The sequence below is a fragment of the Achromobacter sp. genome (genome assembly GCF_057314935.1).
Window position 1 is genome coordinate 61,236 of record NZ_DBHKZA010000011.1, and the last position, 41,150, is coordinate 102,385.

Genomic DNA, 41,150 nt, shown 5'->3' on the forward strand with positions numbered 1-41,150 from the left:
GTATCGGCCAGCACCAGGTCGCCCTTGCCCAGCACGTTGCGGGCGCGCACGTCGGCCGAATCCAGGTCTGCGCCGGCCACCGCGGTCAGGCTCCAGGCGCTGGCGCCCGGGCCCAGCATGGGCGCCAGCGCCCAGTTGCGGCCTTGCTTGCCGTCGGGGCCCTTCGGCCGCAGATCCACCGGCTTGCCGTCAAGCAGCACCACCTTGGTCTGGGACGGGATCAGCGAGCCCTGCGCCAGCACGATCTGCCTGCTGGCGACCAGCTCGGTCGGTAGCGCCACGCCCTTGGGCCACGTGAATGCGCGCACGGAAGCGTTGCTGCGCAGGACAAAGCCCGCGCCCAGCTGCGCACCGGGCTCGAGCTGGACCTCGCCGGCCAACACCGTGCCGGCGCGCAGGACGCTGCCGTCGGCCGTCGTGACATTCGCGGTCAGCACCAGGCCGCTGGGTAGGGACAGGGATGCGTTCAGCGTCATTGCCACCGGCAGCACGGTGCCTGCCGGCAGCGTCGCGGGGCTGGCGGGCAAGTCGTAGTTCAGCGCGCGGCCGGCCGGGAACGAGGAACCCGCTTCCAGCTTGACGCCGCCGATGGGCACCACCAGGTCGCCGCCGTAAGGCGTCACGGCCTGCAAACCGTAGCGTCCTTCCACCAACTGCCAGCCAGACGCATCGTCAGGCGAATCCGGCGGGGGTGCGAAGCCGTCGTTGATGCTGCCGTAGATGTTGAGGTTGCCGCCAGCGCGCAGCACCAGCACGCCCGGTTCCCCGTAGCCGCGCCGAGCCGGCGTCATGCGGTCGGCGTTCGGCCCGTAGCGGTAATTGGACAGATCGATATCGCCGACCACGCTCAGGTCGCCGTCCGACGTGGCGCTGACTACCTCCACGCCGGGACGCAAGTGGTAATTGCCAAGGCCGGACAGGCGGCCCGACAGCGCAGGATTGCCCAGCGCCGCGGTCATGAAGGACTGGCTCTGCAGATCGATGCCGTCCAGATAGCCCTGCGTAATCTGCTGGGGACGCTTACCGGTGACGTCGGGCGCGTCGGCCAGCGGCGCGTCGTTGTAGCGGCGGAAGGCGTTCACGGCGATCGTCTTCGCGCCCAGGATGGCGGGGCTGCCCGCCACCACCACGGCCACGTCGCGGGCGCCGTCGCCCGAACCGGCGATGGCGCCCTGCTCCGCGCCCCCGCCCAGGCGGCGCGCGTTCAGGTCCAGCGTGCCGCGGGCGATACCGTCGTGGTTCTGCGCCTCGCTACCGGCGCGCAGGTCCACGCCTGCGCCGGCGCCCAGCGTCAGCGTGCCTTCTCGGGACGTCAGGTCGACGATGGCGCGGTTGGCGCTGTCGATGATCTTGCCGTAGCTGTCCACGCGCAGGCCGGCCCCATGGGCGTCCAGCATGCCGTTGACGACCAGGTCGCGCATGGCCGCCAGGCGGATGCTGCCCACCTGCGCGCCACTGGCATCGATGCGGCCATTGACGGTCAGGCTGCCGCCATCCACTACCAGTTCGACGTGCCTGGCCCGCAGCTCGTCGCCGACCACCACGTCGCCACGCTTGATCTGGAAACGCCGGACGCCGAAGACGCCCCCTTCGGTCAGGCGCGCGTTCAAGTCGGCAAAGTCGCCCAGGGTCTGCGCCCGCAGCACGGCTTCGGCGCTTTCGTACGCCACCCGCGTGCCGCCCGCGTCGTACAGGCCGGAGGCCGTGCCGCGGAACGCGCCGCCCAGGTCCACCCGGCCGGCGTCCGCGCCCAGCGCGATGGCCTGAATGCGGCCGGCGCGGTTGTTCTGCGCCGACACGTCGATAAGCCCTCCCCGCGCCTGAGTGATGTTGCCTGCCATGCTTTGCAGTTCCACATCGCCGCCCCAGCTGTAGCGCGGCGCGTCCAGCAAGCGCACCTCGCGGCCCGACACATCGATCCGCGAATCCACGCCCAGCACGATGTCGCCCTCGGCCTTGATCGAGAGCTTGCCCGACGGCAGCGCTACCGTCGTATCCAGGACGACGCTGCGGCCCGCCAGGCTCAAGGTGGCACCCAGTGCATCACGCGCGGCGGGAGCCGCGCCTGTGCCGGAGAGCGTCAACGCGCCGCCAGCCGTGATCGCCATCGCCGAACCGGCTTCGCCGGTCAGGAGCGGCGTGCGGATCAGCAGGTCGCCGCCGCGATAGCGCCAGCCCGCTTCGGCGGAGTAGCCGTCCTGCCCCTGATAGACGGACAGGCCGCCACGGGCGCGGCCCGAGATCATCTGCGCAGCATCCAGCGACACGGAGGCAAAGCCCAGCATCAGGCGTTCGGCGGGCACCAGCACGTTCGGCAACTGGAAGGGCGAGGACTCCAGCCGTATCACGTCGGCCACGATGTTCAGGCCGCCGTTCCCCAGGCTGTCCAGCATCGCGCCCCCAGGCGCCTGGGGTTTGCTGGCGCCGGCTCCGCTCGCGCCGCTGCGGTCGGCGGCAACCGAACCCGCCCAGACGAATTCGGCGGCAGCGATGGTGGCGGTATCGCCTGCCGCGCCGTAACCGTAGATGGCCGGCGCGCCCAGCACCAGGCGCTGCAGCGACCGGCCGCCGGCGCCGCGCGCGTCCAGCGATACCGAGCCGTACACATTGACGGATTCGCCAGCGTTCAGGATCAGGCTCTCAAGTGCCGGGGCTTCCAGCGCCGTGTTCCCGCGCAGCAAATTGCCCAGCACGTCCTGGTTCAGCACCATGCCCGGCGGCAGGCGGCCCGCCGCGCCGGCCTGAGCCAGCGCCTCGGCGCTGCCCATGTTGACGGCCGAGACGCTCAGCGCCAGGTTGCGGGTGCCGTACTGCACCGTGTCGCGCCAGGTGAACGCACCATTGGTGGACGCGCCGATGGAACCTTCCGACAACAAGCGGGCCATGCCCGCGCAGTCCGCGATACATCCCCCCACGTCCACGGCCGTGCCCGCGCCGTTCGACGGCGGCAACAGGTTTACCAGGCCGTTCGATACGGCCAGCGTGGCACCGGAGATCGACTGGTAATAGAGCCCGGTGCGCGCATCCTGTGCCACGTCGCCGCGGCCAAGCGTGGACAGCGTCGCGCCTTGCTCGACCACGATGCCGCGCCCGCCATCGACCGCATACAGGAAGATTTCTGGCGCCCGCAACACCGCGCCACTGCGCACCACCACCTGCTGGGCATCGCCACCCACGCTGCGTGCGCCAGTTTCATAGGTTCCCGCCACGCCCGCCACGCCGCCGATGAACATCGCCCCCGGGGACAGCGCGTTCAGATCCGTGGCGTAAAGGGCCGCGGCCTTCGGGGGCAGGATGGGCGCCTGTCCCGGCGCCAGGATCTCAATCCCGCTGGCCGGTCCTGTCACCGCCAGGCGGCCCGTATAGGCGCCGCTGCCTTGGGGTACGTCGAACCGCGCCGCCCCCTTGAACGACAGCGCCGGACTGTCTTCCCGGCCGGCGCCTTCCGCCAGGCTCAGGTGCAACGTCCGGGCATCCGTGGTCAACATCCCTCGCTGGGTGCCTTTGCGCGCCGCGTCCGCAAGCACGAAGGCGTTGTAGGTCGTCTCGTTGTATTGCGCATGGCGCCGCACCACGTCGGCAGGCGTGATCAAGAGTCGGGTGGACAGCGTCGCGACCTGACCGGTCAAGGCCGTGCCCAACCGGCCGCTGCCTACCCACGAACCGCCGCGCGTGCGCGCTGCCACGGACGCCTCATTGATGCCCTGCGCGCCCAGTTCGACGCGGAACGCACCGGGCAGCAGCGCGTAGGTCGATGGCAGCAAGGTATAAGTGCCGGCGGGCAGGCCCGGCACGCCGGCTTCGATCGTCACCTGCCGCCCGACGGCGGGACTGCCGGCGCCCGAGTCGGGGGCGACCGGCGCCTGGCTGCCCCCAAAGCCCGGCACGATGGCGTAGACCGCATTGCCAGAGCGGCTGAATCCGAATCCCGGATTGGCGTCGGCCATGGCGTAACGCAGCACGTCGACCGAACCGCCGCGACCGCGCACGAAGGCGCCACCCGTCAATTCGCCGCCGCCGGACAGGTCCAGCACAGCACCCTCGGCCACCTCGATCACCTTGCCCTGGATGTTGATCTTGCGGCTCAGGAAGCCGTCGGAGCGGGTCGCCTCCAGCTCCACCTCCTTGCCGGCATACAGGTACTTCACGCCATCCACCGTGCCGCCATACGGCATGACCAATCCGTCGCCGCTGATGGACGTCAGGCTGCCCGGCAGGAACCGGACGGTGCTCGGGGTTTCAGATTTGCTTTCGAACGTAATGCCGCCCAACGGGGCGCGCAGCACCCCGCCCTGCTCGATCAGCGGCGCAGCCAGCGTGATGGCGCCGAACGCGGAATACGGCGTGGCCGGCGTGTCGCCCGCGGCGCGCCGAAGTGTCAGAACGGCATCAGGGTTGTATTTGGCAATTTCTCCCTGCGGCCCCAGGACCGTGTATTCGCCCATGGCGATGATGCCGCCAGACCGGGTGACCGGGTAGATCTGCGCGGCGCTCAGCGTCAAGCGATTGGGGGCCGCCAGCTTGGTGTTCAAGCCGCGGTCACCGAACCCCGCGGCGCCCAGGCGCACGTCACCCCGCACGTCCAGCTGCACATCGTCAAAACTGATCAGGTTCCGGCTGCCCCGCACATCCAGGAGGCCGGCCGACAGGTCCAGCCGGTGACCGACGTTGAAATACTTCAACGGCGCGGAAACCAGCTGCAGGAAGAAGTCGGCGCCATCCAGCGGCTTGTAGCGCGCTTGGTTGAGCAAGACGTAGGGCGCGGCCAGGCTCACCTCGCTGGCGGCAGCCGCGGCATCGACCAGCGACAGCGCCCCAGACAGCCGCAGGCTCTGGCGCATGGACAGCGCGACGCTGCCATCGGCGCGCACGTCGGCATTCACCGCCAGGTTGTCAAAGCCCCCGGCCTCGATGCGGTCCACGCCCAGGCGTCCGTAGCCGTAGGCCAGCGCCGGCGTGGATTCACCCGGCCGCAGGTCCGCGGCCAGCATGCTGTCGCCCTGGTGCTGCGCCAGCACCAGTTGCCGCTCTTTTTGCACCGCCGTTTCTGGCGAAAGATTGCGCTGATAGAACGCGCCGCCGAACGAAATGCCTAGCGTGCCGCCAGCCGCGCGATCAGACCCCGCCCCCGCGCGCATCGTGCCGTCCAAGTGCAGGCTATTGGCCGAAGACAACACGATGGTGCCGCCGTCGGAACCCACGACCGTGGCGCCGCGGCCCGACAGGTCCAGAACGGCCTGCGTGCCGGACGCGTCCAGCAGCGAACCCGGTCGCAGGATGAGGTGCCGGTCGATAGGACGGCTGGGGGTGTCGACATCAGCCTCCCAGTCGAGCTTGCCGCCGATCTCGATCGTGCCTCCCGCATGCACCAGCCCGTAGCGCCGGCCCTTGGCATCCACGGCGACATGACTGCGTCCGGCCACGTCCAGCACGGCCTGTTCACCGATCCAGACCGACCGGGGATTGGCCTTGGGCACGTAGGGCTGCTCGCCGATGCGCGGTTCCTGAATCGAAATTCGCCCACCCCAGGCGTCCAGCCGGCCCAGCACGGAGATCTGGTCGGCGCCCTTGATCTGAATGGAGCGGCCAGGGTCGACACTGACCCGTGCGCCTTCGCCCACGACGATCGGCCCGCCTTGCGCGGCCCGGTCCGAGTACAGCGCCAGGTCGGCGCCGACGCGTTGCGTCAAGCCGGCGCGCAACGGGTCTTCCGTGTACAGCGGCGGCGTCCACAGCGACAGGACGTCACCGGGTTGGGCGCTGGAACCGGGCGCCTGCGCGGCGCCGCCCTCGAACCGCAGCACCGGCATGGCGACGTCGATTTGCGCGCCATCTGCCACGGCCAGCCCCTGGTAGCCATTGATCTCGTACTTGCCGAAACCGGAGCGGAACAAGGATGGATCCAGCCGCAACGCCTCTGCCTCCAGCGGGTCCGACGGACCGCCCAGCACGATGCGCCCGCCGCTGGAGACGGACAACGTCCCGCCGCCCGTCACGCCATAGCCGCGCGCCTCTCCGCCAAACGACAGCAGGCCGCCGCTGGATTGAACGCCGCTCGGAACATGCGCGGCCAGCGTCACGCTGCCCCCCTTGCCGCCCCGCAGCTTGCCGTCCGCCAGCACCGATGCGCCGGCCGACACATCCAGCACGCTGCCCACGTCCACGACCACGTCGCCCGTACCGCGCAGCGCCACGCGGCCGCCATCGCGCACCGGCAGCCCAGCCAGGCCCTCGGCGTCGCGCAGCAAGTTGGCCCAGACGCCGCGCGCATCCAGCACCACGCCGGCGGCGACGTGCAGTCGCGCAAGCTGCTGGGGCTGGGGCGCCAGCGCCGCATCCTCGATCCGCGGGGCCAGGAAGCTGGGTTGCAGCAACACGTTGCCCGCCTGGATCAGGCCGCCGCGACTGACCAGGTTGGCCTTGATATCCACCTCGGGCGCATAGAGCGTGATCTCGCCCCCATCGGCGCTGCGCAGGGCCGAGTCGACGGTGATGGACCGCCCGGCGGCGATGCGCACCCGGCCTAGCGCAAAGCCATTGAGCCGGTCTACGTCCAGGAACAGCTTGCCCTGGTTCTCCCGCGGCAGGGCCGCGGCAAGATCCAGCCCGTCGGCCAAGCGTTCCCTGCCCGTGCCCAGCGTCACGTCGGCCACCGTATCGCCGGTGGCGCCCAGCTGATCGTGCACAAGCTTGGTGACGGGGTCGTAATAGCGCAAGTCGTTGCCCACCACCAGCGCACCGCGGCGCGCCGCCGCACGCTGCGACTGGCTGTAGCCGTCCAGCCCGGCCTGCGGCGCAAGGTCCTGGCGCACGCCCTGGTAGGTATCGCTGGCGAGGTCCCCTTCCAGCACGGCGCTGCGGGTCGCAATGACCAGCGTCCCCGCATCGCGCCCCACCGTGTAGCCATCCTCGTCGCGCGTGCGCGGCGCCAGCAGCGCGTTGTAGAAGCGGCGCGTGGCCTTGTCGCCCCAACGCTCGGAGCGCTGCTCGTAGCCCCGGTAGATGCCGGTGAACAGCATATCGGCCGGCGCCCGGTCAGCCGTGTAGAGCCGCCCGTCCTGGCCGCGCAGCCAGGTCTGCTGCAAGGTCCCGGACTGCACGTCCAGCGTGCCGCCCGACAGGTTGATGGTCGAACCGGCCTGCGTCACCACCTCGGCGCCTTCGAAGCGGACCAGGCCACCCTGCGCCAGCCAATGGCTTGCCGGCACCGCCAGCGTTCCCAGGTAGCCGCCCACTTCCAGCAGACCGCCGCCGCTGTACCAGCGGTCGCCCTCGTAGCCACCTGCCCCGCCGGCCACCTGGATCAGCGTGCGCCGGTCCAGCCACACGTCGGAATTGTTGAGCCGGGCGTCGTCGCGGTTCAGCGGCGAATCGCGTTGTTCGTTGCCCTGCAGATTGATCTTGATGTTGTTCGATTCCATCGACACGGCCACGCCGATCGCACCGGCCACGTCGATCTGCGCGCCATCGCGCACAAGCGTGCGCGCGCCCGCCTTGACCGCGACCTGGCCGCCCGTCGCCAGCGTCAGCGAATCGCCCTGGAAGTCGACCGTCCCGCCGCTGTCGACCTGCACCAGCGAAAGATCGCGCCGATTGCGGTCGGCAAGCGCCAGCGTGGCGGTCGAATTGACGCTGGGCGGCATCAGGTTGTCGCGCTGGCCGTCCAACGCGGTCGCGTTATCCGCATCCACCAGGATGGCGGTGATGGCCCCCGGCTGCAGCGTTACGGCGGCATCGCCGCCCACGCCGTTCAAATGGATCGTGCCGCGCGAGTCCACCGACGTGGTGGACGCCAGCACGCCGGCCTGCTCGACCGTCCGGGCCGCCAAGGTGATGTCGCCCTGCGGCGACAGGATCAGGCCGCGATGGGTCACGACGCCGCTGCCCGCGGGCACGATTTCGCTGCCGCGCGTCGTCGATGCGGCGTTGCCCTCGGTGCCCTGGCCGCGCTTGATCACGAAGCTGTCGCCTGCCGCCAGCGCGGCCTGCCCCTTGGCCGTCACGATGGAACCCGCGTTATCGACTTCCCGGCCCAGCAACAGCACGTAGCCGCCCGACTGCGTCACGGTCGCGGGGCGGTTGGTCTCGATGGCCGCGCCGGGCCGCAATTCCACCTTGCCCAGCGCATCCGTGAAGGTCGGGGTCTTGTCGTCGGGTCCATACAGGCCGTTGTTCTCGAACTGCGCGTCCGTGATGCGCGCGGCGGCCGCCACCAGGTTGCGCGCGTTCACCTGCGACGAGCCGTCGAAGATCACGCCGTTGCGGTTGACCACCATGACCGTGCCGCCGGCCTTGATCTGCCCTTGGATCACCGAAGGCCGCGCTTGCGGGTCGTTGACGCGGTTAAGCACCGCCCAGGTCGGATCCTGCTGGAATTCCACCGTGGTGCGCGAACCCACGTTGAAGGTCTCCCAGTTCAGGACCGCCTTCGCGCCCGTCTGCTCGATCGCGACCCTGGCGCGCCCTTCCTGAAGGGTCTGCACGGGCGCCTTCGCATTGCGCCAGCCGGCCGTCAGCGGATTGGTGTCCACCTTCAAACCGCCCTCGGCCAGGCCGTCCGGCACCGATGCGCCCGACGCCAGCGCCGCGTCGCGCGCGGCGCGCTGCGCCGCCTGCTGCGCGGCGATCGCCGCCGCGGTCCGCCCCAAATTGCCGACCGACCGCTGCAACTGGTCGCGCGCCGCCTGCGACTGCCGCGCCCCGGTAAGCGTGGTCACCGGCGCACCATTGGGCAGCCTGCCCGTGGCGGCGGCCTGGGCCTGCACCGCCCCCTTGGCCGCGAACCAGCCGCCGCTGAACGCCTGCTGGGCCGACGCCGGCACAGCGACGCCCCCCGACACCAGCAACACCGCCAGCGCCGCCGGCAGCGGCTTGAGCCGACCTGTCCGCGAGCCGGCCGCAGCAGAGCGGGTCATAGGGAGTTTGCGGAGACGCGATGTCATAGCGGGCAATCCTGATCCGAGTAGCCAAGGGAGTACAGGCACGTCATCGGCGCAGTCAGGGCGCGTGATGGCGGCTCATACTCCAATGACGAAAGGACGCGATGGAAGGGCTACCGAAAACGTCGGCTTTTTTTGTAACAGCGCAATCAGCTCAACAGCACGATGCCGCCAGGCAGACGCGTGAGTTGCGCGCCATACAGGTCACGCAACATGTGCAGCGCCAGGTCGGTCTGCGTAATTTCGAAGCGCATGCGCACGCGCCGGGCTGCCAGGTCAGCGTTGCGCACCAGCACGCGGCCCGCGCGATAACGGTTGATCTCGTCGACCACCTCGGCCAGCGTCTGCCCTGCGAAACTGAGCGTGCCCGTGCGCCAGGCATCCACTTGCACGGTATCCACCGCCAGCGCAGGTTGCAGGCCGGCATCGTCGTAGATGACCTGCTCGCCTTGCGCCAGGGTCTGCATTGCGCCCGCCGCCTCCACCTGGACCGAACCTTGCAGGCACGTGACGCAGACCTGCGGCCCGGTATAGCGCAGGTTGAAGCGAGCCTGCCGCGCACGCGTAGCGCCAGCCCCCGCGTAGACGACCACCGGCGCGCCGCCGCCGGCGGCTTCAACCTGGGCTTCGCCCGCCACCAGTTCAATGGCCTCGTTGCCAGCTTGCGCGCCGCGCTGGTTGATGCGCGTCTGCGTGTTCATCTGCACGCGCAGCTGATCCGACAGCGCCAGCTCGCGCTGCTCAGCCGTGCCGGTACGGAAGTCCGCCGTGAAATCCAGCAGTGACGGCCACAGGGACAGCGGCGGCCACACCGCCACCGCGGCACCGCCCGCGGCCATCGCCCCCAGGAATGCGCGGCGGGCCGGCCGGCTTGGCCCCCTGGCGGGAGGATGCGCCAGCCCGGGATCGCGGCGGACGGCCTGCCGCAATACCGGATCCATGTCCTGCCACAGCCGCGCCACCTCGTTCCAGGCGCGCGCATGCGACGGGCTGCGCGCGCGCCATTGCTTCATCGCCTCGGCGTCGCCGCGCGTCGCGTCGCGGTCGCGCAGGCGCAACCACCATTGCTCGGCTTCGCGCCGCAAGCGGTCGGGATCTTCGGAAGGGTTCATGGCGCCGAGCATCGTGTCAGAATTTCCGCCGGCCTACAAGATCGCCATTGGCCACGGCCTCTGTGCCGGCCAGGCGCTCGCGGCAATGCCGCATGGCCGCGGCCAGTTCCTTTTTCACCATGGCCACCGATATCTGGAAACGTTCCGCGATCTCGGCATTGAGCAGCCCGTCCACGCGCGCCGCGGCCAGGATGGCGCGCTGGCGCGGCGGCAGCTCGTCCATGGCCGCTTCAAGCGTACGCACGTCGCGCCGCGCCGCGACGATGCGCAGCGGGTCCGCCGTGTCGTCCACAACGTGCAGCAACGCCTCGCGCTCGTCGTCGCCCAGCGGTTCGCGGTTGCGCCGCCAATCGTCGGTGGCGATGCGTGCCGCCATGCGCAGCAGATAGGCATCCGGATTCAGCACCGGGCTGGCGGGCTTGGCCACATCCAGCCGCAACCAGGTTTCATGCAGCGCAGCCGACGCCTGGTCGCGCGAGCCGACGATGCGCTCCAGGCTGCGTCGCAGTTCGGCATAGCGGGTGATGAGGCGCAGTCGCAGCAGCGCGGCGGAAATCATGGACATGCGGTCACTCCGCCGGCCGGCGCGGGGCCGCGCAATGCGTGCCGCCAGGCAGCAGCAATACCGATACGGGCTGCGGCAGGCCTGCAGGCGGCGGCGCGCCCACATCCATCCCGTTGATGGCGCGCGTCACGGCCATGTCCACCCGGTCGCTGCCGGTCGTGTCCAGCAGGCGCATCCGCGCCACACGCCCACCGTCATCAAGCCGCAGTTGCAGCGCCAGGCGATAGCTGCCCGGTTGCGCGGCCGCATTGCCGCACAGCGTGCGCAAGATGGCCTTTTGCAACCGTCCGATATAAGCGCTGAAATCCGCGCCGCCGGCGCGCGCGCCCGGAATGTCCTCTGCTTTCAGCAGGGCAGCGCCGTTCTCGGACTGCCGGGCCGTCCCGTCAGCGGCCGGCGCGTAAACCACGATGGCTTCGCCGTCCGTCTGGCGGATGCGCAACCCCGATCCATCGAGCAACCGGCGCAGCGCCTCCATGACCGTATGACGGCCGGACAGCGCCGGCGCGGGCTGCCTCGCATGGCGCTCATCGACCAGCACCGCCACGCCCGCAAGATGCCCGATGGCTTCCAGGCTGTCGCCCAGCGGCTGCGCCGGCAATGCGAACTCATAGCGCTCGCCGCGCAAGCGGTCCGGCGACGGGGCGGACGCAGACGCGCCGCCGCCCGCCAGGACGGGCATCCCCAAACACAGGAGACACACGCCAACCAGCGCCAACACACTGAGCGGTGCCGGGGTACCTAACATTGCGCGATATGGACGTCGGGAAATGGAATGGGGCCGGCGGACGCCCGGACAGGGCTACGCCGGCCAGCAGGCTAGCTCAGCCAGATGACTCAACCGTGACACGGGAAGGAGTACGCAGTGACTACGCGGATGGCGGCGAGCGGACGCCGCTCACGTCAGGACGTCAATAGGAAGGGATCCGCCGCCCGACAGGCGGCGGGAGGCGGGCCGGCAAGTTCGCCGGTCCGCCTGTCATTCAATCGGCGTCAACCGCCAATTCCACGGGCGACGCAACGGCGCCCTTTACCGGCTCGGCGCCAGCGGAGCCCGGCAGCTTCTTGCCCTGTTTGGCGCGGTAGTCTTCCAGGAACTTGGCGATCCGGCCAATGGCGATCCGCAGGTCCGGCTCGTGCGGCAGGAACACGATACGGAAGTGATCGGGGCGCGACCAATTAAAGCCCGTGCCCTGCACCAGCATCACGCGGGTCGCTTCAAGAAGCTGCAGGAAGAACTGGCGGTCGTCCTCGATCGGGTAGACGTCGGGGTCCAGCCGCGGGAACATGTAAAGCGCGGCCTGGGGCTTGACGCAAGTCACGCCCGGAATCGCAGTGATCAACTCGTAGGCCAGGTCGCGCTGGCGACGCAGGCGCCCCCCTTCGCACACCAGGTCATTGATGCTCTGGTAGCCGCCCAGCGCCGTCTGGATTGCCCACTGACCCGGCACGTTTGCGCACAGCCGCATGTTGGCCAGCATGTTCAGGCCTTCGATGTAGTCGCGGGCGCTGTGCTTGTCGCCCGAGACCACCAGCCAGCCCGCGCGATAACCGCAGGCACGGTAGCTCTTGGACAGCGAATTGAAGGTCAGCGTCAGCACATCGGTAGACAGGCTTGCCAGCGCAGTGTGCTGGACGTCGTCGTACAGGACTTTGTCGTAGACCTCATCGGCCAGGATGACCAGGCCGTGTTCGCGCGCGATGGCAATGATTTCCCGCAGCACGTGATCGGGGTAGAGCACGCCGGTCGGATTGTTCGGATTGATGACAACGATGCCCTTGGTGCGCGGCGTGATCTTGGCGCGAATGTCGTCCAGGTCCGGGATCCATCCCTTGTCCTCGTCGCACAGGTAATGCACGGGCGTCCCGCCCGACAGGCTCGTCACCGCCGTCCACAGCGGGTAGTCGGGCGTGGGCAGCAGCAGTTCGTCGCCATCGTCCAGCAGCGCGTTGGTCGCCATCGCAATCAGGTCGGACGCGCCATTGCCCAGATACACGTCTTCCAGCGTCACGCCCTGCACGCCCTGCTGCTGGGTATAGTGCATGACCGCCTTGCGCGCCGCGAAGATACCCTTGCTGTCCGAATAGCCCGCCGAATTGGGCAGGTTGCGGATCATGTCCTGTTGGACTTCCTCGGGAGCATCGAAGCCGAACACCGCCAGATTGCCGATGTTGAGCTTGATGAGCTGCTGGCCTTCGTCTTCCATCTGCTTGGCGCGATCCATGATGGGACCACGGATGTCGTACAGGACGTGCGCCAGTTTGCTCGATTTTTTAATGGGTTTCATAGACGGTGATTCGTGCAGTGCACGCCTCCCAGGGCGTTCATCGAGGATGCCCCGCGCGCCAGACGGCGGCCAGTCATGGCCGTCAGGCGGGAGCCGCGCGCCGATGTCCAAACGGGATGCTTGCGTTCCTTGGCAAAATTCAAGAGGGATAGTCGGGGAAACATGGTACACGGCGCCGCAGCAAAACCCCAACCGGCAATACTGACTCAAACCTGAATGACAAACAGGCACGATGGCGCCATGCGCCGACGACCCGTTCTTGCGCAGCGACCCGGGCCGGCGCCATGCCGCGCCGATGGCGCCCCTATGCCAGACATTGAATGAATTTTCGTGACATAAATTAACGCATTTTGTATAAACCACGGTTTGGCTAAACAGAGACAGACCGTGTTGTTACTGCAGAACTCGCGTGGGTGGATCGGAGCCGTGTCGGCTGCCGCAGTGTTGACGCTGGCCGGTTGCGCCACGCCGGTGCTGCCTTATACCTATACGCCCGCATCGGCCCTGGCAGCCACGGGCGACGTCGGTGTCGGCCAGTTCAGCTACGAACCCAACAAGTATCTGCAAAGCCTGTCCGACGACCCCTCCAACGCCCGCGACACGCGCTACCGCAATGCGGGCCTGTCCACCTCGCAACAGCACACCGGCGGCCCGCCCGGGGCGTACCGCTCGACGTACTCGCACGTTCTGCCCAATCAGGCGCGCAATACCGCGGTAGGGACGGTGCTGTTCGAACGCAATGTGGCCGACATCATCCGCGACGCCTCCCTTACGGAACTGCGCGCGATCGGGATCACCGTGTCGCGCCCCACCATCAGCCGCGAGCTGACGGGCGAGGTGCAGAACCTCATGGTCGACGAATTGGGCATGAACATCGACTGGACGCTGCGCGTGGTGTACACCGTGGCCGAAAAGTCCAATGGCGACGTGGTCTACAGCGCGGTCAAGGAAATCAAGCGGACCACGCCGAAGTTCCTCAACGTGCTGGGCGCCCTCAACGACCTCATCCGTCTGAATATCGAAGCGCTGGCGACCGATCCGCAATTCCTTGCCGCGATCCAGAACCCGACGCAGTCCACGGCATCCTCCCGGAAGTAAAACCATGAAACTGCGTTGCCTGCTCGCTTCGGCGATGCTCTGCCAGGCCGCCACCGCCGTGGCGACGCCAGCCTCGGCGTTGTCCCGTACCCCGACGCCCGCCCCCGCGGCGCCCCCTGCCGTCGCGACCCCGGCGCCCGCCAATATCATCAGCGTGCCCTCCATGGGCATCGCCTTCACGGCGCCGCAAAACTGGTCGCACAAGATCAGACGGACAGGACGGGCCGGCGAAATTGTCGTCGATCCCGTTGAAGTCGACCCCAACCGGTTCCTGCGATGCCACCTCAAATCCTCGGTCGAACCGCGTTCGCGGGCGTTGTCGCAACAGCAAATCAACGCCCGCATGCTGGCCAATCCCGCAACACCGGAACAATTCGCGGAAATACTGGATAGCCATGTGGAGGATCCCAACCTGACGGCGAGCGTCCGCGACGGTGGCAAGATGCTGGTGGGCGAACGGCTTGTGTACTGGTATACCGCCAAGATGACGCTCAAGGAGAAGGGCAAGGAAGGCGTTGTCTTCATGAAGCTCTACGTCATCAGCGTGCCGGGCTTCACCTGGAGCGTAGTATGCGGCGCAGGATCGCCGGGCGAAGCCGCCACCGCTTCGGCCAGATTCAACGAATGGTTGCCGTCCTTCGACCGATTGGTGTTGTCGCTCCAGTTCTCCGCCCCGGTCCAGCCGCCGGTGCCCGCCCCGGCGCAGGCACCGGCCGCCGCGCCCGCCGCAGACCGCATGCCTCCCCCCGCACGCCAGCCTGCGGCCAATCCCGTGCCGGCCGCGGCGCCAGCATCCTCCTCCGTCGCCCCATCCAACAGCGGCAGACTCGCGGCAAACCGGCCATCGATGGCCGAACGCCAGGCCAGCGCCGGCGTGGCCCCGCCCGCACCCGCCGCCCGCACGACGGAACCAGCCGTCGCCAACCGCGATGTGCAGCCGTACTCGGGTTACGGATTCGCGGTGCGCGTGCCGGAGGCCGCCGACCGCTCGATCATGGACAGCACCATCGTGCAGGAAGCGCTGGCCCAAGGCTGCAAGGTGCGCAAGCCGCAACGGCAAATCGTGATCAGCCGCAATGCCGGCCCCTTGAACGTCGACGAGGTCGTTTTCCCGCAGGGATGCTTCGGCGCACGCGGCACGCCGCCGTTGTACGGCGTGGGCACCATCCAGTCTCCCGCCCGCAATGCCAGCCAATACCTGGTGTTCGACTACGACGACCAGGCGCGCGAGCGTCTGATCGACTATTTGAGCAGGCAGTAGCCGGGGGACGACAGGAGAAATGCGCGTCGGTCCGCTTCCGGCCGGAAGCGGACGCTGGCCATTCGACTGAATCCAAATATCTTCAGCGCGCCGCGCCGCAAAGCCTCACAATATATCGGGCGGATCTGGTCCTGAATATTGGAGCTCCGATATGAAAAGTCGCTTTGCGTGGGTAGTAGCGCTATTGACCGGGTTGCTGTGCATCGCCAATGCCGCGGCACAGCCGGCCTTCCCAAGCAGCTTCAAGAACCGGACCGTCATCATGGCGGATGGCGCGAGCCTCTTCGTGCGCTCAGGAGGGGCCGGCCCCGCCGTGGTGCTCATTCATGGCTTCGGCGACACGGGCGACATGTGGGCTCCGCTGGCACAAGCGCTCGCGAAGACGCACCTGGTGATCGTGCCGGACCTCCGCGGCATGGGCAAATCGTCAAAGCCCGCCAGCGGCTACGACAAGAAGTCGCAGGCGGTCGACATACGCACGGTCGTGACGGCGTTCAAGCAGGACAAGGCCGCCGTCGTCGGCCATGACATCGGCACGATGGTCGCCTATGCGTACGCAGCGAGCTACCCCGACAAAGTCGACAAGCTTGTCGTGATGGACGCCCCCGTACCCGGCATCGCGCCTTGGGACCAGATCATCCTGTGGCCGGCGCTGTGGCACTTCAACGCCGGCGGCCCCGATTTCGAGCGGCTGGTCGCCGGGCGCGAACGCATCTATCTGGACCGGTTCTGGAACGAGTTTGCCGGCACGCCTTCGAAAATCGACGAGGCGACGCGACGGCACTACACCAAGCTTTATTCCCAGCCGGGCGCCATGCGCGCCGCCTTCGCGCAGTTCAACGCCATCGCCAAGCATGACGTCGCCGACAACATCGCGTTCTCCAGAACCAAGCTTGCCATGCCAGTGCTTGCCATCGGCGGTGAAAAATCCTTCGGCGACAACATGGCGATCGTCATGCGCAATGCGGCGACCAATGTGCGCGGAGCCGTCGTGCCGGGTGCCGGGCACTGGTTGATGGAAGAAAGCGCCGGCGCCACGGTCGGATTGATCACAAGCTTTCTGGAAGCGCCGCAATAGCCTGCCGGCACGCCTCTGCCAGGGGCGTCGCTTCCGGCGCCTTCACTCCGCATCAGTCCCCGCAAAATGCGGCGACTGCCCGAAATGTTCGATCAACAGGTCCGTCAATACCCGGATCTTTCGTGCCGGATGCTGGCCCGGCGGGCGGATCACGTAGGCGCCGGCCGGCGGTGGCGGATACCGGGTCATGATGGGCACGAGCGCGCCAGCGGCCACGTGGTCGTGGCTGAGGCAATCGGGCAGATAAGCGACCCCGAGCCCGGCCGTTGCGGCGGCGACCAAGGCCGCGCCGTTGTCCGCCTTGAAGCGCCCTTGCGGGCGAACCGTGAGGGTCTTGTCGCCATCCATGAATTGCCAGGTCTCGGTGCCCTGCATGAGGGCCTCGTGCAGGGCGAGCTGGTCTGGCGTTTCGGGCGCGCCATGCGCCTGGATGTAGCCGGGGCTGGCGAGCAGCTTGCCGTGGATGGGGCCGACACGTCTTGCGATCAGGTTGGAATCCTGCAGATAGCCCACCCGTATCGCACAGTCGTAACCCTCGGCGATGAGATCGACGAAGCGATCGCTATAGCAGGTGTGGACATGAAGCTTGGGATGGCGCCGCGCCAGCTCCGCGACCACCGGCGCGAAATGCGTCAGGCCGAACGACACGGGAACGGCGACGCGCAAGCGGCCTTGCAGCGCGCCGGCCGGCACGATCGTTTCCCGCGCCATGTCGATTTCGGCGCAAGCCCTGGCCGCGTGGTCGCGGAAAATCGCCCCGGCCTCTGTAAGCGCCGCCCCGCGTGTGGTCCGCGCCAGCAACTGGACACCAAGTTCCGCCTCCAACCGCAGCAACCGGCGGCTGACGATCGACTTGGACACGCCCAGCCGAAGCGCGGCGGGCGACACGCCGCCCGCATCGGCGACTTCGATGAAGGTCTGAAGCTCTTCGATGTCCACTGTGCGTTGCTCCCCGTTTTGCGACGCAGTTCGCCGCAGGATAGCACTACGGGGCATGCATCGAAACGGCCAGCGGCGCGTTGCGGCGGCGCGCGCCACTGGTGTTCCTGATGGCGCGACACAGCTCTCCCTGGAACGGAACTACCGCATCAGGAAGGTCGAAAACATAATGCGGGATCCGGGCTGCGTCGCCGCCAACGCGCGCTTTCCGGAAAGCGACTTGCACCGCAACGCGCGATGCAATTTCTGCAAACCCCAGCAAACCAGGGATCGCTAATGACTTTTCGCAATGGCCTCGATTCGCTTCTACGTCCTGAGGATTCGGTACTCGTCCTGATCGACCACCAGCCTTATCAACTCACCAACCTGAATAGCCACGATCCGCATGCCGTGGTCAACAATTCGACGGCGTTGGCAAAGGCCGCCAAGGTCTTTGGCGTGCCCACCATTCTGACGAGCGTGATCGCTGCCCGCGGCGGCCACCTCTTTGCCCAGATCACCGATGTGTTTCCGGGCCAGGAAGTCATAGACCGCACGTTCATCAACACCTGGGAAGACAAGAAGGTGGTCGACGCGGCCAAGGCCACGGGCCGCAAACAGTTGATCATCGCCGGGCTGTGGACCGAGGTTTGCGTCGCGATGCCGGCGATCCAGGCGGCGGGCGAAGGCTGGGATGTGACAGTCGTCACCGATGCGTCGGGTGGCGTGTCGGTCGAGGCGCACGAAGTCGCCCTCCAGCGCATGGCGGCGGCCGGCGTGAATCTGATGACGTGGATGGCAGTGGCTGCCGAGTGGCAACGCGACTGGGCGCGCGCCGACACCGCCGCCGGGCTGACCGACATCCTCGTCCAGCATGCCGCCGGCAGCGGCATCGCGTATCTGTGGGAACAGCAGCTGCTGAACACGCCGGCGCCCGCCCCAGCAGGCTGATCGTGGGGCGGGATGACCGGCTCGCCAAGCGCAGTGTGTATCACGATGCGCCCGGTCATCCCTTGCCCGCCATCCACCGCTAACGTCTTGCAACGTGTCGGGGCGGCGCTGATATTGCCCGAAATGAAAGGCGCGCGATAAGGTGGAACCACCCCGCGCCAGGGCTGCATTCCGAGCAGTCGATGGCTCCCCATGCAAGCGACTGGCTTCTCGTCCATCGATGTGGCCGGCCTGGCGGCCGCAACCGGCGCGTTGAACATGCAGTTCAACGTCGCGACCGGAATCAGTTCGTCTCGGCGTCGCGGCGCACCCACATCCACGGAGATCATCATCGAACTGGCAGGCAAGGACCACGCCGAGTGACAAGACCGCCAGATTTGACCATTGACCGGGCGTGGCCATGAACCCGGGCCGCTATCTGGGTGCGACGGGATTCGCGCTGATCGCCGTTTGCTACGGTTTTGCCCGCTTCGCCTTCGGACTGTTCCTGCCCCGGATCGATGCAGACCTGAGCCTGTCGTCGACCCTGAGCGGTTTGATTTCAGGCGGGGCATTCCTGACTTACTGCATCGCGGTCACGCTATCCGCTTGGCTGACTGAACGAATCGGCGCCCGCCAGGTGGCCATCGGCGCGGCGTTGATCGCGGCGGTGGGCATGGCGGGTATCGCGGCGGCGCCTTCGCCCGCGTGGCTTGCTGGCGCGGTCATGCTGGCCGGGTCCAGCACGGGGCTGGCATCGCCGCCCTTGGCGGCGGCAGTGGCGGCGGCGGTCAGGCCCGATCGGCAAAACGCGACCAACACGATCATCAACGCGGGCACCGGGGCGGGCGTGGCGTTGTCGGGTTCCGTAGCGCTGATGATGGGCGATCTATGGCGTTTCGCGTTCGCGGGGTTTGCCGCGGTCGCGATCAGCCTGGCATTCGCCGCGGCGTTGACCCTGCCGCCAAGCGCGCCGGACACGACGACAAGCACGCATGGCATGCCATCGCTTGACGGTGCGCTCCGGCGCCTGGTCTTGGCGGCGTTCCTCGCGGGCGCGGCCAGCACCGCGGTCTGGTCCTTTGGGGGGCAACTTGTCGCGCTTCGACTCAGCTGGGGCAGCACAGGCGCTGGCCTGCTCTGGATCGCCATCGGGGCGGCAGGCATCGCTGGCGCAGGCGCCGGGCATCTGATCGCGCGGTTCGGCATCGACGGGATCCATCGGGCGTTTCTTGCGGCGATGGCGGCAAGCATCCTGATGATCGGCGTCGAAAGCACTTCGGCAGCCCTGACGCTAAGCGGCGGCGCGCTGTTCGGCGCCGCCTACATCATGCTGACGGGGGTCTATTTGCTGTGGGGGGTGTCGGCCCTGCCTCATCGGCCCGCCACCGGCGTGACGATCGCGTTTCTGGCGCTGGCGATTGGCCAGACCGCAGGGGCCGCCGGCTTCGGGCTGCTGATGGACCGGCTATCGGCCGATGCCGCCGTGATCCTTTTCGCCTGCCTTGCCCTGACGGCAGGAGCCGCACGCGCCGACCGAGCGCGCTAATCCGTTCCATCCTCCCGCGGCAGCCACGCCCCATGGAACCCCGCCGGGATACGCCGGGGCAATCGCACCGTCGCCAACGGTCCCGCGCCCAGATCTCGCCCGTCCAGCACCACCACGTCACTGGTGTCGGTGGCCTGGCGGTACACGCACGCGAGCACCCAGCCGTCATCCTCGTCCCGCGCGCCAGGCCGTGGCACGAACACCGGCTCGCTGTTCTGGTCGCCCGGCGGCACGCGGTACTGCTGGGTCGCGCCGCTTTCCAGGTCGTAACGCACCAGGCCGCGCATTTCCACGTTGGTGGGCTGCTGCACCGCATAGGCATAACGATAAGCACGCCCCGTTCGGCCCTCGTTGATGCGCGGCAATTCGATGGCGGCCCCGTCCCATTGCCGCTCGCTGACCACGCCGCGCGCCAGGTCGATCACGTAGCGCCACAGCACGCCCAAGGGATTGTCTGCGAAGCCCGCGCCGCTACCCGCCACCCGCAGGTATTCCGGATAGCGCACCACGTCCAGCACCAGCGTCGTCGCATCCAAATCGTACGCATTCACCACGTGCAGAACGAAGCATGGCGTCACCTCGAACCAGCGGACCGGCCCGCCATGGCGCGGGATCACGCCCAGGCGCGACTGGCGCTCGTCATGCCAGCGCAGCGGCATGCGGTAGCCGCGCGACAGCATGGAAAAGTCATACGCCACGTTCAGGTCCAGCAGGATGCTGTAGCGTCCGGTGATCGCCATGTCATGCATCATTGATGGCGCGGACACGTCGATCCGTTGGTCCAGCAACGGCTGGCCGTCAGGGCCCGCCACCCCGTAGCGCAACCAGGGCTGCTCCCAATGGGCGCGGAAGCTCATCAACTCGCCGGTCACGGGATCCACCTTCGGATGCGCGGTCATGCCGCCCGCCAGGCCAGGATGACGCTGACTGGTTCCCAGGAAATCCAGCCCCGGCGTCATCACAAGCGGCACGCCGCCTTCCGCCAGCGCCAAGGTTTCGCCTGCGTGGCGCAGCAGGTTGACGTTGGGGTTGGTGTCCGGCAGGTCGGCCGCCAGATGCGGCGCATATTCTCGTGCCCAGATCCGGGTGCGGGCCCAGCGGTTGCGGTATGCCGCCCGGCCCGCCCGGAACTCCATGGCGTGCAGCATTGCCGGCTGGGGCCACCACGACAGCACGTCGTTGCCTTCGAAGCGCCCGCGCAGCGGATTGGGGCCGTTGCGCACCAACACCCCTTCCAGCCCAGGCGGCAACGCGCCTTCCACGGGCAGGTCTATCAAGTCGGATTCATCGGCCAGCGGCGCAGTGGCGCCAGCGTTCAGATCGAATGTGTTCATGTTTGCGTCCTTGATCGCGAACCATCGCAGGACGCATTTTTACCCGGATTAAATTTATCCGTCAATATTACCCGGGTATAAATTATTCGAATGCCGATCGCGCAAAGGGCCCATACCCCATCTTGGGTATGGATGAGTGGGGCACGGTATCTCTAAGCGGGGCTAGACTGAAAGCCTCAGGGATCCCCCTCACCTCAAGGGCGTTTTCATGAAAAAGTCCATCTTCCCCGGTGCAGCCTCCCTGCTTCTTTATTGCCTTTGCGCCACGGCACAGACCGTGACGCCAATGAAAGGCCAGTCTGCCGACATGACTCAGCAAGACGTCGCCGCATGCCAATCGCAGGCAGGCGGCACGGGCAACGCCGCGCCGCAGTCCGGCGGACGCGCCCGAGGCGCGGCGACTGGGGCGGTTGCCGGCGCGACGGTCGCGGGCGTACGCAGCAATCAACACGAAGAACTCTCTGACCGCGTCGACGACGACGTCAAGCAGGACTACCGGCAAGAGAAGGCGAAAAACGCCGCGGTGGCCGGCGCAGTGGTGGGCGGCTCCCGCCAACGCCAGGATCGGCGCCAAACGGCGCAGGCCAATGCCGCCGCGTCGTCGGCCTACACGAGTTGCATGCAACAGCGCGGGTATCAGGTCACGCCCTGAATCCCCATCGATGTGTCCCAACCAACGCTCGCCGCCACGCCAAGGGACTGCTATTTCCGTCGCGGGATCCGCTTTAGAAGATCCGGATCCCGGCGCTAGGCCATCAGATACTGCGTCAACTTCTCCATCATGGCGTCGCACGCCTCCAGCTGCGACAGATCGACGTACTCGTCGGCCTTGTGCGCCACTTCGATGCTGCCCGGTCCACAGATCAGCACCGACGTCTGCGCCCACAGTTGCTGGAACAACCCGCCTTCGGTGCCGAAAGCCGCCTTGACGAGTGGCGTGTCCGGCGGCAACCACGAGGCCAGCAGCGAGACTGCCTCCGAGCCCTCTGCCGTGGCAAGGCCGGGATAGGTATTGACGGTCGTGACCCGGGGCGGCTCGGCATCGGGCCGGGCGCCCGCGGCACGCATTTTCGTCCTGGTAAGCGCCAACACCCGCTCCAGGATCTGGTTCGGGTCATCCTGCGCGACATTGCGGATCTCGAAATTGACTTCGCATTCCGCGGGCACGATGTTCAGCGCCGTCCCGCCCCTGATGGTGCCCGCATGCACTGTGGTGTACGGCACGTCATAGCCGGATTCGCGCGGCCCGTGTTCGGCGAGGTCGTGCTGCACGTCGCGCAGGGCGCTGATCAGATCGCTGGCCGTGTGGATGGCATTGACGAAATGCGGCGCCAGCCCGGAGTGGCCCGCCTGGCCGCAGCATAGGGCCCGGTAGGCCGCCTTGCCCTTGTTGCCGGTGCCGATCTTCATCAGCGTGGGCTCACCCACGACGCAGAGCAGCGGGGCCGGTTCCATGTGTTCCAGCGCGCGCAGCATATGGCGCACGCCGACGCAGCCGATTTCCTCATCGAACGACAGCGCCAGATGCAAGGGACGCGCAAGCGGCTGGCGAGCCGCGCGGATCATGGCCATCACGGCGCAGGCCACGAAGCCCTTCATGTCCGCGCTGCCCCGCCCATAGATCCGCCCATCGCGCAGGGTTGCCTCGAAGGGCGGCGAGGTCCAGGGCTGACCCGTCACGGGGACCACATCGGTGTGGCCCGAGAGCAGGATGCCGGGCACATCCTGCGGGCCGAGGGACGCGTACAGATTGCTCCGCCCGACGTCCTGCGGGTCCGCCACCAGCGTGGACTCGATGCCCGCCCGCGCCAGCAATTCCCGCACGCGCTCGATGAGTTCGATGTTCGGCGTCAGCGTGACGGATTGGAACGCAAGCAATTCGCGCAATAGGTCTGGACTGTTGGTCGGAGTCGGTTTGCTCATGGAATGGGCCTGCAAGAATGCGGAGGACGCGCGGGCGCGCTGTCCGCTCATTTGTTTTCGGGAAGCACGTAAGGATCGAAGAAACTGCCTTCGCTCATGCCGGGAATGTATTGATCCGAGATATAGGAGCGGCAGCGCTGCATGAACACCTCGGTCAGGCGCGACGGCTTCATCGGCTTGTAGGTCGTCAGGCCTAGCAGCATGGGGCGGTGTTCCCCCACCAGACGCAGCCGCACCAGCCGCTTGCCATCCAGCGCTTGCGTGGACTTCGGCCGCACGTTGAACAGGGCGTAGCCGATGCCGTTGGCCACCATGGACCGCACCACTTCCTCCGAACGCGAACGCGCCACGATGTTCGGCTCAAGCCCGACCTTCGCAAATAGGGACATGAAGTAGTCACGGCTCAAAGGCAGGTCCAGCAGCACCATGGGCAGGCGGGCCAGCTCCTCCAGCGTTACCGCGATCTGCTGCGAAAGCGGATGCAGTTCGCTGACCACCACATGCGGCGGCAGCCGTGCCAGTGCCTCGAACGATATCTCGTCGCCCAGCCTCAGGTCGTAGCTCAGCGCGACGTCGATCTCCAGCGTATGCAGCTTGTCGATCAGCAACTGCTGGTCGCCTTCGACCATGTGCAGCTCGACTTTGTCGAATGCGCGTGCGAATCCGAAGATCACCTCGGGCGCGATCATGGCCGTGAGCGACTGGAAGCAGCCTACCCGCAAGGTGCCCTGGATGGTATTGCTGGAGACGGACGCGATCTTGTAGAGGCGCGACGCGCGATCGAGCAGGTCTTCGCATTCGCTCATGACCTGCTGGCCGAGCACCGTCAGGGCCAGGCCCTTGGACGGATGCCGGACGAACAACTGCACGTCCAGCTCGGTTTCGACATGTGCGATGGCGGCCGAAATCGAAGGCGCCGAGATGTGGATCTGGCTGGATGCCGCGGCGATACTGCCATGCTTGGCCGTGGCGACGAAGTACTCCATCTGGCGCAGCGAAATGCGATTGAGCATAGTCCGAAGTGAGAAAACTGGAGCAGGCTTGAGGGAGGTGGCGTTCCGGCTGGCGGGCCGTCACCGTGGCCCGGCGCCGGCATGCGCCGCACCGAGGAAAAGTGTCCCACTATGCCCGGACAGCGGCCAGGGCGCTCCTCGGGTTTTCTCGCACTCGCCGCCTGCCACAGCCTGTCACAGATTGCCGGGCACGCCGAAGCTTGGCGCGGCGCGCGGATCCCGGGCGCGGGTAATGTAGTCCTGGATCTGCGGCTCGTAGACCTTCCAGGCCTCGTAGAGCGCCTCCACAGGACATTGCTCCACCCAGTCCATGCGCAGGTCGACGACAGGCCAATCCAGCTCCGCCACCACCAGCAGCCCGGCCGAATGCACCGGCCCCTCTTCGCCGCCAGCCGCCTGCCCCGCCAGCATGGCCTGCATCAGACGTTCGGCCAGGGAACCCGGGGTCTTCTCGAACGCCGACAGCATGGCGGCGGGCACATCCAGCGACGCCAGCATATTGCCGGCGCACGCGGCGTGCTCGCCCTTTGCGCTGGCCAAGCGGCCCAGCGCGTTCGACCCGGTGAAGATGGCCGGCGCCTGCGTGGCGTCGATGGCCATCAGCTGCCGGTAGCTGATGAAAGGACGTTCGGCCAGGGACTGCAGCGCGCGCTCGGGCGAATGGCCCTGGCTCATCGCTTCAAGGATTAGCGGCCCCAGCGCGGGGTCGGTGATGTTCTGGCTGACCGCCGCGCCCACGCCTGCGCGCGCGCGGACGCAGCGCGCCGCGACCGCCGGCGACGACGATGAGACGGCCGCGCCGAATTGGCCTGTGGCCGGACAACGGGCAATGATGGAGAAAGTCATGACCTGGGCCTCTTGTGGCGTCAATCCGGAATAACAGCAGTCGCGTCGATTTCCACCAGCCATTCGGGGCGCGCCAATGCCGACACCACGATACCGGTGGACACCGGGAACACGCCCTTGAGCCACTTGCCCACCACAAGATAGACCGCCTCGCGATAACGGGGATCGATGATGTAGATCGTGATCTTGCAGATGTCCTGCAGTTCGCCGCCGGCTTCCTTGAGCAGCATGTCGATGTTCTTCATCGCCTGCTCTGCCTGGCCCGAGGCATCGCCGACGCAGACGCTCTCGGACGTATCCAGGTTCTGGCCGATCTGCCCGCGCAGAAAGACAGTGCTGCCGCGCGCGACGACGGCCTGGCACAGGTCGTTGTCGAGTTTCTGTTCCGGGTAGGTTGCCTTGGTATTGAAGGTGCGTATGCGCTTGTGCTTCATGGCTCGACTCTTTATTAGGGTTTATCCGGGGACCCGCGGCTGCCTGGAAAACGGCATCGCATCAGGCCGTGACCTGCCCGCTGATGGTCGGCGCAAGCGGCACAGCCGCCTATTTGTTTTTTCCGGCGTCCCGTCTCGGAAATCCTGACGCGGGCGGCGCTCGCCGCAATGCGCGTTCGTCCTGCCTCGGGCCGCCTCGCCCGGCCATCAGGAAAATCTATCCATGCCAACGGAAAAGGCGACTTGGTCGCTCGGATCGCGTCTCTCATCATTGGTTTTCGCTGGCCGAAGCCGCCTCACTCTGCAGGGAAACCGGATGAACACCGCACGAACGCCCCTACCCGCCGCCTACCCCCGATTCCGCTACGACGGCTCTGGCGATCTTGCCCGTATCGGGCTGATCTACATCGCCTCCAGCGTCGTGATGGAAGAAGAAATGTGGGCCATGTCCGGTCCGGGGGTTTCCACCCATACCGCGCGCATCAAGCTGCCCAAAGTCACCGTGCAGGGCATCGAAGAAATGATGAACGCGCCGGAACTCGAACAGGCCGCGCGCCTGGCCGGCGCGGCTCCCATCGATGTGTTGCTCTTTGGCGGAACCAGCGCCTCGTTTCTGCACGGCACCGCCTACGACCAGGCGCTTATCCAGAAGCTGCGGCAATGGGTGCCAGGGCCGAAGATCACCACGGCGTCCACCGCCACGCTCGCCGCACTGAAGAAGGTGCACGCGGGCAAGGTTGCGCTGGCCACGCCGTATCTGCCCGAAATCCATGAACGCGCCATCCGCTTCCTTCAGGAAAACGGCCACGAGGTCGTCAGGAGCGCCTGCCTGGGCATCTCGGACGACCATGCGCTGGCCGAGGTGTCGCTCGAGAAGGTCTATGACCATGTGATCTCGGTCGACCATCCCGATGCGACAGCCATCTTCGTTTCGTGCACCAACTTCCGGACTGTCGGGGCCATCGAGGCGCTGGAACAGAAACTCGGCAAGCCGGTGATCTCGGCCATCCAGGCCTCGTTCTGGCACTGCCTGGAACTCACCGGCGCGGCAGGCGCCAAGCCCGGGTACGGGTCGCTGTTCAACTCAAATCTGACCAAGGCCGACACGATGTAAGCACGACGCCACGGCGGATAAGCAATAAACAAGGGGAAAAAAGATGCATCTGCACAAAACCATCACGGCGCTGACACTCGCAAGCGCCTCGTTATTCGTCCTGGCGCCGGCTCATGCCGAGAAGCTGGTGCTTGGCAACGAGGGAAGTTATCCCCCGTTCAGCATGGTCGATCCCTCGGGCCGCCTGACGGGCTTCGAACCCGACCTGGCGCGCGAAATGTGCAAGCGGATGAAGGTCGATTGCGAAATCGTCGTCATGGACTTCAAGGCCCTGATTCCAGCACTGCTGCAGAAAAAGCTGGACGCCGTGGTCAGCCAGACCAAGCCGCTGCCGGAACGCAAGGAAAAGGTGCTGTTTGGCCGGCCGGTGCTGTTCAACCCGGATTCCTACGTGGTGCCGGAAGCGAAGAACTACACCTTCACGCCTGAAGGGCTCAAGGGCGTGCGCATCGGCCTGCAACGCGGTTCGGCGCAAGCCAAATACGTGTCCGAGACGTTCGGCAACGGGGTGCAGATCGTGTTCTACGACAACCCCGACCAGATCCGGCTTGACCTCGCCAACGGGCGGCTGGACATGAGCCTGGGCCCCAAGATCAGCTGGACCAACGAGTTCCTGTCCAAGCCGCAGGGCAAGGGCTGGAAATTCGCGGGCGGCGACTTGTGGACCGGTGGCGGCGAAGCCGGCTCGAGCTGGATTGCCCGCAAGGACAGCGGCGAACTGCTCAACCGCATGAACGCCACGCTGGAAACCATCATCAAGGACTGCACCTTCACCAAGCTGCGCAAACCCTATATGGAAGTGGAGCTGCTGCCCGAGGAATCGGCCTGCCGCTAGCCGGATAGGCGCATCCCGCCTGGGCCGCCCGCCATGGGGCCGGCGGGCCGAGCGGCATGTTTCATACGCTTGCCAGGGTCTGCGCAAGGCGCCTTTCAATGTGAACAGGCTATAGGAATACCTCATGCCTTCGATGGGTTTCGTGCAGCAACTCGCGACCGGCGCGATGATGACGATCCAGGTCGCCGTCTGTGCCTATCTGCTGGCGCTCGCGATCGGGACGTTCTTTGCCCTGATCACGCTACGGCCGACATGGCTGGCCAGGATCATCTGGATCCCGTATGCCTCCATTTTCACCGGCGTGCCTTCGCTGCTGGTGGGATTCCTGTTCTATTACGGCGGCTCGCAAATCGTCGCCGGCTTGCTCTCGCCGTTCGGCATCGGCCAGCGTATCGAGATCACGCCTTTCATGGCGGCGGTGGCGGCGCTCGGCATGGTGTACGGCGCCTACCTGGCCGACTTGATACGCAGCGCAATCCAGAACGTGCCGCACGGACAGTTCGAAGCCGCGCGCGTGCTGCTGGTGCCGCGCAGCGCCATCTGGCTGAAGGTCATCCTGCCGCAGATGCTGCGCCTGGCCTTGCCCGGCATGACCAATATGTGGATCGTCGTGCTCAAGGACACTGCGCTCATTTCATTGATCGGCCTGAAGGAAATCATGGCCTACGCCAAGCTCGCTTCCGGTGTGACCAAGGAGCCCTTCGTCTACTACCTGCTCGCGGCGTGCTTCTTCCTGATGATGACCTGGCTGACCTACTACGTGGCCCGCCGCGTTGAAACGTGGGCCGCGCGGGGCTTTCATCCCGTCGTGACCCAGGGAGCGTCTCATGCACTTTGATTTCCAGGTGGCCTGGGAGAGCCTGCCCAAACTGCTGGCCGGCGCCGGCACGACATTCGCCGTGCTGCTGCCGGTGCTGGTCATCGGCCTGCTGCTGGCGCTGCCGGTCGCCCTGGCCAGCTTCCGGCCGGGCCCGCGCGCCCTCTTCGCCAGCAGCTATATCGGCTTTTTCCGCGGGGTGCCCAGTCTGGTGTTGCTGTATCTGATCTATAGCGGACTGCCGCAGTTCTCTTTCGTGCGCGATACCTTTCTGTGGAACGTCTTTTCCAGCGCTTATGTTTGCGCCTGGCTGGGCTTGGCGCTGACGCACTCGGGCTTCATGGCGGAGATCATCCGCGGCGGGCTGGCGGCAATTCCGAAGGGCACCATCGAGGCCGCGCAGACCCTGGGGCTGAAGCCCGCGCAAATCCTGTTCCGCCTGCGGCTCCCGCTGGTCGCGCGCTATGTGCTGCGCGCCTATCAAAATGAGTTGCTGATCATGGTGAAAAGCACGGCGGCCGTCAGCGCCATCACGCTGGTCGACCTGACCGCCGCCGCCAATACCGTGTTCGACTACACCTATGACCCGTTCACGCCCCTGATCACGGCGGCGGCCATCTACTGGTGCATTACCAACAGCATACGTCTTGGATTTTCGATCGCGGATCGCAAGCTGAACCGCTATCTCGTCAGAGTCTGAGCCGCCCGGCCGACCGTCCTTCAGAGCGCGAACCATCATGACTGCCATCCTGTCCAGCATCACGCCGCCGTTGTCCTCCGTCCGTTCTGAATGCGCGCCTGCGGTATCCATCTCGGGATTGAACAAGTTCTACGGGTCGTTCCACGCGCTTCGGGATATCCACCTTGAGGTGGCCAGCGGCGAAATCGTCATACTGTGCGGCCCGTCGGGATCCGGCAAGTCGTCGCTCATCCGCTGCATCAACCATCTGGAACAGCACGACTCGGGCGATATCCACGTCAACGGCACCGCGCTGACCAGGCGCCCGGAAAGCGTGGAGCAAGTCCGGCGCCAGCTGGGCATGGTGTTCCAGAGCTTCAACCTCTTTCCGCACATGACGGTGCTGGAGAACTGCACCTTCGCGTTGAAGATCGCCTTGAAGACGCCGGCCGCCGAAGCCGAACAGACGGCACGGGAGTACCTCGCCAAGGTCAATGTGATCGAACAGGCCGGCAAGTATCCGATCCAGCTTTCCGGCGGGCAGCAGCAGCGCGTGGCCATCGCGCGCGCGCTCTGCCTGCGGCCGCGCATCATGCTTTTCGACGAACCGACGTCGGCGCTGGATCCGGAATCGGTCGGTTCCGTGCTGCGCATCATGGAAGACCTGGCCCAGACCGGCATCACCATGATCTGCGTCACCCACGAGATCGGCTTCGCCCGCAGGGTGGCCGACCGCTGTGTGTTCATGGAGTGCGGCGAAATCATCGAGACCGCGCCCACCGAACAGTTCTTTGCCTCGCCCAGGAACGAGCGCCTGAAGCATTTCCTCGAACAGGTTCTGTAGCCAACAACATAGACAAGGGGTTGTCATGATCAAGAAACTTATTTGCGCGGGCATGCTTGCCGGCGCGGCCCTCGCCGGCACGGCGCATGCGCAGGATGCCCTGGTGGTGAGCACCTGGGGCGGCAGCTTCCGGGACCTTATCGATGAGACCATCGCCAAGGAGTTCACGCGGCAGACAGGGGTGCCGGTGAAGTACATCACGGGCGGCACCATCGACCGCCTGAACAAGGCCAAGCTCGCCACCAAGCCGGAAAGCGACATCACGTTCACTACTTCGCACATCGGCTGGCTCTACGTCAATGCCGGCCTGTACGAGAAGCTGGACCTGGGCAAGATCCCCAATTACTCGCACCTGGTCGATCGCGCCAAGATCAGCCCGTACCATATCGGCAGCTGGGCGTATGTGTACACCATCGGCTACCGCCCCGACCTGGTTCCCGCCGGCATCACCTTCAACAGCTGGAACGACCTCTGGAATCCGGCGTTGAAAGGCAAGCTGTCCGCGCCCGATTTCGACCCCAGCCACATCATCGACATTTCGGCGTTGCTCTCTGGCGGCGACGCGAGCAGCTGGGAAAAGGGCCAGGACAAACTCAAGGCCCTGAAGCCCAACTTCAAGGCCTTCTACACCAACGACGCCAATAGCCAGCAACTGATCGCCGCCGGCGAGACGCCCGTGCAGATCGTGCTGTCCATGAACGCCTACTACATGATCGGCCAGGGCGTGCCGATCAAGGTGGCGATGCCCAAGGAGGGCGCGGTGCTGGGGGTGGACACCATGGCCATCATGAAAGGCAGCACCAAGACCGACCTGGCGCACAAGTTCATGAACATCGCGCTTTCGCCGGAGGTGCAGGCCAAGATCGTGGCCGCCAAGAAGGCCAGCCCCGTCATCGACGACGCCAAGGTCTCGCCCGAAGACGCCGCGCTACCGGGCGTCTTCACGACCAAGCAGCAATGGGATACCCAGGCCATCGTCATCGACGACAAGCTGCGCGCCGAAAAGACCGCCGAGTGGCGCAAGTGGTTTACCGAAAACATCATGAACTGATTGCCGATACCGCGGCCTCGCGGCCTTGCGGGCCGCGGCGCCGCCACGCTTTCAACGTACACGAAGGATGGGTCAACCATGGATGCGCGTTCCACCTTGAGAGGATGGCTGATATCCCCGGCCAGCTTCATCGCGCTGTGCATCTGCGTCGCCATGGCGGCCGTGCTGCAGTACAGCTTGCGCACTTTCATTCCCGGTTCGCTGGATGTCGGGGGCCTGACGCTCTCGAACTTCTCGGGCATGGGCAAGCAGATCTACGTCGATGCCTTTGTCAACACCCTGCGCCTGAGCGTGGAAACCACGGTCTTCTCCCTGCTCGTCGCGTACCCATTGGCATACGCCCTGGTCAGGGTACGAAACCGCTATATCAAGTCTTTCATCCTGATCGTCTCCATCACGCCGCTGTTCCTGGGCGAAATCGTGCGCACCTATTCCTGGATCATCGTGCTGGGCAGCACGGGCTTCATCAATTCGATGCTGCTCAAGCTGGGCTTGATCGATACGCCGCTGGCGCTGATGTTCAGCCATCTTGGCGTACTGGTGGCGCTGGTGCACGTCACCGTCCCGGTGGTCGTGCTGATGCTGGCCACCGCGATCTCGCACATCGACCGCGACTACGAAAAGGCCGCTGAAAGCCTGGGCGCGGGGCCGGTCCGCACGTTCCTGACCATCACGCTTCCGCTGTCGATGCCGGGCATCCTGGCCAGCATCACCACCTCATTCGCCTGGACGTTCAGCGCCTTCGCCACGCCGCAAATGATCGGCGGAGGCCGCGTACCGACGGTTTCCACATTGGTCTACCAGCTGGGATTCTCGTCCATGAACTTTCCCCTGGCGGCCAGCCTGAGCGTCATGGGCCTGGGCCTGACGGCGATCGCGCTGATGCTGCTTGGCCGCGTCACGCGCCGTCTCAAGGTCATTGGAGGACACTGACATGGGCCTGCGGAAATCCCTGCCCCTGTGGCTGCGTATCGGCGCACCGGTGCTGATCACGCTCATCCTCGCCTTCGTGCTGCTGCCCGTGGTGGTGGTAGTGCTGGCTTCCTTCAATGAAAAGGCCTTGCTCACGTTCCCGCCGCAGGCCTGGTCCTGGCGCTGGTTCGAGCGTGTTTTCACCTACTCCGATTTCCGTGACGGCTTTCGCGCCAGCATGGTGGTGACGTTCTGGTCGTCGTTGCTGGCGCTGGTCATCGGCACCGGCCTGGCGATTGCCGTCAAGCGCATGGCGTTTCCCGGCAAGAACATCCTGCAGGCGATTCTGCTCTCGCCGCTGGTGATCCCGCACTTCACGGTGGGACTGGGCCTGTTGATTTTGGTGGCGCAGCTGAACATCGATCGTGGCTACGGCATCGTGATCCTGTGCCACGTCATTCTCGTCCTGCCTTTCGTGCTGCGCAGCGTCTATGTCTCGATGGAGAACCTGGACGAGCGCCTGGAGCAGAGCGCCGCGAGCCTGGGAGCGTCACCGGTGCGGGTCCTGTTCACGATCACCGTGCCCTTGCTGGCGCCGGGCCTGTTCGGCGGCTGGCTGTTCGCCGCCATCATGTCGTTCAGCGAGTTCACCGCGTCGTTGTTCGTGACCACCCAGAGCACGCAGACCCTGCCCGTGACCATGTACAACTACGTGCGCGAGTTCGCCGACCCGACCTTGGCCGCGCTGTCGGTGGTGTATATCGTGGTGACGGCCACTTTGCTGATCTTCGCCAACCGCTTCCTGGGGCTGGGCAGGGTCCTCAATATCGAGGACAACCACTAGAGAATTTTTGGGTGGAATGTTGAAGGTTGGCTTTGTGACGCCGGGTTCGTTCTTAAGCCGCCGGAGTCCGGACTGCGGGATTCCGATGCTCGGCCCGGTGGTCCTGCGCTTCGGATCCCTCCGCCCGGCCCCCGGCTCACGGCATCTGCCCATGAGCGGGTTTCAAAACCCTCGCATTGGGCGGCTGTAAGGCGAGGACCCCGGAGCCATCCGAAGCGCAGCCCCAGTGGGCGAGCATCGGAATGGCGCAGGGCAGCCTCGGCGGGTTCAGAGCCCCGACATCCGCAAGCTCTGACATCCACAAGCTGGAAACCTGGCCACCAACGATCAAGATCCCGAATATCAACACCCAAGCAAAAAATTCGCCAGAACGACCGCGAGCGGACGCGCCGAGCCCTTCAATAGCCGCGCGCCGGATCGACGCGGTTGGCGGGCTCCAGGCCCTGGCTGACTCGCAGTACGTTGTCGGCGACCTGTCCGGCGGCCGATGCCGGAATGGCGACCGATGCCAGGTGCGGCGTGATCAGCACGTTTTCCATTGCCCAGAGCGGGTCGCCAGACGGCAGGGGCTCGCGCTCGAACACGTCCAGCGTCGCGCCGCCCAGATGGCCGCTGCGCAGCAGATCGGTCAGGGCAGCCTGGTCCACCAGCGCGCCCCGGGCCACATTGATCAGGGCCGCGCCGCGCGGCAGGCGCTGCAAACGTTCGCGATCCAGCAGGCCGCGGGTCTGCGGCGTCAGCGGAAGCATCACCACCAGGATGTCGGCGCGCGATAGCACCGTGTCCAGCGACTCCATGCCGCTGTGGCACTCGACCCCGTCGATGCTGCGCGGGCTGCGCGACCAGCCCAGCACCGTCAGCCCCTGGCGGCACAGCTCCTGCGCCGCGCAGGCGCCCAGCTCACCCAGGCCCAGCACGGCGACGCGTACGTCCTGGGGCGAACGCGGATGGCGATAGGCCCACTCGCCGCGCCGCTGCGCCGCTTCAAAATACGGAATATCGCGCGCATAGCGCAGGGTGGCAAACAGCACGTAGCCCGCCATCATGCGCGCCATGTTGGGATCGGTGATGCGCGTGATGGGTACGCCGGCGGGCAAGTCCTCGCGGCCGACCAGAGAGTCCACTCCCGCGCCCAGGTTCACGATCAGGCGCAGGTTCTTCATGCGCTCGAAGAATCCCAGCGGCGCCTTCCAGGCCAAGGCGTAATGGATGCTGGCCGGATCGTGGTCTTCGTTGCCGTGCACCACGCGCAGGTCCGGCAGGCGCGCCTGCATGGCGTCGCGCCAGGCCGTGTAGTCGTCGAACTCGCTGTAGAAGATCATTGCGCCCGACACGGCGGAGCGGGAGGATGCATGCATGGGCGGTCTACCTCAGGTACTGCGGTTTATCAGACGGGACATGGCCTCGATGGCCAGTTCATAGCCATCGCCGCCCAGTCCCGCGATGACGCCATCGGCGGCCTTTGAAATATACGAATGATGGCGGAAGGCTTCGCGCCGCCAGATGTTGCTCATGTGGACCTCGATGATCCTGCCCGGAAAGGATAACAAGGCATCGAGGATGGGCACCGACGAATAGGTCAGGCCGGCCGCGTTGATGATGACGCCCTGGGCAGAGCCGCGGGCTTCCTGTATCCAGTCGACCAACTGACCTTCGTGGTTGGACTGGACGAAGTTCAACTGGATGCCCAGCGAGGCCGCCTTGCTTTCGCAGCGCTGCTGCAGCACGGGAAAGCTGTCGGAGCCATAGGTCTTGTTGGCATCCAGCCCATAGAGATTGGCGTTCGGCCCGTTCAGGAACCAGACCGTGGAAGATGTTGGGGTGGCGCTCGGCGTCGTCATGGCGGCAGTCTCAGGCTTCGTGGGGAAGGGTCGCCTGCATGGCAGGCAATGCGTTGAACACGGCGAACCACGCCGCGGCGCGCGGATGCGCCGTGCGCCAGTCCAGTTCGGGAAAGCGGAAATCCAGATATCCCAAGGCGCAGCCTATGGTCAGGTCGCCGATGCTCGGAAGCGCCTGCGGCAGATCGTCCGCCTGCCCCTCGATGTCCGCCAGGCAGGCCTGCACCTTGACCAGCTGCGCCTCGCGCCACTGCGGCCACTGGATCTCGGCCGGGCGGGCCGTGTGCTCATAGCGCGCCAGCAGGGCGGCATCCAGCAGGCCGTCGCCCAGGGCCTGGCGCGTCAACGCCACCCAGCGGGCCGGACCCGCCGGAAATAACTGCGTATCGCCGGCAGCCTCGGCCAGGTACTCGCAGATCACGCGGCTGTCGTAGAGCGCTTTGCCGTCCGGCAAGATCAGGGTGGGCACCTTGGCCAGCGGATTGTGGCCAGCGATGCGCGCGTCACGGTTGACCGGATGCGCGGCGCTGGCAAGCCATTCGATCTGTCCAGCCTGACCGGTCAAGTGCGCGCACACCATGACCTTGCGCACGAAGGGCGACGTCGGGGCATAGAGAAGTTTCATTCCATTCTCCATTTATCAGGGTTTAAGGACCAGTTTGCCGAACACCTTCCCGCTTTCCAGCAACTGATGCGCGCGCACGGCGTCGGCCAGAGGCAGGCTTTGCGCCATCTTGGGCCGAATGCGGCCTGCGGCGACCAACGGCAGCACATGGCGCCTGAGCGCGACCGCCATCCGGGCCTTCTCGGCATCGGTTTGCGGACGCATGGTCGAAGAGTGCAGGCTCAACTGCTTTTGCATCACGGTCAGCAGCTCGATGGTGACGGCCGATCCCTGCAGGAAGGAGAGGCTCACGTGGCGCCCGCCGAAGGCCAGCGCCTGCAAATTGCGCCGCACATAATCGCCGCCGACGATATCCAGCACGACATCCACGCCGCGGCCCTGCGTGAAAGCCGCGCAGGCTTCCACGAAATCCGTGTCATGAAAGCAGATCACCTCGTCGGCGCCGAGTTCACGCAGGGTGTCCAAGCGGCCGCGTTCGCCGTCCGTGACGATGACCCGCGCGCCGGCGGCATGCGCCATCTGGATGGCCAGCGTGCCGATGCCACCGCCGCCGCCATGGATCAGCACCGTCTCACCCATGCGCAGGCGGCCCAGTTCGAACAGGTTGTGCCAGACGGTGAACAGGCCTTCTGGCAGCGCACTTGCCTGCGCGTCGTCCAGCGCCTCGGGCACAGCCAGCGAATGATCCACGCGCGCCACGCACCACGGCGCATAGCCGCCGCCCGCAAGCAGGCTCATGAGGCGCTGCCCGCGCAAGGAATCCGACACGCCGGGTCCGCAAGCCGCGACCTCGCCGCAAGCTTCCAGCCCCAGCACGTCGGTTATGCCCGGCGCCGGCTTGCTCACGCCCTGGCGCTGCATGATGTCGGGCCGGTTGATGCCGGCCGAATGCACGCGCAACAACACTTCTCCGGCGCCCGGCGTCGGGACGGGTCTGCCGGCCATCGTCAATACCGTGGCGTCGCCCGGCTCGCGGGCAATGATGGCTTGCATTTCAGCGGGAATTTGAGTCATGGCACTGTGCCTCGCGGACGAATGGAAACTCGGCGGCTGCGCAGGCGCGACCGCCAGGAAGGGGCATCGCGTGTAGCCGTCTTCAGGACGACGCGTTGAAGACACTGACCCCGTGGCCGGGCAGGGCAAGTCCCGCCACAGCGCCCACGGGCCATTCATGCAGGCAGTTCAGGTCGAAGGTGCGCACCATGACATGCTGGCGCCCCTCCACAGGAATGTGCACATCCAGGTACAGATCCACGTGATCGCCCTGGAACACGTGGTTGACGACCGTGCCGCTCAACACCGATCCGCTATGCAGGGCTTCCAGCTTGATATGTTCTGGCCGTACGTAGAGATCCAGCCGGTGGCCCTCGTGAGACCCGCCCACCAGGCGCTGGCGGGGGATATGCGTCAACCCCGCGCCCAGGCGCAGCTGGATGGTTTCCGCGCTGGTGCCGTGATAATGCGCGGGCAGGATGTTGACGTCGCCCAGGAACGATGCCACGAACGGATCCTGCGGATTGCGGTATAGCTCGTCCGGCGTGGCGACTTGCCGGATCACGCCCTGGTTCATCACGGCGATGCGATCCGACATGCTGAGGGCCTCGCCCTGATCATGCGTGACGAAGATCGTCGTCACGCCCAGCCTGCGCTGGATTTCGCGGATTTCCACCTGCATGGCGCCGCGCAGGCTTTTGTCCAGCGCGGAAAACGGCTCGTCGAGCAACAGGACCTTGGGACGGATCACCAACGCCCGCGCCAGCGCCACGCGCTGCTGCTGGCCGCCGGACAGCTCGCGTGGCTTGCGCTCGCCCAATCCATCCAGCTTTACCAGGGCCATGGCTTCACGCACCCGCCGCTCGATCTCGGCGGCCGGCACGCGCCGCATCCGCAGGCCGTACGCGATATTGCGCTCCACGGTCATGTGCGGAAACAGCGCGTAGTTCTGGAACACGATGCCGATCTGGCGCTGATACGGCGGCAGCGCCGTGACGGACGTGTCGTCGATGAAGATCTCGCCGTCGTCCGCGTCGGCGAAACCCGCGATGAGGTTCAGCAAGGTGGTCTTGCCGCAACCCGACGGGCCCAGCAGCGTCAGGAACTCTCCGCGCTCGATCTTCAGGGACACCTGTTGGAGCACCGCGTGACCGCGATATTTCTTGACCACTCCCTCCAGGCGGACCGCGCTGGAGCTATCGGAGGAATAAGGACTATTCGGCATGGCTGCTGCACTCACAGAGTTCAGTCTCCCGGCGCGAAGACTCCGGGAAAAACAGGCGGTGGCCGCATGGCACGCAAGGCTGCGGCGCCAGCGTTCTGGTGCAGTCAAGAATACGGTAAAGCCCTATTTCCGGTGCATTGCCGATGCTGATGGGGGCCATCGGAAAAAAGAAATCACGACGGCACAAGCGCGGCGGCGCGTGTCGCCCGGGCAAACCGGCACCTTTGCTTTTTCCTAAGTCAGCCGTCCGAAAAACGAAGTTATCAACTTGGGGCTTCGGGGTCACACTGCGGCCAATCGTTCAGCGCGCACCCTGATCGTGCACGCGGTTCGCCGGCTTTCTTTTCCTTGATCGTCGTGTCAGCCTCGAGACGCACCAGGGTCTCGGTATTTCTTAGGATCTTCACATGTCAATTGAAAAAACCAATACGCTGGTGATCGGCGCCGGCCAGGCCGGCATCGCAATGAGCGAGCACCTCGGCGCCATGGGGATTGCGCACATCGTGCTCGAACGCAGGCGGATCGCCGAACGCTGGCGCTCCGAACGCTGGGACTCGCTGGTGGCCAACGGCCCCGCCTGGCACGACCGCTTTCCCGGCTTGAAGTTCGATGACGTCGGGCCCGATGTCTTCCCGCCCAAGGAGCGCATGGCCCAGTACTTTGAAGACTACGCCAAGATGCTTAATGCGCCGGTGCGCACCGGCGTTGACGTCCTGCGCGTCCAGCGCAACGACAAGCGCCCGGGCTTCACCGTCACCACCTCGGCGGGCACCATCGAAGCCCAGCACGTCGTCGCCGCGACCGGCCCCTTCCAGGTCCCCACCTATCCGAAAATCGTGCCGGAAAACGCCGGCATCCAGCAGCTTCATTCCTCGGCCTACAAGAACCCGGGGCAATTGGCCGACGGCGCCGTGCTCGTCGTGGGCGCGGGCGCCTCCGGCTCGCAGATCGCCGAAGAGCTCCGCCAGGCCGGCCGCACCGTCTACCTGTCCGTGGGCGAACACTACCGGCCGCCCCGCTCCTACCGCGAACGCGACTACTGCTGGTGGCTGGGCGCGCTGGGCATGTGGGACGAAGTCAAGAAAAAGCCCAAGCGCGAGCACGTCGCCTTCGCCGTGAGCGGCTACGAGAACGGCAAGACCGTCGACTTCCGGCGCCTTGCCCGCGACGGCATCCAGTTGGTGGGCATCACGACCTCCTATGAAAACGGGGTGCTGCACTTCGCCGACAACCTCGGCCGCGATGTCGCTCAGGGCGATGCCGACTACTTCGAAGTCCTGCGCGAAGCCGACGCCTACATCGAGCAGAACGGCCTAGACCTTCCGCCCGAGCCCGACGCCTGGAAACTGCTGCCCGACCCGGAGTGCCTCACCTATCCCATCCTCAGCCTGAACCTGGCCGAGGCCGGCATCAAGACCATCCTGTGGGCGACCGGCTTCAAGGTCGACTTCAGCTGGATCGACGTCGACACTTTCGACGAAAAGGGCTACCCCATCCACAAACGCGGCATCTCCGCCGAAAAAGGCATCTACTTCCTCGGCCTGCCCAACCTCACCAACCGCAGCTCCTCATTCATCTGGGGGGTTTGGCACGACGCCCGCTACATCGCCGACCATATCGGGATCCATCAGGACTACCTGGCATATAGGAAGGAATGACGGCATCTTTATCAGGCCTGCTCCGGACCTGACGCAAAAAGCCCGCATCCTGATCAAGGATGCGGGCTTTTTTATGCTGATGCTCTAGCTAGCGTCAGAACTTCGAAATCCTGGCGCCAGCGATCCTAGACCGTCCCACGCGGTCTGGGGCCCACGGGAGGGCTCGCGGATCCCGCCAACCGCACCTGTATCAATTCCAGCAACGCCCGAACCCGCGCGGTCACGGAATGGCGATGGCTGTATGCCCCCAGCAATTGCAGGGGTGCGGGGCGCAGGTCCAGTGGTACCTCCTGCAATCGGCCCGTCGCAAGGTCCTCCTGGCAGGGATAGGCCGCCACTATCGCGAAGCCGATGCCTTGGCGTGCGCCTGCCACGGCCAACTCTCCGCTGTTGACGCGGTAGCGGCTGCGGACCGGCACCTTGACGATTTCGCCTGCGGCGTCCTGAAACTGCCAGGGCTGGCCCTTCAGCGCACTGAGGGTAGTGATACAGGGCAGAGACTTCAGCTCGCGCACGTGACGTGGCGTGCCGGTCCTGGCCAACAAAGAGGGGGCAGCAACCACGATGCTGGGCAGTGTGGCGAGTTCGCGGGTGATGAAGGCGCTGTCCTCCTGATGGCCCCGGTGGAAGACGATGGACAGGTCAACGTCCTCTCGAAGCGCTTCCAGTCCGGTCATCCGGGTATCGCATTCCAGCTCGATGCCGGGATGGAGGCTGCAGAATTCGGCAAGGATGGGAGCCAGCAGTTTGGGCGCTTCGCCGGGCATGCACATTCTGAGAGGACCACGCAGTTCGCGCTGTACCGCGCCAAGCTCTTCCTGCGTGGAGAGCAGCGCGTCGAGCAAGGGCTTGGCGCGTTCGTAGAGCAGTCGGCCGGCTTCCGTCATGCGCAGATGGCGGGTGCTTCGTTCCAGCAGGCGTGTGCCGAGTTTACGTTCCAGTGCGGCAACGTGGCGGCTGACGTTGGACGAGGGAATAGCCAAAAGACGCGATGCGCCAGCAAAGCTCTGCTCATCCACAACGGCCGTATAGACGCGGACAGTATTCAGATCGAGCGCATCGCGCATTGATTATCCCGTTTGAGGTATGAAAACGTCCAATTTTTGCATGCTAGTTCTCTGTGAAGGCGGAATTTAAGATGCCGTTCTGTTCGATGCGACGCGGCCATCCGTGCATCGAGCACCGTATGCACAGGAGAGATTCAGCGTGGAAATTGGAATACTTGGCGGCGGCATCGCGGGCTTGAGCGTGGCATTGGCTTTGCGCAAGCAGGGTTACAACCCACGGGTCTATGAGCGCCGGGCGGAGCCGGCGACCATGGGGGCCGGCGTGACGCTTTGGCCCAATGCCAGCTTTGTGCTGGAGGAACTGGGGCTGTTGCAAGACATCGACGCCATAGGCGGCCGACCGCTGGCCATGCACCGCCAGGATGCTGCGGGCAATGCATTGGGAGGCCTCGATATTGCTTTGCTGGACCGGACGATGGGATATCCGACCTACACGGTGCTGCGCCGGCACTTGCAGGAGGTGTTACTAGATCATGTCGCCCGGGCCGGGATACCCGTGGCGTTCGGACACCGGGCGGTGGGCATTGAGCTGGATGCCGATGGCAAGGCTGTGGCCCATTTCGAGAACGGTGCGAGCATCCGCCCGGATCTGCTCATCGGGGCCGACGGCCGCATGGATTCCGTGGCTCGCAAGTTTGTCGCAGGTGACAACACACCTGTCTATCAGGGCTTCGTGAACTGGATTGGCGTAGCGCAGGGGCAGCATGCGCTGGTGGACGGCATTTCGATTCAGGATTTCTGGGGAGCGGGCGAACGCTTTGGCTGCGTCGCGATTCGCCCCCAGCTGGTGTATTGGGCTGCCGCCCAGGCTCGGCCCCTTTCTAAAGCCATACCGACCCCAGATATACGCAAGGAAGTCGAAGATCTGTTCACGGGATGGCCCGAACCGGTCGCGCACATCATCCGCTCCACGCCCGCAAATGCCATCCGGCTGATTGCGGTGCATGACCTGGAACCGCTGCATACCTGGAGTCGGGCGAATGTACTGCTGATTGGGGATGCCGCACACGCGCCGTTGCCAACGTCGGGGCAGGGAGCCTGCCAGGCGTTGGAGGATGCGTGGCATCTGGCCCGGTGCCTGGATGGCGCGAGCGGCAGCCTAGATCGCGCCTTTCGGGCGTTCACGAAGATCCGCAGTCCCAAAACTGCAAAGCTCGCGGAGCAAGGTCGGGCTTTCGCAAGCGGGCTGTTCGCCACCGATCCTGAAACCTGCCGCATGCGCAACGAGCGGGCCAAAGCGTCCGATCCTTTGCGTGACGTGCAGGTCTTGGCCGCCGGATGGGGACAGGGCCTGCCAATGCCAGGCTGCATCGACAGCACGCCAGCGCAAGCGGGGAGCTTCGGCAGCCTGTACCGT

35 protein-coding genes are annotated in these 41,150 nt (G+C 66.0%); 18 read left to right on the plus strand and 17 right to left on the minus strand.

From position 1 onward, the window contains the following. From ACO6D5_RS06115 to ACO6D5_RS06135, 5 genes are all read right to left on the minus strand, one after another. The coding region (locus tag ACO6D5_RS06115) for a two-partner secretion domain-containing protein (protein ID WP_485824893.1) at positions 1-8,915 on the minus strand (8,915 nt) is incomplete at its 3' end. A gap of 173 nt (positions 8,916-9,088) precedes the next feature. After that, positions 9,089-10,051: a FecR family protein gene (locus ACO6D5_RS06120; RefSeq protein WP_485824894.1), complete on the minus strand. Its 963-nt coding sequence runs from the start codon at positions 10,049-10,051 to the stop codon at positions 9,089-9,091. Between the two features lie 16 nt (positions 10,052-10,067). Then, positions 10,068-10,616, minus strand: coding sequence for a sigma-70 family RNA polymerase sigma factor (locus tag ACO6D5_RS06125; RefSeq protein ID WP_315844652.1), 549 nt, complete (start codon positions 10,614-10,616; stop codon positions 10,068-10,070). Between the two features lie 4 nt (positions 10,617-10,620). Beyond that, complete coding sequence (locus ACO6D5_RS06130) at positions 10,621-11,298, minus strand: STN domain-containing protein (protein WP_485824895.1); 678 nt, start codon at positions 11,296-11,298, stop codon at positions 10,621-10,623. Positions 11,299-11,599: 301 nt separating this feature from the next. Next, complete coding sequence (locus ACO6D5_RS06135; protein ID WP_315844650.1) at positions 11,600-12,904, minus strand: aminotransferase class I/II-fold pyridoxal phosphate-dependent enzyme; 1,305 nt, start codon at positions 12,902-12,904, stop codon at positions 11,600-11,602. A gap of 426 nt (positions 12,905-13,330) precedes the next feature. Between ACO6D5_RS06135 and ACO6D5_RS06140 the strand changes: the two genes are divergently transcribed. The 3 genes from ACO6D5_RS06140 (at position 13,331) to ACO6D5_RS06150 (ending at position 16,341) form a co-directional block, all read left to right on the plus strand. Continuing rightward, a complete protein-coding gene (locus ACO6D5_RS06140; RefSeq protein WP_485824896.1) occupies positions 13,331-14,002 on the plus strand; it encodes a hypothetical protein in 672 nt (223 codons plus the stop codon). 4 nt (positions 14,003-14,006) lie between these two features. Further along, positions 14,007-15,263 carry a hypothetical protein gene (locus ACO6D5_RS06145; protein ID WP_485824897.1) on the plus strand — a complete coding sequence of 419 codons (1,257 nt, stop codon included), beginning with the start codon at positions 14,007-14,009 and terminating at the stop codon, positions 15,261-15,263. A gap of 151 nt (positions 15,264-15,414) precedes the next feature. Beyond that, a complete protein-coding gene (locus ACO6D5_RS06150; RefSeq protein ID WP_485824898.1) occupies positions 15,415-16,341 on the plus strand; it encodes an alpha/beta fold hydrolase in 927 nt (308 codons plus the stop codon). Between the two features lie 42 nt (positions 16,342-16,383). Here the strand turns inward: ACO6D5_RS06150 and ACO6D5_RS06155 are convergent, their stop codons facing one another. Beyond that, complete coding sequence (locus tag ACO6D5_RS06155; protein WP_485824899.1) at positions 16,384-17,280, minus strand: LysR family transcriptional regulator; 897 nt, start codon at positions 17,278-17,280, stop codon at positions 16,384-16,386. A gap of 276 nt (positions 17,281-17,556) precedes the next feature. On the opposite strand from ACO6D5_RS06155, the gene ACO6D5_RS06160 reads away from it, so the two are divergent. The 3 genes from ACO6D5_RS06160 (at position 17,557) to ACO6D5_RS06170 (ending at position 19,738) form a co-directional block, all read left to right on the plus strand. Continuing rightward, positions 17,557-18,210 carry an isochorismatase family protein gene (locus tag ACO6D5_RS06160; RefSeq protein WP_315844680.1) on the plus strand — a complete coding sequence of 218 codons (654 nt, stop codon included), beginning with the start codon at positions 17,557-17,559 and terminating at the stop codon, positions 18,208-18,210. A 192-nt stretch (positions 18,211-18,402) separates the two neighbouring features. Then, positions 18,403-18,573 (plus strand): hypothetical protein, encoded by a 171-nt coding sequence (locus tag ACO6D5_RS06165; protein ID WP_485824900.1) that lies wholly within the window; start codon positions 18,403-18,405, stop codon positions 18,571-18,573. A 37-nt stretch (positions 18,574-18,610) separates the two neighbouring features. Further along, positions 18,611-19,738, plus strand: a complete 1,128-nt coding sequence (locus ACO6D5_RS06170) for an MFS transporter (protein WP_485824901.1) — start codon at positions 18,611-18,613, stop codon at positions 19,736-19,738. On the opposite strand, the gene ACO6D5_RS06175 is transcribed toward ACO6D5_RS06170, so the two are convergent. After that, a complete protein-coding gene (locus ACO6D5_RS06175) occupies positions 19,735-21,072 on the minus strand; it encodes a carotenoid oxygenase family protein (protein ID WP_485824902.1) in 1,338 nt (445 codons plus the stop codon). The genes ACO6D5_RS06170 and ACO6D5_RS06175 overlap by 4 nt on opposite strands. Before the next feature lie 307 nt (positions 21,073-21,379). Between ACO6D5_RS06175 and ACO6D5_RS06180 the strand changes: the two genes are divergently transcribed. After that, positions 21,380-21,724 (plus strand): hypothetical protein, encoded by a 345-nt coding sequence (locus ACO6D5_RS06180; protein ID WP_485824903.1) that lies wholly within the window; start codon positions 21,380-21,382, stop codon positions 21,722-21,724. A 95-nt stretch (positions 21,725-21,819) separates the two neighbouring features. Here the strand turns inward: ACO6D5_RS06180 and argE are convergent, their stop codons facing one another. The 4 genes from argE to ACO6D5_RS06200 form a co-directional block, all read right to left on the minus strand. Beyond that, the gene (gene argE / locus ACO6D5_RS06185; protein WP_485824904.1) at positions 21,820-22,995 is read right to left on the minus strand and encodes an acetylornithine deacetylase; all 1,176 of its coding nucleotides are present in this window, start codon (positions 22,993-22,995) and stop codon (positions 21,820-21,822) included. A gap of 47 nt (positions 22,996-23,042) precedes the next feature. Beyond that, positions 23,043-24,008, minus strand: coding sequence for a LysR substrate-binding domain-containing protein (locus ACO6D5_RS06190; protein ID WP_315844640.1), 966 nt, complete (start codon positions 24,006-24,008; stop codon positions 23,043-23,045). 174 nt (positions 24,009-24,182) lie between these two features. Continuing rightward, positions 24,183-24,854, minus strand: a complete 672-nt coding sequence (locus ACO6D5_RS06195) for a DUF1028 domain-containing protein (protein ID WP_485824905.1) — start codon at positions 24,852-24,854, stop codon at positions 24,183-24,185. Positions 24,855-24,874: 20 nt separating this feature from the next. Then, positions 24,875-25,288: a Rid family hydrolase gene (locus ACO6D5_RS06200; protein ID WP_315844638.1), complete on the minus strand. Its 414-nt coding sequence runs from the start codon at positions 25,286-25,288 to the stop codon at positions 24,875-24,877. 316 nt (positions 25,289-25,604) lie between these two features. On the opposite strand from ACO6D5_RS06200, the gene ACO6D5_RS06205 reads away from it, so the two are divergent. From ACO6D5_RS06205 to ACO6D5_RS06240, 8 genes are all read left to right on the plus strand, one after another. Continuing rightward, positions 25,605-26,402 (plus strand): maleate cis-trans isomerase family protein, encoded by a 798-nt coding sequence (locus tag ACO6D5_RS06205; RefSeq protein WP_485824906.1) that lies wholly within the window; start codon positions 25,605-25,607, stop codon positions 26,400-26,402. Positions 26,403-26,445: 43 nt separating this feature from the next. Continuing rightward, positions 26,446-27,237, plus strand: a complete 792-nt coding sequence (locus ACO6D5_RS06210) for a transporter substrate-binding domain-containing protein (protein ID WP_485824907.1) — start codon at positions 26,446-26,448, stop codon at positions 27,235-27,237. Positions 27,238-27,361: 124 nt separating this feature from the next. Then, positions 27,362-28,075: an ABC transporter permease gene (locus ACO6D5_RS06215; RefSeq protein ID WP_485824908.1), complete on the plus strand. Its 714-nt coding sequence runs from the start codon at positions 27,362-27,364 to the stop codon at positions 28,073-28,075. Next, the gene (locus tag ACO6D5_RS06220) at positions 28,065-28,754 is read left to right on the plus strand and encodes an ABC transporter permease (RefSeq protein ID WP_485824909.1); all 690 of its coding nucleotides are present in this window, start codon (positions 28,065-28,067) and stop codon (positions 28,752-28,754) included. The genes ACO6D5_RS06215 and ACO6D5_RS06220 overlap by 11 nt, the downstream gene beginning before the upstream one ends. A gap of 37 nt (positions 28,755-28,791) precedes the next feature. Continuing rightward, positions 28,792-29,577 (plus strand): amino acid ABC transporter ATP-binding protein, encoded by a 786-nt coding sequence (locus tag ACO6D5_RS06225; protein WP_485824910.1) that lies wholly within the window; start codon positions 28,792-28,794, stop codon positions 29,575-29,577. Positions 29,578-29,602: 25 nt separating this feature from the next. After that, a complete protein-coding gene (locus tag ACO6D5_RS06230; RefSeq protein WP_485824911.1) occupies positions 29,603-30,628 on the plus strand; it encodes an ABC transporter substrate-binding protein in 1,026 nt (341 codons plus the stop codon). 78 nt (positions 30,629-30,706) lie between these two features. Beyond that, a complete protein-coding gene (locus tag ACO6D5_RS06235; RefSeq protein WP_006227652.1) occupies positions 30,707-31,561 on the plus strand; it encodes an ABC transporter permease in 855 nt (284 codons plus the stop codon). A gap of 1 nt (position 31,562) precedes the next feature. Continuing rightward, the gene (locus ACO6D5_RS06240; RefSeq protein ID WP_485824912.1) at positions 31,563-32,384 is read left to right on the plus strand and encodes an ABC transporter permease; all 822 of its coding nucleotides are present in this window, start codon (positions 31,563-31,565) and stop codon (positions 32,382-32,384) included. Between the two features lie 398 nt (positions 32,385-32,782). Here ACO6D5_RS06240 and ACO6D5_RS06245 read toward each other — a convergent pair whose 3' ends face one another. From ACO6D5_RS06245 to ACO6D5_RS06265, 5 genes are all read right to left on the minus strand, one after another. After that, positions 32,783-33,742: a 2-hydroxyacid dehydrogenase gene (locus ACO6D5_RS06245; protein ID WP_485824913.1), complete on the minus strand. Its 960-nt coding sequence runs from the start codon at positions 33,740-33,742 to the stop codon at positions 32,783-32,785. Between the two features lie 12 nt (positions 33,743-33,754). Continuing rightward, positions 33,755-34,225 carry a type II 3-dehydroquinate dehydratase gene (locus ACO6D5_RS06250; RefSeq protein WP_315844629.1) on the minus strand — a complete coding sequence of 157 codons (471 nt, stop codon included), beginning with the start codon at positions 34,223-34,225 and terminating at the stop codon, positions 33,755-33,757. A gap of 10 nt (positions 34,226-34,235) precedes the next feature. Next, positions 34,236-34,850 (minus strand): glutathione S-transferase, encoded by a 615-nt coding sequence (locus ACO6D5_RS06255; protein WP_315844628.1) that lies wholly within the window; start codon positions 34,848-34,850, stop codon positions 34,236-34,238. Between the two features lie 15 nt (positions 34,851-34,865). Next, positions 34,866-35,864: an NAD(P)H-quinone oxidoreductase gene (locus ACO6D5_RS06260; protein ID WP_485824914.1), complete on the minus strand. Its 999-nt coding sequence runs from the start codon at positions 35,862-35,864 to the stop codon at positions 34,866-34,868. Positions 35,865-35,946: 82 nt separating this feature from the next. Next, a complete protein-coding gene (locus tag ACO6D5_RS06265) occupies positions 35,947-37,068 on the minus strand; it encodes a polyamine ABC transporter ATP-binding protein (RefSeq protein WP_315844626.1) in 1,122 nt (373 codons plus the stop codon). Here ACO6D5_RS06265 and ACO6D5_RS06270 point away from each other — a divergent pair. Both ACO6D5_RS06270 and ACO6D5_RS06275 read left to right on the plus strand, forming a co-directional pair. After that, complete coding sequence (locus ACO6D5_RS06270; protein ID WP_485824915.1) at positions 37,067-37,306, plus strand: hypothetical protein; 240 nt, start codon at positions 37,067-37,069, stop codon at positions 37,304-37,306. The two genes, ACO6D5_RS06265 and ACO6D5_RS06270, sit on opposite strands and share 2 nt — an antisense overlap. Positions 37,307-37,475: 169 nt before the next feature. After that, on the plus strand, positions 37,476-38,726 hold the full coding sequence (locus ACO6D5_RS06275; RefSeq protein WP_485824916.1) for a flavin-containing monooxygenase: 1,251 nt from the start codon (positions 37,476-37,478) through the stop codon (positions 38,724-38,726). Between the two features lie 125 nt (positions 38,727-38,851). Here ACO6D5_RS06275 and ACO6D5_RS06280 read toward each other — a convergent pair whose 3' ends face one another. Beyond that, entirely contained in the window at positions 38,852-39,793 is a 942-nt protein-coding gene (locus ACO6D5_RS06280; protein WP_485824917.1) for a LysR family transcriptional regulator, read from the minus strand. A gap of 139 nt (positions 39,794-39,932) precedes the next feature. Between ACO6D5_RS06280 and ACO6D5_RS06285 the strand changes: the two genes are divergently transcribed. Next, positions 39,933-41,150, plus strand: a 1,218-nt coding sequence (locus ACO6D5_RS06285; RefSeq protein WP_485824918.1) for an FAD-dependent monooxygenase, incomplete at its 3' end; no start/stop codon positions are given.

Bases quoted from the DNA above. Each gene is read 5' to 3' on its own strand.
- ACO6D5_RS06215 (WP_485824908.1), top strand. From the start codon at position 27,362: ATGCCTTCGATGGGTTTCGTGCAGCAACTCGCGACCGGCGCGATGATG.
- ACO6D5_RS06235 (WP_006227652.1), top strand. From the start codon at position 30,707: ATGGATGCGCGTTCCACCTTGAGAGGATGGCTGATATCCCCGGCCAGC.
- ACO6D5_RS06265 (WP_315844626.1), bottom strand. From the start codon at position 37,068: ATGCCGAATAGTCCTTATTCCTCCGATAGCTCCAGCGCGGTCCGCCTG.
- ACO6D5_RS06180 (WP_485824903.1), top strand. From the start codon at position 21,380: ATGACTCAGCAAGACGTCGCCGCATGCCAATCGCAGGCAGGCGGCACG.
- ACO6D5_RS06210 (WP_485824907.1), top strand. From the start codon at position 26,446: ATGCATCTGCACAAAACCATCACGGCGCTGACACTCGCAAGCGCCTCG.
- ACO6D5_RS06250 (WP_315844629.1), bottom strand. From the start codon at position 34,225: ATGACGACGCCGAGCGCCACCCCAACATCTTCCACGGTCTGGTTCCTG.
- ACO6D5_RS06280 (WP_485824917.1), bottom strand. From the start codon at position 39,793: ATGCGCGATGCGCTCGATCTGAATACTGTCCGCGTCTATACGGCCGTT.
- ACO6D5_RS06150 (WP_485824898.1), top strand. From the start codon at position 15,415: ATGAAAAGTCGCTTTGCGTGGGTAGTAGCGCTATTGACCGGGTTGCTG.
- ACO6D5_RS06130 (WP_485824895.1), bottom strand. From the start codon at position 11,298: ATGCCCGTCCTGGCGGGCGGCGGCGCGTCTGCGTCCGCCCCGTCGCCG.
- ACO6D5_RS06220 (WP_485824909.1), top strand. From the start codon at position 28,065: ATGCACTTTGATTTCCAGGTGGCCTGGGAGAGCCTGCCCAAACTGCTG.
- ACO6D5_RS06245 (WP_485824913.1), bottom strand. From the start codon at position 33,742: ATGCATGCATCCTCCCGCTCCGCCGTGTCGGGCGCAATGATCTTCTAC.
- ACO6D5_RS06175 (WP_485824902.1), bottom strand. From the start codon at position 21,072: ATGAACACATTCGATCTGAACGCTGGCGCCACTGCGCCGCTGGCCGAT.
- ACO6D5_RS06260 (WP_485824914.1), bottom strand. From the start codon at position 35,864: ATGACTCAAATTCCCGCTGAAATGCAAGCCATCATTGCCCGCGAGCCG.
- ACO6D5_RS06125 (WP_315844652.1), bottom strand. From the start codon at position 10,616: ATGTCCATGATTTCCGCCGCGCTGCTGCGACTGCGCCTCATCACCCGC.
- ACO6D5_RS06200 (WP_315844638.1), bottom strand. From the start codon at position 25,288: ATGAAGCACAAGCGCATACGCACCTTCAATACCAAGGCAACCTACCCG.
- argE (WP_485824904.1), bottom strand. From the start codon at position 22,995: ATGAGCAAACCGACTCCGACCAACAGTCCAGACCTATTGCGCGAATTG.
- ACO6D5_RS06160 (WP_315844680.1), top strand. From the start codon at position 17,557: ATGACTTTTCGCAATGGCCTCGATTCGCTTCTACGTCCTGAGGATTCG.
- ACO6D5_RS06135 (WP_315844650.1), bottom strand. From the start codon at position 12,904: ATGAAACCCATTAAAAAATCGAGCAAACTGGCGCACGTCCTGTACGAC.
- ACO6D5_RS06275 (WP_485824916.1), top strand. From the start codon at position 37,476: ATGTCAATTGAAAAAACCAATACGCTGGTGATCGGCGCCGGCCAGGCC.
- ACO6D5_RS06190 (WP_315844640.1), bottom strand. From the start codon at position 24,008: ATGCTCAATCGCATTTCGCTGCGCCAGATGGAGTACTTCGTCGCCACG.
- ACO6D5_RS06145 (WP_485824897.1), top strand. From the start codon at position 14,007: ATGAAACTGCGTTGCCTGCTCGCTTCGGCGATGCTCTGCCAGGCCGCC.
- ACO6D5_RS06165 (WP_485824900.1), top strand. From the start codon at position 18,403: ATGCAAGCGACTGGCTTCTCGTCCATCGATGTGGCCGGCCTGGCGGCC.
- ACO6D5_RS06195 (WP_485824905.1), bottom strand. From the start codon at position 24,854: ATGACTTTCTCCATCATTGCCCGTTGTCCGGCCACAGGCCAATTCGGC.
- ACO6D5_RS06205 (WP_485824906.1), top strand. From the start codon at position 25,605: ATGAACACCGCACGAACGCCCCTACCCGCCGCCTACCCCCGATTCCGC.
- ACO6D5_RS06255 (WP_315844628.1), bottom strand. From the start codon at position 34,850: ATGAAACTTCTCTATGCCCCGACGTCGCCCTTCGTGCGCAAGGTCATG.
- ACO6D5_RS06230 (WP_485824911.1), top strand. From the start codon at position 29,603: ATGATCAAGAAACTTATTTGCGCGGGCATGCTTGCCGGCGCGGCCCTC.
- ACO6D5_RS06120 (WP_485824894.1), bottom strand. From the start codon at position 10,051: ATGAACCCTTCCGAAGATCCCGACCGCTTGCGGCGCGAAGCCGAGCAA.
- ACO6D5_RS06240 (WP_485824912.1), top strand. From the start codon at position 31,563: ATGGGCCTGCGGAAATCCCTGCCCCTGTGGCTGCGTATCGGCGCACCG.
- ACO6D5_RS06270 (WP_485824915.1), top strand. From the start codon at position 37,067: ATGGCTGCTGCACTCACAGAGTTCAGTCTCCCGGCGCGAAGACTCCGG.
- ACO6D5_RS06170 (WP_485824901.1), top strand. From the start codon at position 18,611: ATGAACCCGGGCCGCTATCTGGGTGCGACGGGATTCGCGCTGATCGCC.
- ACO6D5_RS06225 (WP_485824910.1), top strand. From the start codon at position 28,792: ATGACTGCCATCCTGTCCAGCATCACGCCGCCGTTGTCCTCCGTCCGT.